The following is a 57671-nucleotide window of genomic DNA, read 5'->3' on the forward strand; positions in this document are numbered from 1 at the left end:
ACCGAGAAAGACACTGAAGTTCAAAACACCGAAAGAGATAATTGAAAGGGGTGTTGCATTGACAGATTGAATCTACAGCGGCTTTTTTGATTGTTATCAGTCATTAGGATGCTCCTTATTCGTTCACAACGCCTGCGCGAGGCAGTGAGTCAGGGACAGAGGTCGACTGGCGAACCACGGTGATCAGCAGGCTTAACATCACCGCACTGATCGCCGCGGGCACAGCGATAATGAAAAACAGGGTGTCGAAAGAGAAATTCATCGCCATCATCAGGCCGCCAGAAAGCGAGCCGACAATCGCGCCGCAGCGGCCGATAGCATTTGACCAGCTCACGCCCGTGGCGCGACTTTGTGTTGGATAAAGTGTTGCGGTCAGCGCATTCAGCCCCACCTGAGATCCGCTAATGCCAATGCCGGTGCCGAAAATCGCCAGCGCCATCAGCCATAATCCATCCTGGCTTAAGCCAATCATCACGATGCATATAGCGCCTATGGCATAGCTCAGCGCCAGCACGCGGAAAGGATTGAACTTATCCATCAGCACGCCCAGCGCCAGCGCGCCCAACGTACCGCCAATCTGGAACGCGGCGGTGACCCAGGACGCGTGTTGCAGGTCTATGCCGCGATGGTTCAGTAGCGTCGGCATCCAGCTTGAGAGCAGGTAAATAATCAGCAGGCTCATAAAGAACACTACCCACAACATCAACGTAATGGGTAACTGACGTCCCATAAACAGTTGACGAATGCTGCCTTTTGTAACGGAGGCTGATTCAATGAGATAAAAGTGGGTATCGACATAACGCTCGCGGGTGATGGCGCTGACGGTTTTCGCAATCACCGCCTGCGGTAGCTGGCGGCGCACCTGCCAGCGTGGCGATTCCGGCAGAACTACCAGCAGTGCGACAAACAGCATCAGCGGTAACACGCCCCCCAACACCAGAATGCCGTGCCAGCCAATCACCGGCACCAGCTGCGCACTGACAATCCCGCCAAACGCCGAACCCAGCGTAAAGCCGCAAAACATCAGCGTCACCAGCGCGCCGCGGCGGCGGGCAGGCAGATACTCCGAGGTCATGGTGATGGTGTTCGGCATCGCGCCGCCCAGACCCAGGCCGGTGAGAAAGCGCAGGAAGACCAGCGTTTGCAGATCCGGTGAGAAAGCCGAGGCGAGGCTTAACGCGCCAAACAAAAAGACGCACAGCTCAATCACCCGCTTGCGACCAAAGCGATCGGACAACGGGCCACAAAGCAGTGCGCCTGCGGTTAATCCCAGCAGACCCGCACCAAAAAGCGGGGCGAGATCGCCTGCGGTGAGCTGCCAGTGAGTGCGAATATCAGGGGCGATAAAGCCGATAGCCGCGGTGTCAAAACCATCGAGCATTACCACCAGAAAACAGCAGATGATAACGCGCCACTGCATCTTGCCGACCGGAGCGGCATCGATAAGTGCTTGTAAATCACGTCGTTGAGTCATAGTAAATGCCTCAGTGCAGGTAAGGTAGATGTTTCTTTTGTTTTGTATATGTTGCGATAATGTGATTAAAGAGATGAGATGTACAATGGCATTTCGGGCAGAGAGATAACCTGGAGGTTATGGCAAATGGCGAACTGGGCGCAAAAACTAAAACTACATCACCTGCAAATGCTGGTGGCGCTGGGTGAACAGGGTAATCTGACCCATGTCGCGCGGATGATGAATATCACCCAACCCGCGCTTTCGAAATGGTTGTCACAACTGGAAGATGAGATCGGACTCACACTTTTTGAGCGGCACAGCAAAGGGCTTCGTCCGACCGAAGGCGGCAAATTGTTATTGCAACATGCCCAACGGTTAATCAATGACATGGAAAGATCGCAATATGAACTGGCTCGCTTTAAACAAGGTGGACTGGTCGGCAGTCTGAAAATTGGCTGTTCTCCCGTCGCCACTGACTGCGTATCCCAGGCGATTTTGCATTTGCTCAAGGAGATGCCAACTCTACACCTGAATATCGAAGAGAAGGTGATGACCCCATTGCTGCAAGATCTGTTGGCAGGTTCTGTCGATGTGGTGGTTGGGCGAATTGGCGGTCGCGCGTTGCAGCTGCCGCTGAATTATCGCGTGCTCTACACCGAGCCGGTATGCTTTGTCGCCCGTCCTGAGCATCCACTGGCGAAATACGCCACCCTCAGCTGGAATGATCTTGCTAACTGGCGGTGGATAGTCTGGCCGACAGGTACCCCCATCCGCATCAGCATTGATAATGCGCTGGTAGACCACGGCGTGATGCTGCCAGAAAACACGATTGAGTCGGCATCGATGAACGTCAGTACCAACCTGTTACAAAGCAGCAATATGATCTCTATTTTGTCATTACGCCTGGCGCAACGTTATGCCAGCCAGGGGCAACTGGCAATCCTCAACCTGCCAAAGATTGAACAGAAAGGCAGCGTCGGTGTGTTTTGGCGTAATAACGAAACGCCTTCTTATGCTTTAAGTCAGTTTCTGCACTTTTTACAGCAGAATTAGTGTGCTGAACTGGGCACTCGCCCGATGTTACTTCCCTGTAATTCAACTATGCTGAGAATTCTTAATGTGATCGGTAGCACGTTTTACGAATTAATTGTATGATGAATCCATCTCATCTGGGGTGTTGATTATGAGTAAGACACTGAACATTATCTGGCAATATTTACGCGCTTTTATCCTGATTTATGCCTGCCTGTATGCAGGCATTTTCATTGCTTCCCTGCTACCGGTAACCATTCCGGGCAGCATCATCGGGATGCTGATCTTGTTTGTCCTGCTGGCCTTGCAAATTCTTCCGGCAAAGTGGGTCAATCCGGGGTGCTACGTACTGATTCGCTATATGGCGCTATTGTTTGTGCCGATTGGCGTAGGCGTCATGCAATATTTTGATTTGCTCCGTGCACAGTTTGGCCCGGTAGTGGTTTCCTGTGCAGTCAGTACGCTGGTGGTTTTTCTGGTGGTGAGCTGGAGTTCGCAACTGGTGCATGGTGAACGTAAAGTCGTAGGTCAGAAAGGATCAGAAGAATGATGGCAAATATCTGGTGGTCATTGCCGCTAACGTTAATTGTCTTTTTTGCCGCCCGCAAACTGGCGGCGCGGTATAAGTTTCCCTTGCTTAACCCATTGCTGGTTGCAATGGTGGTGATCATTCCTTTTTTAATGCTGACCGGCATCTCTTACGACAGCTACTTTAAAGGTAGCGAAGTGCTAAACGATCTGCTGCAACCGGCGGTTGTCGCACTGGCCTATCCTTTATATGAGCAGCTGCACCAGATCCGCGCGCGCTGGAAATCGATCATCACCATCTGTTTTATCGGCAGCGTGGTTGCGATGGTGACGGGGACTTCCGTGGCATTGTTGATGGGCGCTTCACCGGAAATCGCCGCGTCAATCCTGCCGAAATCAGTCACCACGCCTATTGCAATGGCGGTTGGCGGCAGTATTGGCGGTATTCCGGCAATCAGCGCAGTTTGCGTGATTTTCGTCGGTATTCTGGGCGCAGTGTTTGGTCATACGTTACTTAATGCGATGCGTATTCGCACCAAAGCAGCGCGCGGTCTGGCGATGGGGACAGCCTCGCACGCCCTCGGTACGGCACGCTGTGCTGAGCTGGATTATCAGGAAGGTGCATTTAGTTCGCTGGCGCTGGTGTTATGCGGGATTATTACTTCGCTGATCGCACCGTTCCTTTTCCCGATTATTCTGGCAGTAATGGGCTAAAATTTGCGATGCGTCGCGCATTTTTGATGTAAGTTTCATTCGTTGCACAATTAATGAGATTCAGATCACATATAAAGCCATAACGGGTTCGTAAACTGTTATCCCATTACATGATTATGAGGCAACGCCATGCATCCACGTTTTCAAACCGCTTTTGCCCAACTTGCGGATAACTTGCAATCTGCACTGGAACCTATTCTGGCAGACAAGTACTTCCCCGCTTTGTTGACCGGGGAGCAAGTCTCATTGCTGAAGAGCGCAACGGGGCTGGACGAAGACGCGCTGGCATTCGCACTACTCCCGCTGGCGGCGGCCTGTGCGCGTACGCCATTGTCGAATTTTAATGTTGGCGCAATTGCGCGCGGTGTGAGCGGAACCTGGTATTTCGGTGCCAATATGGAATTTATTGGTGCGACAATGCAGCAAACCGTTCATGCCGAACAAAGCGCGATCAGCCACGCCTGGTTGAGTGGTGAAAAAGCGCTCGCAGCCATCACCGTTAACTACACGCCTTGTGGTCACTGCCGTCAGTTTATGAATGAACTGAACAGCGGTCTGGATCTGCGTATTCATCTGCCGGGCCGCGAGGCACACGCGCTGCGTGACTATCTGCCGGATGCCTTTGGGCCGAAAGATCTGGAGATTAAAACGCTGCTGATGGACGAGCAGGATCACGGCTATGCGCTGACTGGTGATGCGCTTTCTCAGGCAGCGATTGCGGCGGCAAACCGTTCGCACATGCCTTACAGTAAGTCGCCAAGCGGTGTCGCGCTGGAATGTAAAGACGGTCGTATTTTCAGCGGCAGCTACGCTGAAAACGCCGCATTTAACCCGACTCTACCACCGTTGCAGGGGGCGTTAATTTTGTTGAATCTCAAGGGTTATGATTACCCGGATATCCAGCGCGCGGTTCTGGCAGAAAAAGCCGATGCGCCGTTGATTCAGTGGGATGCAACCTCCGCAACGCTGAAAGCTCTCGGTTGTCACAATATCGACCGCGTGCTTCTCGCTTAAGACTGGTGCCGGATGTGGCGTGAACGCCTTATCCGGCCGCCTTCAGGTCTGACACACTGATAAACGTCGCATCATACTTGCCTGCTCTCTCCCGGTGTCGAAAATCCCGGCAAACAGTTTGCCGTTTCTTGCGCAAAACCAGCGGGTAAAGTAGCCTGATGGAAATTTTCCTTAGATCGAGTCTCCTGCATGTTAAAGCGCGTGTTCTACAGCCTGTTAGTCCTGATCGGCTTGCTGCTGTTGACTGTGCTCGGCCTCGATCGCTGGATGAGCTGGAAAACCGCGCCTTATATCTACGACGAATTGCAGGATCTCCCCTACCGCCAGGTCGGCGTGGTGCTCGGCACAGCAAAATATTATCGTACTGGCGTAATTAATCAGTATTATCGCTACCGTATTCAAGGAGCGATTAATGCCTATAACAGCGGCAAGGTAAATTATCTATTACTGAGCGGCGATAATGCTTTGCAAAGTTATAATGAGCCAAAGACCATGCGCAAAGATTTAATCGCCGCAGGTGTCGACCCATCAGATATTGTCCTCGATTACGCAGGTTTTCGTACGCTGGATTCCATCGTCCGTACACGCAAAGTTTTTGATACTAATGATTTCATTATTATCACCCAACGTTTCCACTGTGAGCGGGCATTATTTATAGCGCTACATATGGGGATTCAGGCCCAGTGTTATGCCGTACCGTCACCGAAAGATATGCTGTCAGTACGTATTCGCGAATTTGCCGCCCGTTTCGGTGCGCTGGCTGACCTTTATATTTTTAAACGTGAACCGCGCTTTTTAGGGCCGCTTGTGCCTATTCCGGCTATGCACCAGGTGCCGGAAGATGCACAGGGGTATCCCGCCGTCACGCCCGAACAGTTACTTGAATTACAAAAGAAACAAGGAAAGTAGTTATGGATGTACAGCAGTTTTTTGTCGTTGCCGTTTTTTTCCTTATCCCGATATTTTGTTTCCGCGAAGCATGGAAAGGCTGGCGCGTAGGCGCGATTGATAAACGGGTTAAAAATGCACCGGAACCGGTGTATGTCTGGCGAGCAAAAAATCCCGGACTCTTCTTCGCTTATTTAGTAGCATATAGTGGCTTCGGAATTTTATCTATCGGCATGATTGCTTATCTTATTTTCTATCGCTAATATTTTCCCTTTTCTGTTAATTATTGAGAATAATTATTACTTCACTTAATAAGCTGCGGATATAACATTCTGAACCGCAGCTATTTGTGAATCCTTTCACAGTTTAAATTTCCCCACACGCTTAGCCTTAATATCAGCACGCAATATTTATACTCTAAATAATTCGAGTTGCAGGAAGGCGACAAGTGACTGGGGTGAGCTAACGCAGACGCAGCACATGCAACTTGAAGTATGACGAGTATATTTAGCGTTCGCCTTAATTACTCATAGCATTAAGGAAGATCACATGCCGCAACAAAATTATCTGGATGAACTCACTCCGGCTTTTACGCCTTTACTGGCGATTAAAGAAGCCTCTCGCTGTTTATTATGTCACGACGCTCCCTGTAGTCAGGCTTGCCCGGCACAAACCGATCCGGGGAAATTTATACGCTCAATCTACTTTCGTAATTTTAAAGGCGCTGCCGAGACAATTCGCGAAAATAATGCCTTAGGTGCTGTATGCGCCAGAGTTTGCCCAACGGAGAAATTATGTCAAAGCGGTTGTACCCGTGCCGGTGTTGATGATCCCATTGATATCGGTCGCTTACAGCGTTTTATCACTGATTTTGAACAACAAACCGGGATGGAAATTTATCAGCCTGGTACTAAAACGCTCGGCAAAGTCGCCATTATTGGCGCAGGTCCTGCTGGATTGCAGGCCAGCGTGACGCTGACAAATATGGGGTACGACGTCACTATTTATGAAAAAGAAGCGCAACCCGGTGGCTGGCTGTGTAACGGTATTCCGCAATTTCGTTTGCCGCAATCCGTGCTGGATGCAGAGATCGCCCGTATCGAAAAAATGGGGGTGACCATTAAGTGCAATAACGAAATCGGTAAAGTACTCACCCTGGAGCAACTGAAAGCGGAAAACCGCGCAGTACTTGTCACCGTAGGGTTGTCGGGCGGTTCCGGGCTACCGCTGTTTGAGCATAGCGACGTTGAGATTGCCGTCGACTTCTTGCAACGTGCACGGCAGGCGCAGGGCGATATCAGCATTCCACAAAGCGCATTAATTATCGGCGGCGGTGATGTCGCGATGGACGTTGCCAGCACGCTGAAAGTTCTCGGCTGTCAGGCGGTAACCTGCGTAGCACGTGAAGAGTTAGATGAGTTTCCGGCAAGCGAAAAAGAGTTTGCCAGCGCCCGGGAGTTGGGCGTTTCGATCATCGATGGATTCACACCAGTGGCCGTGGAAGGCAATAAAGTCACGTTTAAGCATGTACGCTTACCGGGCGAACTGACGATGGCGGCAGATAAAATTATTCTCGCCGTCGGTCAGCATGCCAGACTGGATGCCTTTGCGGAGTTAGAGCCGCAGCGTAACACCATCAAAACACAAAATTACCAGACCCGCGATCCGCAAGTCTTTGCTGCTGGCGATATTGTTGAGGGTGACAAAACCGTGGTCTATGCCGTGAAAACCGGGAAAGAAGCCGCTGAGGCAATTCATCACTATTTAGAGGGAGCTTGCTCATGTTAACGAAAGATCTTTCGATTACCTTTTGCGGCGTGAAGTTTCCCAACCCGTTCTGCCTCTCTTCTTCGCCGGTAGGCAATTGCTATGAGATGTGCGCCAAAGCCTACGACACGGGCTGGGGTGGCGTGGTATTTAAAACGATCGGCTTTTTTATCGCCAACGAAGTCTCACCACGTTTTGATCATCTGGTGAAAGAAGATACCGGTTTTATCGGCTTCAAAAATATGGAGCAGATTGCCGAACATCCTCTGGAGGAGAATCTGGCCGCCCTGCGTCGGCTGAAAGAAGATTATCCGGACAAAGTGTTGATCGCTTCGATCATGGGCGAAAATGAACAGCAGTGGGAGGATCTGGCGCGGCTAGTGCAAGAAGCTGGTGCGGATATGATCGAGTGTAACTTCTCCTGTCCGCAAATGACTTCTCATGCGATGGGTAGTGATGTCGGGCAAAGCCCGGAGCTGGTAGAAAAATATTGTCGGGCAGTGAAACGTGGTTCTACGCTGCCGATGCTGGCGAAGATGACGCCGAATATCGGTGATATGTGCGAAGTGGCGCTGGCTGCGAAGCGCGGCGGCGCAGATGGCATTGCGGCGATTAATACCGTTAAATCCATCACCAATATCGATCTTAATCAGAAAATTGGTATGCCGATCGTTAACGGTAAATCGAGTATTTCCGGATATTCCGGTAAAGCGGTAAAACCGATCGCCCTACGCTTTATTCAGCAAATGCGCACCCATCCAGAGCTGCGCGATTTCCCGATCAGCGGTATCGGCGGTATTGAAACCTGGGAAGATGCGGCAGAGTTTTTATTGCTCGGTGCAGCGACATTGCAGGTGACCACCGGCATTATGCAGTACGGCTATCGGATAGTGGAAGATATGGCGAGCGGGTTGTCACACTATCTTGCCGATCAGGGGTTTGATTCGTTGCAGGAGATGGTAGGTCTGGCGAATCACAATATTGTTCCGGCGGAAGATTTAGACCGCAGTTATATTGTCTATCCCAACATCAATCTCGATAAATGTGTTGGCTGTGGACGCTGTTATATTTCCTGTTATGACGGCGGTCACCAGGCGATGGAATGGAGCGAGAAAACCCGCACACCGCATTGTAATACCGAGAAATGTGTGGGTTGCCTGCTTTGCGGTCACGTCTGCCCGGTGGGTTGTATTGATCTTGGGGAAGTGAAGTTTAAGAAGGGAGAGAAAGAACACCCGGTAACGTTGTAAAATCAGAGACGCATCCGGCATTTGGCACCGATTGCCGGATGCGGCGCATCCGGCAATACCCACATTCACATCACTTCTTACGCGCGTATTTCAGTGAATCCAGCGCCACGGCGAAGATAATAATCGCCCCTTTGATGATGTACTGCCAGTACGGGTTTACGCCGATGTACGTCAGGCCATAGTTGATAACGGTAAAGATAATTACCCCGGTCACTACACCAATTACCGTCCCCACACCGCCGCTAAATGATACGCCGCCCACCACGCACGCTGCGATAGCATCCAGCTCATACATAAAGCCGAGGTTGTTGGTGGCAGAGCCGATACGTCCGGCTTCTAACATCCCGCCAAAGGCATAGAACACACCAGACAACGCGTAGATCATCAGCAGGTTCAGGCCAACGTTGACACCAGAAACTTTCGCCGCTTCCGGGTTACCGCCAATGGCAAAAATGTTCTTGCCGAAGCGGGTTTTGTTCCACAACACCCAGACGAATGCCACCGCAATTAACGCGTAGAAAGTGATGTAAGAGAGACGGAAGCTCCCCAGCGCGACAAAGCCCTGAGCAAAGGTAGAGAAGCCACTGTCAAAACCAGAAATTGGCGACGCCCCGACAAAGTCGTAATAGAGCGAGTTGATGCCGTAGACGATAATCATCGTGCCGAGCGTGGTAATGAATGGCGTCACGTTGAGATAAGCGATAATCAGGCCGTTGATCAAACCGATCACCGCGCCAATGGCACAGACAATCAGAATTACCAGCGCAATCGGCATCGTCGCCATTTCCGGGAATACTTTGTTAGCGTTATCCATGGACTGCAATAACGTCGCTGCCACCACGGCTGCCAGCCCTACCTGACGTCCCGCAGAAAGGTCGGTCCCCTGGGTGACAATTAATCCTGCCACACCAAGCGCGATAATAATACGCACCGATGACTGGGTGAGAATATTACTTAAGTTCAACAGACTTAAAAAAGTTGGGTCCTGGAAAATAATAATCGCCAGCAAAACTAAAAGAACGACGTAAATACCGCCCTCTTTCAGGTAAGTAAGAAAACTTTTCTTATTTAACGCACTCATGGGAGGCCCCTAATCTTAAAGGTGCAAAGACGCAAGACGCAGAATTTCGTTTTGCGTTGTTGTTTTTGTATCGACAATTCCGGAAACGAGACCATTGCTCATGACCAGAATACGGTCTGTTATCCCTAACAACTCTGGCATTTCGGAGGAAATAATAATAATCCCCTTGCCTTTCTTCGCCAGTTCGGCAATTAACTGATAAATTTCAAACTTCGCTCCGACATCAATACCGCGCGTTGGTTCATCGAGCATTAATATTTCTGGTTGCGTAAGCAGCCAGCGCCCAATAATTACCTTTTGCTGATTACCGCCGGAGAGTGAACCAATTTGCGTACGATGTCCCGGCGTTTTTACCCGCATCGAATCAATTACCCACTGGGTATCGCTTTTCATCCGCGAGTTATCCAGCAAGCCAACTTTATTTTTGTAGTTGCGGATATTGGAAATTAACGAGTTAAAGCCAATATCCAGATAGGCATAAATTCCCGTTGAGCGGCGCTCTTCAGTTACCAGTGCAAATCCGTGGTTTATGGCTTCGTTAGCGTTATGGTTATTGATCTTTTTGCCGTGCAACGTAATGGTGCCAGCCGATTTCTCGCGAATACCAAATAACGTCTCAACAATATCGGTACGTTTCGCCCCCACCAGACCGGCAATACCGAGGATCTCCCCTTTATGCAGATCAAACGAGACATCGCGAATCGACGGCTGGCGCAGCGACGTCAGATTACGCACTTCCAGAATCACTTCGCCCGGCTTGTTTTCTTTGTCAGGGAAACGCTGGTTAAGAGAGCGTCCAACCATCATGGCGATGATCTTGTCCATCGTTAGCCCTGCCAGCGGTTCGGTAGCGATCCACTGACCGTCGCGCAATACGGTGACTTCATCACATAACTGGAAGATTTCTTCCATTTTATGCGAGATATAAACAATACCGCAGCCGCGCTCTTTTAATTTACGAATAATAGTGAAAAGATGATTGACCTCTTTTTCAGTTAACGAAGATGTCGGTTCATCCATAATCACAATTTTCGCGTTATAGGAAAACGCTTTGGCGATTTCGATCATCTGCATTTGCGAAACGGATAATGTGCCGACGCGCGCACGCGGATCGATATCAATATCCAGCTCATCAAAAATTGCTTTGGTTTCGCGGTACATTTTGTCCTGATCGACAAACATGCCTTTGGTGGGATATCGCCCCAGCCACATGTTGTCCATCACCGAACGTTGCAATACCAGGTTTAATTCCTGGTGTACCATCGAAATACCATTTTCCAGTGCTTCTTTGGCAGAATGGAAATCGATCTCTTTACCCTGGAACAAAATGGTGCCGGAGTCTTTTTGATAAATACCAAACAGGCATTTTAATAATGTTGATTTTCCTGCGCCGTTTTCCCCCATTAATGCATGGATAGAATGTGGCCGGACTTTTAAATTAACGTTATCAAGTGCCTTAACCCCCGGAAAAGACTTGTTGATACCGCTCATTTCCAACAAGTATTCCCCGGAAGACGGAGTCGTTGAGCTGACCATATAATTTTACCTTGTTGGCCATACAATAAGGGCGCAGTAAACGACTGCGCCCAATCAGTCTTATTTCTTGCTGAATTCAGCCAGGTTGTCTTTATCTACGCCAACGTAAGGTACGCGGACCACTTTGTTGTCGATTTTCCAGTTGGTACCATCAGCCGCACCTTTGCCATCGGCCAGGTTTTTCGCCAGATCAAAAGTCGCTTTCGCCTGGTTGTTAGCGTCGTTCAATACGGTGCCCGCCAGTGCACCGGATTTCACCAGTGCCAGAGCTTCTGGCAGCGCATCGACACCAAACACTGGAATGCTGGACTTGTTGTGTGCTTTCAGTGCTTCTACTGCGCCCATTGCCATCGCATCGTTGTTGGCGATAACCACTTCGATTTTGTTGGCGTTCGGGCCAGACAGCCAGGCGTCCATCTTATCTTTCGCCTGAGCGGTATCCCACATAGCGGTATCTAACTGTAACTGTTCAGTTTTGATGCCTTTGTCGTTCAGCTCTTTAATCACGTAAGTGGTGCGTGCTTCTGCATCCGGATGGCCCGGTTCACCTTTCAGCAGTACGAATTGAATCTGACCGTCTTTGTTGAGATCCCAATCCTGGTTTGCCGCCCAATGCTTAGCAATCAAATCGCCCTGAATAATGCCGGACTCTTTGGAGTCAGTGCCGACATAGTAGGCTTTATCGTAGCTATCCAGCGCCTTACGAGACGGTTCTTTGTTGAAGAAAACCACCGGCACGTTTTGCCCGCGCGCTTTCTCAATCACCGTACCCGCAGCTGCCGGGTCAACCAGGTTGATCGCCAGTGCCTTCACCCCTTTCGCCAGCAATACATCGATCTGATCGTTCTGCTTGGACTGGTCATTCTGAGAATCATTCATCAGCAGCTGAACATCTGGCGCGGCTTTCGCATCTTGTTCGATAGCCTTGCGCACAACAGACATAAAGTTATCGTCGTACTTATAGATTGTTACACCAATACGGGTATCAGCAGCGTGTGCAGTGGCACCGAATAACATACTGGCCATTACAGCAGACAGGGTTAACACCTTCTTATTCATGGTATCTCCGGTTTTTCTTATGCAGGGTAGTGCTTGAGATAAATGCTCGGCGGGGCAGTAGAGTTAATGAAGTGTTACTGAACGCCGAAGCTCACTTTTTAAAATTCGTTCTTCCATGCCCGGTAACGCTCCAGAAAACGGCTTTAATTGTTGTTATGACGCTATTACCTCGGTGAAAGTGATGATTCACTGTTACATACAGGTTACAGCGTTAAAACGGTGCAATCATAGCTATCGCATTGTTAATATACTGTGAAATCACTCACAGATTGAAAGCGGTTACATCGACTGATTTGTTGAGTTAGTGATCGCTGCCGCATTCTGGCGCGTTGCGACAGAATGGCGACGCACTAACGTCGGCATAAAACAGTGGCTGGCGTGAGGATCAATGTTGCCTGCTGCCCCTTGTAAGGCCAGTTCGGTAGCTAATTTTGCCATCGAAGCAATGGGATAACGCACGGTCGTTAATTGTGGGTCGGTGTAACGAGCGATGGGAATATCATCGAAACCGATGATTGAGAGATGTAACGGAATCGCAATACCATTATCTTTTAATGCCGTCAGTGCGCCAGCGGCCATATTGTCGTTGTATGCAAATACAGCGGTAAGTTGTAGATTGCGCCCCAGCAGTTCAACCATCGCCGCCTCACCGCCTGGCATGTCCGGGGTGCCAGTGCCAATCCAGCTTTCCGACGGAATAATATCCTGCTCTTTCAACGCACTCATCCAGCCTGCTTTGCGCATGGCATCATCTTCAATACCGTGGCTGGAAGAAAGATAACCAATACGTTGATGACCATTATTGAGCAACATGCGCGTGGCCATTCGGGCACCACTGAGATTATCCAGGCAAACGCAACGATGGGCGTAACCTGGCACAACGCGGTTGATTAACACCATACCGGGAATGTTATCCATAAACTGCGCTAATTCATCATCGCTTAACGCTTTTGAATGAACAATCAACGCGTTACAACGCTGACGAATTAACACCTCAATGGCATGACGCTCTTTTTCCGCTTCATGATAGCTATTACCTATTAGCACATATTTCTGGTGCTGCTGGGCGACGAGATCCACCGCTTTTACCAGCGCGCCGAAAAACGCATCAGAAACGTCCATTACCACCACGCCAATGGTATCGCTAACCTGAGTTGCCAGCGCCTGGGCATTGGCGTTTGGCCGATAATCCAGCTCGCTCACTGCTTTCATTACTGCTTCACGCGTGTCGGCACTGACCAGCGTGCTGTTATTGAGCACCCGGGAAACCGTTGCCACAGAGACGCCAGCCTGACGCGCTACATCACGAATGGTGATCATATTCACTACCTGTTATGAGATTGCAGTAAATGCCTGCTTGCTGGCGGCTATTTTGTCAGCACTGAATTCAGGACTTCGTGAATCGAGTCACAGCAATGGAAACGGTTACAACCATTTTGTTAATGAATGTGATCCAGATCGTTATCTTGATGTTTTAGATAATGCAGGTCCGGCAGCACGTAAAGTTAACTGACGCCAGAGCCATTCCACCGGCCCCTGACGGAAGTAACGCAGCCAGATAACAGAGAAGAGAATATTCGCCAGCCATACCGGAATAACAAACGCCAGCAATTCCAGACGGTCAAACTGCATAAACAAACTGAGGTGATAAAAAAGCGTGGTACAAATCAGCGTTTGCAATAGATAGTTGGTCAGCGCCATCCGTCCGACGCAGGCGATCGCGAGCACCAGCTTAAAGCGGCTCAATTGCGGCCAGAAACCATAAAACAGCGACGCATAGCCAACCGCCTGAAACGGCGCACTCAGTTCCCGCGGCATCTGAAGTAAGAAGGCGCACCAGCGATATGCCCAGTCCAGCCGCCATTGCAGGGCGATCGCTGGAAGGTTAATGATCACCCCAATCGCCACCAGCACAAAACCGGTACGCCGATAATGGCGCAAGCTAAACTGTCCTTTCAGCCAGCCACTGCGCATCAGCGCCGCGCCAATTAGCATCATCCCTGCCAGTTGCCAGCCATACTGTGCGCCCAGTGCCAGTAAACTGTTGCCAACACCATCGGCACGATTACTGATCGCTTCAACGCCGCCGTGAAGCTTCCAGTATTTTTCATACAAAATAGCCGATGCATCCGGCGTCCAGGCGCGGCTGGTCTGACTGTCTGAAATCAACCCCAACAATAGCAAAACGCCAAGCCCCACCAGATAAAGCATGACGCCGGTATTAAACAGGCTTTTTACCGATGGCGCATCGCGCACCAGCCGCCAACAGATTAAGCCCACCAGCCCGTAAGCCAACAGAATATCGCCGTCCCAGAACAATAAACCGTGAATAAAGCCCAACAAGACTAACAGTGTTAACCGCGACTGGATCCAGCGTTTGCCACGGGGTAGCAACATTTGCAGGCCAGCACCAAACAGCAACGCAAAAAGCGTGAGGAATTTCACCTGACCGATGAGATCGAGTAATGCCCAGGTCCATGCATCCTGCGGCGTAATAGCGCCGTACCAGGCGGGATTGAGATAAGCCGCCTTTGGTAACCCAAAGGCGCTGATGTTTAATAGCAGGATCCCCAGAATGGCGACGCCGCGAACAAAATCGAGCGTGACGTTGCGCTCCATGGTTCCTGCCTTTTAATCAGTTGTGATGACGCACAGCGCGCAGAAACTCGTGGCGCGTATTCTGACTGGATTTGAACAATCCACCAAGAGAGGTCGTTGTCGTGGCACTGGTTGCATCGCGGATGCCACGCGCCTTCACGCAGTAATGTACCGCATCGATAGAGACAGCCACGTTATTGGTGCCCAGCAGCGTTTGTAGCGCAATGAGAATTTGCTGCGTCAGACGTTCCTGCACCTGCGGACGCTGGGCAAAGAACTGCACGATACGGTTAATTTTTGACAGACCGATCACCGAATCTTTCGGGATATAAGCCACCGTCGCTTTGCCATCGATGGTAACAAAATGGTGTTCACAGGTACTGGTCAGGGTGATATCGCGCACGGTAACCATTTCATCGACCTTCATTTTGTTTTCAATGAGGGTGATTTTCGGGAAATTGGCGTAATCCAGACCGGAGAAAATTTCATCGACATACATTTTAGCGATGCGATGCGGCGTTTCCATCAAACTGTCATCAGCCAGGTCGAGATTCAGCAGCTGCATGATTTCGGTCATATGACCAGCAATAAGGCTTTTGCGCGTTTCGTTATCCATTTCATGCACGGGCGGGCGCAGCGGTGTTTCCAGTCCTCGCGCAACTAACGCTTCATGAACCAGGGCCGCTTCTTTACTGAGTGATGGCATTTATGATTTCTCCTGCAGGTGTGACGCCTCCGCCCTGCGTGGGGGCAAAGTTATTAAGCTGATTTACAGCCTGATTATTGTGCGTGAGGCGGCGCACATAATCCAGTATTCACAGCGATAATTATTGTAATTGCCGCTGCCTTTCATCAGCAGATGTTAAAACATCGTTATGTATATACGGAAGTGAAAGTTACTCACAGCACATTGAATAAACGGTATGATGAAGAAATTGCAAACAACACAACAAGGAGCCACGCATGGAAATGCTCGAAGAGCACCGCTGTTTTGAAGGCTGGCAACAACGCTGGCGGCACGACTCCAGTACCTTAAATTGCCCGATGACGTTCAGCATCTTTCTTCCACCGCCTCGCGATCACACCCCGCCGCCGGTGCTGTACTGGCTCTCCGGATTAACCTGCAATGACGAGAACTTCACCACCAAAGCGGGGGCCCAACGCGTAGCGGCGGAACTGGGGATTGTACTGGTGATGCCAGACACCAGTCCGCGCGGCGAACAAGTAGCCAACGACGACGGCTACGATTTAGGTCAGGGCGCGGGGTTTTATCTCAACGCCACACAAAAACCGTGGGCGACGCATTACAGGATGTACGATTATCTGCGCGATGAATTACCGACTCTCATTCAATCGCAATTTAACGTCAGCGATCGCTGCGCTATTAGCGGTCATTCCATGGGTGGTCACGGCGCATTGATTATGGCGCTGAAAAATCCTGGCAAATACACCAGTGTTTCCGCCTTTGCGCCGATTGTGAATCCGTGCAGCGTCCCGTGGGGAATAAAAGCGTTTAGCACTTATCTGGGTGAGGATAAAAATGACTGGATGGAATGGGACAGTTGCGCGCTGATGTATGCGAGTAATGCGCAGGATGCGATCCCGACATTGATTGATCAGGGCGATAATGATCAGTTTCTTGCCGACCAGCTACAACCCGCAGTGCTGGCAGAAGCCGCGCGTCAAAAAGCGTGGCCGATGACGCTACGTATTCAGCCGGGATATGATCACAGTTACTACTTTATTGCCTCTTTTATAGAGGATCATCTGCGCTTCCATGCGCAGTATTTACAGGAATAATCACCAGCAGAGGGTATTTTCCAGCGCCGTACTAAAATTATGGTCATCTGCGTGCGGGGCTGGAGACTTCTGGTTTAAATCTGTCAGTTGCTGGCGTACCTGTAGTCGCCCTGCCCCTTCGCCGCTGGAACTATTTTCGTTGAAATTACGCATTTCTGCTTCGAACAATATGGCATCGAGATTTTGCAATTTATTCAGCGCGCGCAGAAGAGAAATGAGAGTATCAAGATTTAAACTTCCCCCCTTTTCAATCCGCTTGACCGTTGCTATGCCCACCAATGCACGCTCGGCTAACTGCTGTTGGGTCAATGATAATGAGATACGCGTTTCTTTAATGCGAGCGCACAGTGATAAAATAATTTCGTTGTTATTCATCGTATTATATTTCATCTTACGCATCCTTTTTTCTTGGCTGCAATTTGCTCAGACAGCCATGATAAGTTTCACGGTATTTAGCGCTCATATCCTTTCCGGTTTCATACATCGCGGAAATTATCTCATCCAGCGTAATGCACGGCTCGCTTATGCGACTCAACGCCATCGTCGTTGCGTTGATAGCTTTCACAGCTGAAATAGCATTTCGTTCAATACAAGGAATTTGTACCTGCCCGCCAACTGGATCACAGGTCAAACCTAAATGATGCTCCATCGCAATTTCTGCCGCGCTAAGTACCTGAGCCACTGACCCGCCCATAAGTTCTGCTAATCCTGCTGCCGCCATTGAACTGGCAACACCTATTTCCCCCTGACATCCAACTTCAGAACCCAGAATAGAGGCATTTTTTTTGAACAGAATGGCGATGGCACCAGCGGTCAGTAAAAAGCGGGTAACGGAGTATGTATCAAGCTCGTGAATGAATTTATCATACCAGCACAGTACAGCCGGGATAATACCGCTCGCGCCGTTGGTGGGTGCTGTCACGACACGTCCACCCGCAGCATTTTCTTCGCTCACCGCAATGGCAAAAGTATTGACCCAATTGAGCGCAGTCAGGAAGTCATTGGAAAAACCCTTTGACTGCAACGATTTATATAAAGCACAGGCACGACGGTTAACCTGAAACGGACCTGGAAGTAATCCTTCTGTATGCATCCCGCGATAAACCGCATCCTTCATTACTTCCCATTTTTTATGAAGATCGTCATGCAAAAAAGCTGCTGTCTGGCAGTGCAGTTCGTTTTTCATCATTAATGCCGCGACAGATAATCCGTTTTGCTGACAAAGTTTTAATAATTCGTTTGCGTTCTGGAATTCAAAAGGATGTGGAGTGACTGATGGAGGAATAATCGCCTCTCCTGCTTTTAGCACTTGACCGTCGCCGATAGAAAACCAGGTTTCTTCATAAAGTGTAAACCAGTCATCTCTGGCACGAAATGTCATCGCATAAGGGTGCCCCGGATGCGCTTGTAGATTAGAAAGAATGGATACACTGACGTTGACACCAGGCATAACTTCCAGCGTCGCCTCAGTTTCTGCACGCCTGATGGCGGACATTTCCATGCGAATGTCAACGCTGTCAGGTAAGTGTCCTTGCAAACCGAGATAAATCGCCACATCAACATTATGGCACTTGCGGCTTAATGACAGCGCACCATAAAGTTCGACATCAATTTTCCGCAACAAAGGTAACATTTCTTGCTGTTTCAATTGTGACACAAAATTATAAGCCGCACGCATTGGCCCGACTGTGCGGGAACTGGATGGACCAATAACTATCTTGAATATATCTATGCAGCTTTCCATATTTTTAAATGATTCCTTCAACGTTGAAAAATAGTTATTCTTTATATCCTGGTAAAGATATCAAAAATGGTACTTTTAGTATCTTATTATTTCAAAGTATCAAAAAAAGTACTTTTTTATCTTTTATTTAACATTCACAACTGTGATTGTCAGATACATCAGCCTCTATGAAATCTTATTATAATCATTGCAGATAAAAAGGAGCGGTAAATGACGATTATTTATTTCTTGTCGCCAACAGGCATCGACATCACCCAAAAATGTCTGGAAGATTATCTGCAACATTTAAAGATTTCCCCCTCGGTGTTTTCGCTAACAACGAATTACAGTGGGCAAATAAATAAAGAGTATCTAAAGCTAGTATTACCAGATGATGTTACCAACCCTGCTTTTTATGCTGGTTTACGTCACCGTGCTGATAATCATCAGTTTGATTTTTTCCGTAAACCCAGGGTCTTACCGGATCAGGGAATTATTGCCTTTGATATGGATTCCACCTTTGTTGAAGAAGAAGGTGTCGATGAAATAGCCCGTAGACTCGGCATCTCTGAAAAAATCACCGCACTGACCCGTGAAGCGATGGAAGGGAAAATCGATTTTGATACCAGTTTTACCCGGCGAATTGCCATGCTTAAAGGAACGCATAAAGATATATTGCATCAAGTTTGTGAACAGATGACTCTTTCACCAGGTCTTGAAACTATTCTTCCCATACTAAAAGAAAAAGGATTCAAGACGGCAATTATATCTGGAGGTTTGGATATTTTTACTGAGCGATTGAAGGAAAAATATCAACTTGATTTTGCATTTTCTAACTCTGTGCGCATTAAGGAAGATCTGTTAACTGATACAATTACCTTACCTATTATGAATGCAGAAAAGAAAAAGCAAACCCTGATAAATTTAGCGACAGAGTTAGCTATCTGCCGTGAAAACATCATTGCCTGTGGAGATGGTGCCAATGATATTCCTATGCTTTTGCATGCCGGAAATGGCGTGGCATGGAAAGCAAAACCTAAAACCCGGGAAAAAATTGCTGACCAGATTAATTTTAATGGTTTCGAGTCGCTTCTCTTTTTTATAGAAGAAAAATTATAGCGCCATAAGGTTCACAGAAAAGGAAACTCACAATGAGTTTGAAAAAATTTATTTTCAGCCAGGCCGACCAACCGGTGGTCAAACCAAAAGAAGAAGTTGATCATACTTATAAAAAATTTCGCATTGAAATCATCACCTCTGTATTTATCTCTTATGCCGTATTTTACTTAACCCGCAAGAATTTCTCTGCGGCCATGCCAGCGATGTTAACGGATACGTCATTAACCGCACAAGATTTCGCTATCATGTCGTCGGTCTTTTACATTCTTTATGGCTCCATGAAGTTTGTAGGTGGCATGTTAGTCGATAAAATTAACCCACGAGCGATGACTGGCCCCGTACTTATTGGCGTCGGTATTGTTAACATTCTTTTCGGTTTTTCAGACAGCGTTGCTGCGTTCTATATCCTGTATAGCCTTAATGCTATTCTCCAGGGTACCAGTTTTCCGCCAATGGCAAAAATTATGGCCTCGTGGTTCTCGAAAAATGAACGCGGACGCTGGTGGGCAGTTGTTGAAGCTGCGCATAATATTGGCGGTAGTCTTGCGCCTCTCCTGACAAGCTTTGCTATTGCTTTTAGTGGCAGCTGGAAGATGGGCTTTTATGTTCCGGGTGTAATCTCACTGATTATGGGGATTGTTGCCTTGTTTACGATAAAAGATCGTCCCGGCACGCTCGGTTTGCCTAACGTCGGTAAGTGGCGCAACGACCCGACAGAACTTGCACAAGTTAAAGCAAGTCCGGTTGATCTCAGTTTTTGGCAAATATTCGTTAAATATATTCTTACCAACCCATTAGTTTGGCTCATTATCCTCGGGGATATGTCGGTCTATATTGCACGCACCATCCTCAATGACTGGCCACAAATTTATTATTCTCAGGTTCATAACTGGAGCCTGATTAAAGCGAACTCCATTATATCCTGGTTTGAAGCAGGTGGACTTGCTGGGGGATTACTGGCGGGGTACTTGTCCGATTTCATGTTTAAAAGTAACCGCTGGATGACCGGATTAATCTTTGCCATCGCTTTATGTATTTGCATCGTTCTCGTACCGCTGGTGCAGGACGTCTCCTACACATTAACGGCTATTCTGTTTACAATCATGGGGTTTGCATTGTATGGACCGCATATGTTATTCGCTGTCGGGTGTCTTGATGTTACGCATAAAGATGCGGCAGGTTCCATTACTGGATTCAGGGGCTTGTTTAGTTATTTAGGCGCGGCAATGGCAGGGCTTCCAGTTATTATGGTGAAAAACAGTTGGGAATGGTCAGGAGTGTATATTTACGCAGTCATTACCATTTTGCTGACAACATTTTCACTGGCCTTACTGGCAAAATTTCATCGGTTATAAAGCCAGAAGCGAATTTCTGGAATTATGCCCGGCGGGATCGACGCCGGGCATCTTCGCATCAGAAGCGATAATCCACTGCCATAAAGTAACGACGTCCGTCTTCGTTATAGCTGTAGTCGTCACGACTGAGATCCTTGTCGCCAAGGTTCAGCACACCCGCACGCAGTTTGACGTCTTTGGTCACCTGCCAGGCCGCGCCGGTATTCCAGATGGTATAACCGCCCGGAGTTTTAGCCGTCGCGCTGTCGGCGCGTTTCTGCCCGGTATAGTGACCAGAAACATAGAATGACCAGTCTTCCAGCGCCAGCGGTTTCCAGTCCAGCGTACCGTTAGCGGTATGGAACGGCAGATCGGACAACGGTTTGTTTTCGCCGTTGCTGACATCACGACCATCGTTGTAGGTGTAGTTGATCGACAGTTTCCATTCATCGTTGAACGGAATTTTCAGTTCGGTTTCCACGCCCTGAATACGTGCTTTGTTAACGTTGTAGTAGCTGAATACTGGCACACCGTCCGCTGTAAAACCGACAAAGTTTTGGTAGCCCGGTGCAGCATTGACGTCAGACGTACGGCTGATGCTGATGCGATCTTTCACATCGTTACGGAAAACGGTCACGCTGGACTCCACCCCTTCCAGCCAGCCGTCTTCACCCATGTAGTAAAGCCCCAGCTCCCAACTTTCGCTGGTTTCAGGTTTCAGATCCGGGCTACCCACAATCTTGCATGCGCCACGGCAGGAATTGCTCGTCCAGTCAGGGCTAAGTTGCAACAGAGAAGGCGCTTTAAATGCCGTCGCCCAGCCCCCTTTCACCGTTACGGTGTCGGTGGCGTTATAAACCAGGTAGGCACGAGGACTCCAGTGTTCACCGTAGGTTTCATGATCGTCCATACGTACGCCGGTCGTCAGCGCCAGCGGCTCGAAGATCCGCCATTCATCTTCCACAAACAGCGCGTACTGGCTGGCAGACGTTTTGGAGCTGCTTCCCCCGGTCAGGTTCACCGCATCGCTAAGTTTGTCGTGACGCCATTCACCGCCAACCGTGAGAAACTGATTAATCGCCGTCAACGGCAACGTGTATTTGCCGTCGACCGTATTGCTTTCGGAAGTTATCGGGCTGCTGTTGCCAGGGTTTTTGTTTTCGACTTTCTCACCGTAGTATTTCAGTTCGCTGGTGCCGTAATCCCAACGCCCATTATGGCTGACGGAGTAGTTCTGACGTTCCAGGCGGTTTTTGTCCAGCGAGTCGGAATCACGATCCTGACGGTCAAAACCGTATCCGGCAGTAAAATCGTGATTTTGATTCGGTGTCCAGGCAAATTCCACATTGCCGTCGCGGCTGGAGAATCCTTCAATACGCGGCGTTTCTCCGGTATCGGTGGTCGTTGAGTTTTGTGGGTCATCCTTTTCACGTTTTGCCAGGCTGCCGTAAGCTTTCATTCCCAGCACGCCGTCAATTAATGGTCCGCTGGTAAAGAACTGACCGTTATAGGTATCACCGCGATCGCGATGTTCCTGAATGGTGGTGTCAACAGTTACTGTGCCTGCCCATTTCTGACCGATCTTCTTGGTGATGATGTTGACGACACCGCCGAGCGCATCGGAACCGTACAGCGACGACATCGGGCCACGGACCACTTCAATACGTTCGATGGAATCGACCGGGATCCAGTTCAGATCGAAATCATTGTGGCGGAAGACGGCATTGCGGGAGTTAACGCGTTTACCGTCGACGAGAATCAGGGTGTAGCTGCTGTCCAGACCACGAATACTAACGCCCTTACGGTTATCCCCTTCGTTCGTCAGTTGTACGCCAGGCACTTCTTTGAGGACATCCTTCAGATTCTGTACCGGTTTTCGCTGCAGGTCTTCCTGGGTAATGACGCTGATACTGGCGGGTGCATCTTTAAGGTTTTGCTCAACGGAAGATGCGGTGACAACCATCGTTTCGCCATCATCATCGACCGCTAACACAGGCCATGCACAAGAAATAGCGGACAAACACAGCCCGACCCGTACGAAGGGGTTCAACCTAAACATTCCATATCTCCATGAGGTAACTACGAAAATAAAATGGGTTATCGCTCACATCTTCTTCACGTCCCCTTGCGTACGGCAGCATCGCGGTGGACTTATTTGTATGCAGGTGATCATCCCAGAAAGCCGGAACAGCCCCTGATTTGTCAGCCTTTTTTGATTTCGGCGTAACGATAATGCAAACGATAACAATTATCAATCCAAATGTTAAAATTTATATCCGCATGATTTGTCAGGGAAATAGAATTGAAAAAGCCCTCTCGGTTGAGAGGGCTTAGCAAGGAAGGGAGGAAACTTATTTCTTATCGTTCTGCGGGAACTTCATTTCGCTGTAGCGTACGAAGTGAGTTCCTTTAATCAGCTTGTATCCGAACCAGATAATCAGGAACAGCGGGATACCAATATATGTTGCCGCTACGCCGCCCCAGTCAATGGTGTCTTTCAGGAACGCTTCGTAGTTCTGGCCCAAAGTAATAATCAGACACAGAATGAATGCGAAGATCGGCCCCAGTGGGAAGAAGCCTGAACGGTACGGCAGATCGTTAATGTCGTGTCCCTGCAATACGTAACCGCGACGGAAGCGGTAGTGGCTAATCGCAATCCCCAGCCAGGCAATAAAGCCTGTCATACCAGAGGTGTTCAGCAACCACAGGTATACCGTCTGGTTACCAAACATCGAGGTCAGGAAGCACAGACCGGCAATCACCGTCGTCGCATACAGCGCGTTACGCGGCACGCCACCACGCGACAATTTAGCGAAAATGCGCGGCGCTTTACCGTCACACGCCAGGGTGTACAACATACGAGTAGACGCATACATACCGGAGTTACCCGCTGACAGCACCGCCGTCAGAATAACAGCGTTCATCACCGCCGCCGCAGAGAGCAGACCCGCGTGTTGGAATACCAGGGTGAACGGGCTAACGCTAATGTCTTTCACATCATTACGCAGCAGGCTCGGATCGGTGTACGGAATAATCAGGCTGATGATCAGGATCGCGAACACATAGAACAACAGGATTCGCCAGAACACCTGACGTACCGCGCGTGGAATGTTTTTCGCCGGATCTTCGGACTCGCCTGCAGCAATACCGATCAGCTCGGTACCCTGGAAAGAGAAGCCGACAATCATTGCCACGCCGATCATTGCCGCAAAACCACCAGCAAACGGTGCTTCGCCGATTGTCCAGTTGCTCCAGCCCGCAGGCTGTGCGCCTTTGAAGATACCGATAATCATCAGCACGCCGACAACAATAAAGACAATAACCGTCGTAACCTTGATCAGTGAGAACCAGTATTCTGCTTCACCAAAGCCACGGACCGAAATGTAGTTCAGCAGGAAGATAACGCCGAGGAACAGCGCACTCCAGATCCAACCGGGTGTATCCGGGAACCACCAGCTCATAACCAGCTGCGCAGCAACCAGGTCAACGGCAATAGTCACAGCCCAGTTGTACCAGTAGTTCCAGCCCAGCGCAAAGCCAAAGCCTTCTTCAACATAGTTCTGACCGTAAGTGGCAAACGAACCGGAAACCGGCATGTATGCAGCCAGTTCGCCGAGACTGGTCATCAGGAAGTAAACCATCAGGCCAATCAGCATATACGAGAGCAATGCCCCGCCCGGACCTGCCTGAGAAATCGTTGCGCCAGAGGCAACAAAAAGACCTGTACCGATGGAACCGCCAATGGCAATCATCGTCAGGTGACGCGCCTTTAATTCACGGCGTAAGCCCGGCGCTTCTGTGGTTTTAGTTTCGGAAACCATACAAAAATGCTATCCATCTTAAAAATGAGGCGCGATTGTAGCAGACGATTGGCAATCCTTCCGGCAGAAATACACGGTTATAAGACACCTTCATGATCGCCCCGGGATTATAAGTAAAGCAGCCAATCTCTTTTCTGGCGAATGCATGCTGCGGGCGCTGCGTCACGAAATCGACACAGCACCAGCATGTTCTTGTACAGCAACTTAACGCGGTACATTCGCGGGATCGCAATAGTCCAGAAAGCGCCGTAGCGCGTTGGAAAGGTGTTTTTGCCGATGATGTATACGCCACAACGTACGCATCAGGCGCGGCAGAGGGACCGCAACTTCACTTAATGTGCCTGCCTGCAATTGATCTTCAATGACCCGTCGCGACAGGCAACTAATTCCCAATCCATGACGCACCGCATGTTTGATTGCCTCGGAGTTACCTAACTCCATCGCCATCTCAAACTTCGGTAAATGTGACAGCAACAGATAATCGACAATCTCCCGCGTGCCGGAACCGCGTTCACGCAGGATCCACGGCGCAGCGGCCAGCTGCTCTAAGGTGACCGGACCACGAGCCAACGGCGAAGTCGGCGCGGCGAAAACCACCAGCTCGTCTTCCAGCCACGGTTCAGAGATGATTTCAGTGCTGTGGCACGGTCCTTCAATAAAGCCAATATCAACGCGGAAATCCAGCACCGCTTGCATCACGTCCTGGCTGTTCCCAACGCTAAGTTCAATCGGCAACTGCGGATAATCATGGCGATAACGGGCAATGACTGCAGGCAGAATGTAGTTACCGATAGTACTACTGGCATAGATACGAATCGCGCCGTTGTCTTCGCGAAACAGTTGTTCGATTTCAATCGCCTGTTCAAGCAGTGCCAACGCACGCGGATAGAGCAGCCGCCCGTGTTCATTAACAACCAGTCTTTTCCCCACGCGATCAAACAGTTGCACGCCAAGCTGCCCTTCCAGGTCAGTCAAGGCTGCGCTCACTGCTGATTGCGACAACGCCAGCATCACCGACGCCTGGGTGGTTGATCCACTTTTCAATACTTCTGCAAAAACTTCCAACTGCCGGAGGGTGATGTGCATAGTCGCTTACCACTTATAAAGATTGATTATAAATATATAATCAATTTTATTTTTAAACCAGTTAGTCGTAACCTTATGCCCGGTTAAAGGAGAGGGTTATGACGAATATCACCTTACAGAAACAACATCGTACACTGTGGCATTTTATTCCGGGGTTAGCCCTGAGTGCAGTTATCACCGGGGTCGCCCTGTGGGGTGGTTCCATTCCCGCGGTTGCGGGTGCCGGGTTTAGTGCCCTCACCCTCGCAATCTTGTTGGGGATGGTTTTAGGCAACACCATCTATCCGCACATCTGGAAAAGCTGTGACGGTGGCGTGCTGTTTGCCAAGCAATATTTATTACGTCTGGGTATCATTCTTTATGGCTTCCGTCTGACGTTCTCGCAAATTGCCGATGTCGGTATCAGTGGGATCATCATTGACGTGTTGACGCTGTCCAGTACCTTCCTGCTGGCTTGCTTCCTGGGGCAGAAAGTGTTTGGTCTGGATAAGCACACCAGCTGGTTGATCGGTGCCGGTAGCAGTATCTGTGGTGCTGCCGCGGTACTGGCGACTGAGCCGGTAGTGAAAGCGGAAGCCAGTAAAGTAACCGTGGCTGTTGCAACCGTTGTTATCTTCGGGACCGTCGCGATTTTCCTCTACCCGGCGATATATCCGCTGATGTCTCAATGGTTTAGTCCGGAAACTTTCGGTATCTACATTGGTTCTACTGTGCACGAAGTGGCGCAGGTGGTGGCGGCAGGTCATGCCATCAGCCCGGATGCAGAAAACGCAGCAGTTATTTCCAAAATGCTGCGCGTGATGATGCTGGCTCCGTTCCTCATCCTGCTGGCGGCGCGTGTTAAACAGCTGTCTGGGGCGAACAGCGGCGAGAAAAGCAAAATCACTATTCCGTGGTTTGCCATCTTGTTCATCGTAGTTGCCATCTTTAACTCGTTCCACCTGTTACCGCAGAGCGTAGTGAATATGCTGGTAACGCTGGATACCTTCCTGCTGGCAATGGCGATGGCGGCGCTGGGTCTGACCACTCACGTCAGCGCGCTGAAAAAAGCCGGGGCGAAACCTCTGCTGATGGCTCTGGTACTGTTTGCCTGGCTGATTGTTGGTGGTGGTGCGATTAACTATGTGATTCAAAGCGTCATCGCATAAACCACTACATCTTGCTCCTGTTAACCCGCTATCATTACCGTTTTCCTCCAGCGGGTTTAACAGGAGTCCTCGCATGAAATACATTGGAGCGCACGTTAGTGCTGCTGGCGGTCTGGCAAATGCCGCAATTCGCGCCGCCGAAATCGACGCAACCGCGTTTGCCTTGTTCACCAAAAACCAACGTCAGTGGCGTGCCGCACCGCTCACGACGCAAACCATCGATGAATTCAAAGCCGCCTGTGAAAAATATCACTACACATCGGCGCAAATTCTTCCCCACGACAGTTATCTGATTAACCTCGGACATCCGGTCGCTGAAGCTCTGGAAAAATCGCGCGATGCGTTTATAGATGAAATGCAGCGTTGCGAACAGCTGGGGCTTTCTTTGCTCAACTTCCACCCTGGCAGCCATCTGATGCAGATTTCAGAAGAGGATTGCCTTGCGCGTATTGCCGAATCCATCAACATTGCGCTGGATAAAACTCAAGGTGTGACAGCGGTGATTGAAAACACCGCCGGTCAGGGCAGCAATTTAGGGTTTAAATTCGAACATCTCGCGGCGATTATCGACGGCGTGGAAGATAAATCCCGCGTCGGCGTCTGCATTGATACCTGCCATGCTTTTGCTGCCGGGTATGATTTGCGTACTCCTGCCGAATGCGAGAAAACGTTCGCGGATTTTGCCCGTATTGTCGGCTTTAAGTATCTGCGCGGGATGCACCTTAACGATGCGAAAAGCACCTTTGGCAGCCGCGTTGACCGCCATCATAGCCTCGGTGAAGGCAATATCGGTCATGATGCGTTCCGCTGGATCATGCAGGACGACCGTTTCGACGGCATTCCGCTGATCCTTGAAACCATCAACCCGGATATCTGGGCAGAAGAGATCGCCTGGCTGAAAGCGCAACAAACTGAAAAAGCGGTAGCCTGAAGATGAATAACCGGGAGAAGGAGATCCTTGCAATATTAAGGCGTAACCCGCTGATTCAGCAGAACGAAATTGCGGATATGCTGCAAATCAGCCGTTCGCGTGTTGCAGCGCATATTATGGATTTAATGCGCAAAGGTCGGATTAAAGGCAAAGGTTACATTCTCACCGAGCAGGAATACTGCGTAGTGGTGGGGACAATCAATATGGATATTCGCGGGATGGCGGATATCCGTTACCCGCAAGCGGCTTCTCATCCCGGTACAATTCATTGCTCGGCAGGCGGCGTTGGACGCAATATCGCCCACAATCTGGCGCTGTTAGGCCGCGACGTCCATTTGCTTTCAGTGATTGGCGATGACTTTTATGGCGAAATGCTCCTGGAAGAAACGCGCCGCGCCGGCGTGAATGTCTCCGGCTGCGTTCGTTTACATGGTCAAAGCACATCGACGTATCTGGCAATTGCCAATCGAGACGATCAAACCGTGCTGGCGATTAACGATACCCATCTGCTGGATCAGTTGACACCGCAACTACTGAACGGGTCGCGCGATTTACTTCGTCATGCGGGCGTGGTACTGGCTGATTGCAACCTGACAGCCGAGGCGCTGGAGTGGGTCTTTACCCTCGCTGATGAAATCCCGGTGTTTGTCGATACCGTTTCAGAATTCAAAGCGGGCAAAATCAAACACTGGCTGGCGCATATTCACACTCTGAAACCCACTTTGCCGGAGCTGGAAATTTTATGGGGCCAGCCGATAACCCGCGATGCTGATCGTAATGCCGCAGTGAATGCGTTGCATCAGCAAGGCGTTCAGCAACTGTTTGTTTATTTGCCCGATGAGTCTGTTTATTGCAGCCAAAAGGATGGCGAACAATTTTTGCTGACTGCGCCAGCGCATACGACGGTAGACAGTTTTGGTGCTGACGATGGTTTTATGGCGGGCCTGGTGTATAGCTTTCTGGAAGGAAGCAGTTTCCGTGATAGTGCCCGTTTTGCGATGGCCTGCGCGGCAATTTCACGCGCCAGCGGCAGCTTAAACAACCCTACCCTGTCTGCCGATAACGCGCTTTCATTAGTGCCGATGGTGTAACAATCTTGCCGGATTCGACGCTTGACCGCGTCTTATCCGGCTCATAACTCGCGCACTACGCTAAGCCAATAAAGAATCCTGCAATGGTGGCACTCATCAGGTTAGAAAGTGTCGCCGCCGCCAGCGCGCGTAAACCAAGCTGGGCGATTTCCGGCGCACGGTGTGGCGCAACCGCAGAAAATGCGCCAACCACCACCCCGATAGAACCAAAGTTAGCGAATCCGCACAACGCGAAGGAAATAATCGCCACGGTTTTAGCATCCAGAGTGCCAGCTGTTTGCAGATAAGGTGAGAAATTGAGGTAAGCGACAAATTCATTAATCGCCAGTTTCTGTCCAATCAAACTCCCGGCAAGATTCGCATCACTCCAGTCAACCCCCATCACCCACGCCAGCGGGGCCAGCAGGTAACCTAAAATGGACTCCAGCGAGGCATGTTCAAAACCAAACCAGCCACCAACGCCGCCGATAACACCGTTGATCAACGCAATGATGGCGACAAATGCCATCACCACTGTCGCCACACCTGCAGCGATTTTCAGCCCGGTCATTGCCCCTGTAGCAGCGGCTTCAATAATGCTTTTTGGCGGTGTTTCGGTGAAAGAGAGGTTATTAAAGGAAACCTGCGAAGATTCCGTAGCCGGACTTAACATGCGGGCAAACAAGATCCCGCCAGGGATAGCCATTAACGATGCCGCCAGCAGATATTCCACAGGCACGCCCAGTGCGGCGTAACCAATCATTGTCGAACCAGCAATCGAGGCCATCCCGCTACAAATCGCTGTAAATAATTCATTGCGATTCAGACGATCGATAAAGGGTTTGACGATTGCCGGAATTTCGTTTTGCCCGAGGAAAATGGTAGTGACCGCGACGAATGACTCGATCTTGCTGATATTTAACGCTTTCTGGAATATACCGCCGAGAATGCGAATTAAGATCCCCATCACACCGATGTAGTAGAGAATACTCACCAGTGCTGTAACGAAGATAATTGCCGGTAATACCCTGAAACCAAAGATAAATCCTGCGCCATCAAATAAGGTGTCCATTTTCGGTCCAACCAGAGAACCGAAGATAAATGCGCTACCTGCGTCGCTGTACGCCATCACTTTATGCACGCCAAAAGCGACTTTTTCTGCGACCCAACGCCCTGGCGGTAACCAAAGCATAATGCCGCCAATCACGACCTGTAACACTAACGCCGCGCCAACGGTACGCAGGCTGATCTTCTTCTTGTTTACTGACAGCAAAAACGCAATTGCCAGCAGTACCACCATTCCCAGAACACTTCTCATGACATCCATAGTTATTATCTCTTCATGTCATTTTGGGCGACGGCTTTCTGCCCATCAGAAATAGCCAGGCTTGCATCTTGCGATACTGTCCCGGCTTGTTATCAACACTTAATGGGTTTTGATGTAGCCGCGCACGCACTCTTCGACTAATCCCCAGAACCAGTCGGTATCAATAGTGATGCCGACTTTGGTATTGGCGGGCTTGCCAAGAACGCCCAGCTCGTCGCAGACGGTACGCCCGTAACAAGGGCCACTGTTGACGTCCACTTCGACGTACATCTCCTGGGTTTTAATGCCATCGGGGTTAATCAGATAACCGATACAGGTGGCGTCATGCACCGGGCCGCCAGCTAGGCCGTAGTTTTCGAACTGAGTTTTGAGAGTGAAGTTCATGATGTCGCTGAACAGCTCTCCGGCAGGGCCGCCTGCCCTTTCCATTCGTGCAATCACGTCCGGGGTGCAAACGGTCTGGTTGGTGAGATCGAGGCCCATCATTACTAATGGAACGCCGGAGGTGAACACCACACGTGCCGCTTCCGGGTCAGCAAAGATGTTGAACTCGGCAGATGGGGTGAAGTTGCCAGTACCGTAAGCGCCGCCCATCAGTACAATTTCACGGATTTTCGGCAGGATTGCGGGCTGCATACGCATTGCCACCGCGATATTTGAAAGCGGACCAACCGGCACCAGAGTGATATCGCCATCGCTTGCCATCAGGGTATCGATGATATATTTCACCGCATGGGTACTTTCTGCCTGGCGGGTCAGCGGCTCGAATACCGGGCCATCAAGTCCGGTTTCACCGTGAATATTATCGGCAACGATTTGTTGACGCATAATGGGTTGCGGCATCCCCGCATAAACCGGAACATTAATCTCCAGTTTCTGGCAAACATTCAGGCCATTAATTAATGTTTTATCGAGGGTTTGATTCCCCGCCACAATAGTGATACCTAATAAATCAATCACCGGATGTTTCGCGGCCATCATTATGGCAATAGCATCATCATGACCCGGATCACAATCCAGAATAATTTTTCTCTTTTCCATTGTTTATTTCCTCTGTTTCCAGTTGCGTTATTTTTTCTACAGCAAAGAAAATTCGACCGGGCCGATGATTGAATCTTAACAACAGCGTACGTATGCTAAATATGAGAAATCTCATAGCGGATAAACATCGTGAAAGAAATCCACAATAATGATCTTAAGCAGCAATTGATGAGTGAGTCCGCGTATAAGGATTGCTTTTCAACGGATGTTTCAGCCGATACACGGCTGTTTCATTTTTTAGCGCGTGACTACATTGTGCAGGAAGGGCAACAGCCGTCATGGCTGTTTTACCTGACGCGAGGCCGCGCCAGGCTTTACGCCACGCTTGCTAATGGTCGCGTGTCGCTGATTGATTTCTTTGCTGCACCCTGTTTTATTGGCGAGATTGAGTTAATCGATAAAGATCATGAACCACGAGCGGTACAGGCGATTGAAGAGTGTTGGTGCCTTGCGCTCCCTATGAAACATTACCGCCCGCTGTTATTAAACGATACGCTATTTTTACGAAAACTCTGCGTCACCTTAAGTCATAAAAATTATCGTAATATTGTTTCTTTAACTCAGAATCAATCATTTCCGTTAATGAATCGCCTGGCAGCTTTTATATTACTCTCGCAGGAAGGTGATCTTTATCAAGAAAAGCATACGCAAGCGGCAGAGTATTTGGGCGTTTCTTATCGACATCTTTTATATGTTCTCGCGCAATTCATTCATGACGGTTTATTAATTAAAAGCAAGAAAGGGTATCTGATTAAAAACAGAAAGCAGTTGTTAGGGCTGGCGCTGGAGATGGACCCGGAGAATAAATTCTCCGGGATGATGCAGTAAAAAATAATCTGGAATAGCGCGATTGCCGGATGCAACGCTTAATAAGCGCGTACATCCGGCAATGAAACTCAAGCTAAACCAATAAAGAACCCGGCAATGGTCGCACTCATCAGGTTTGAAAGCGTTGCTGCTGCCAACGCCCGTAACCCAAGCTGAGCGATTTCCGGCGCGCGTTTTGGCGAAATAGCCGAAAACGCCCCAACGACAACACCGATAGAACCAAAGTTAGCAAAACCACAAAGCGCAAAGGAGATAATCGCAATGGTTTTCACTTCCAGCGTGCCGCCCGTTTGCAGGTATGGGGAGAAACTCAGGTAAGCGACGAATTCGTTAATCGCCAGTTTCTGCCCAATCAGGCTACCCGCAAGGTTGGCATCACTCCAGTCCACGCCCATGATCCACGCCAGCGGTGCCAGCACATAGCCAAAAATACTTTCCAGAGAGGCATTGGAAAAACCAAACCAGCCACCAATTCCGCCGATAATGCCGTTGATCAGCGCAATAATTGCCACAAACGCCATTACCACCGTCGCCACACCAGCGGCGATTTTCAACCCGGTCATCGCACCGCTCGCCGCCGCTTCGATAAAGCTTTTTGGCGGCGTTTCGCTGAACGACAGATTTTCAAATGTCACCTGCGAAGGCTCGGTGGCTGGGCTAAGAATACGTGCAAACAAAATACCACCAGGGATCGCCATCAGCGATGCCGCTAACAGGTAGTCAATTGGTACGCCCATTCCGGCATAACCAATCATCATCGAACCGGCAATGGACGCCATCCCGCTACAAATTGCCGTAAATAGCTCGTTGCGATTCATGCGATCGATAAACGGTTTAACGATCGCCGGGATCTCATTTTGCCCGAGGAAAATAGTGGTAACCGCAACAAAAGATTCGATTTTGCTGATGTTGAGGGCTTTCTGAAAAATACTGCCAAGAATGCGGATTAGCAGCCCCATCACGCCAATGTAGTACAGCAGGCTGATGAGCGCTGTGACGAAAATAATTGCCGGAAGTACGCGAAAGGCGAAGATAAAGCCCGCGCCATCAAACAGGACATCCATTTTCGGCCCAACCAGCGAACCAAAAATGAAGGCGCTACCGGCATCACTGTAAGACATCACTTTATGCACGCCTAATGCCGCCTGCTCTACTGCCCATTTTCCCGGTGGGAAGTAGAGCATAATGCCACCAATAGCGATTTGCAGCAGCAATGCAGCCCCGACCGTGCGTATGCTGATACCTTTTTTATTCACTGACAATAAGAATGCAATTGCCAGCAATACCACCATACCCACCAAACTTCTCATTATATCCATAATGATTTTCCTTTCATGCCAGTAAACCCGGCGTTAGCGCCAGGTTTTGGTATGTATGATCAGTACGGGCGACGGCTTTCTGCCCGTCAGAAATTAACCCGCGAGACGCTGGTATTCTTTGGCAATTTCGCTCGCCAGAATGGCGTTGTTGAACACCAGTTGGATGTTGGATTTCAGGCTGTCACCACCGGTCAGTTCAGCAACACGAGCCAGCAGGAACGGTGTACTTTCTTTACCAATAACGCCCTGCTCTTCGGCTTCGGCGACAGCTTGATCTATGGCTGCATTGATAGATTCCTCCGGCATCGCAAACTGCTCCGGGATCGGATTCGCCACTACCAGGCCGCCGTTCAAACCGGTTTGCCATTTCACTGCCATTGCACGAGCGATTTCCGTGGCACTATCAAGGCGAATACTGACTTCAAATGGGCTGGTACGGCAGAAAAACGCAGGCAGCGCTTTTGTCTGATAGCCAATTAACGGTACACCGAAGGTTTCTAAATATTCTGTTGTTAATCCTAAATCGAGAATAGATTTTGCACCGGCACAAACAACGGTGACATTAGTATTTGCCAGTTCCTGTAAATCGGCAGAAATATCGAATGTATGTTCCGCACCGCGATGCACACCACCAATCCCCCCCGTTGCAAATACTTTAATTCCTGCCAGTGCCGCGATAATCATCGTTGAAGCAACGGTGGTCGCGCCATTTTTTCCTGCGGCAACGACAAAAGGTAAATCACGGCGACTGACTTTCGTCACGTTATGTCCTTCACGGCCTAACAATTCAATTTCTTCTTTGCTCAAACCTACTTTCATGACACCACCAATAATGGCGATTGTTGCAGGTACAGCACCGTGCTTACGAATTGTGTCTTCTACTTCAATTGCCGTCTCAGCATTTTGCGGGAATGGCATCCCGTGAGAAATAATTGTCGATTCCAGTGCCACAACCGGTTTTTTGTTTTTTAAAGCGTCCTGCACTTCCGGGGAAATTTGTAATAATTCAGGGGAAATTTTTAATTCAGACATTCTGCGTTCTCCACTAACGATATAACGTTGGCAATCGATAAATCGGGGTTATTGGTGTATTCACAGGAGAGCGCCATTGACGAACATCCCTGTGCGAAACGAACAGATTCGGCAAACGGCATTCCGTCTACCCAACACGAAGCAAGTCCCGCCATCATGGCATCGCCCGCTCCGGTAACATTAATGACATTGGTTTTAATCGGCGCAGACCAACCACTTTCACCGCCGATATCACTGTAATAAACACCATCACCGCCCATGCTCAGCACCAGGCGGTTCAGGCCATGTTGATGGAACCAGGCGGCAACCTTTGCCACATCTTCACGCCCTGACAGCGCAATCCCACTCAGGGTTTCCGCTTCAAGGCGGTTTGGCTTGAGAGTGTGGATCAGATTTAGACGGTCGCGCACTTTGACACATTTCCACGCAGAAACAGGATCGACAAATATGGGTACGTTGGCGGCATTATCCAGAATCCATGCCAGTGCCTCTTCACTGATATTACAGTCCGCGACAATGACCTTTGCCCTCTGAATAAATTCACGGTGCTGTGCGAGATATTCAGCTGTAATAGCGTTGCTAATATTCATGTCATTTATAGCAACCAGCATTTCACCGGTATTATCGAGTAATGATAAATAGCTCGACGTATTTTCTCCCGGCACAATCAGGCATTTATCGACATAAACGCCAGATTGATTGGTTTGCGTTAGCAGCGATTGACCATAAAAATCACTGCCTACGGCGCTCAGTAGCCAGGCTTTATTACCCAGCAACGCCAGGTTTTGTGCAATATTGCGCCCTACCCCACCAGGCGTAAATTTTATTTTACCTGGATTTGAATCCGCATAATTTAATGATTCATGTGAATATCCGGCGACATCAATATTCGCCGAGCCTATAATTACGACATAATCCTTTTCGCGCATAGCACGTCCTCTGGTAAAAAATTACCAACCCTGTCAATCCACAAGAATATAGATACTGCAAAGACGGTTTAAACATGTGTTCATATTTAAACATGTGCTCATAGTATGCATGTTTTACGTAAAGTAAATTGCCGCCAGAGAGGCAAAATGGGCAGATTTGAGCAGGCTCACAAAATGCGATTAAATGCCTGAATTACAAAAGTGAGGAATTTGTGACGGGATGCACAGAACAGGAACACTAAAAAGGGCAGAAAATAATCTGCCCTTGAGGAAATAACCTTAGTGTTTGATGAACATTTCAGGTTTCTACTGAAAGATAAAACCATTTAAATTCATAAAATTACATTCACAAACTGGTCATTCCCTTTGCGCTCATCAAATGTTACAGGGCAGGAAATTTCTGCCCTGTAACACACCTTTTATTACGCTGCTTTCGCTACTGCGTCCACTTCCGGACGTTTCAGGAAGGCATAGGCCAAACCCGCCACCAGCGTACCGGCAATAATTGCTACCAGGTAACCCAGTACCGGCGTAATAGCGCCAGGGATCAGCAGAACAAACAGACCACCGTGCGGTGCCATCAGTTTCGCACCAATCGCCATTGAGATTGCGCCAGTCAGCGCCCCACCAACGATACAACACGGCAGCACACGCATCGGATCACGAGCAGCAAACGGAATTGCACCTTCCGAAATAAAGCACAGACCAAGAACCAGAGCGGCTTTGCCACCTTCCTGCTGCGCTTTGTCGAATTTGCGACGCGCCACCATTGTTGCCAGACCCATTGCCAGCGGTGGCACCATACCTGCCGCCATAATCGCCGCCATCGGGCCATAGGTTTGAGTACTCAGCAGACCCACACCGAATGCGTACGCTGCTTTATTTACCGGACCGCCCATGTCAGTACACATCATGCCACCGAGGATCGCCCCCAGCAGAACCGCATTCGCAGTCCCCATGGTCTGCAGCCAGTGAGTCAACCCTTCGAGAATGCCAGCAACCGGTTTACCGATCAGGTAGATCATCGCCAGACCGACCACCAGACTGGAAATTAGCGGAATGATCAGGATCGGTTTCAGCGCCTCCATACTCTGTGGCAGTTTCAGTTGCGTACTGATTAACTTCGCAATGTAACCAGCCAGGAAGCCCGCAATAATACCCCCAATGAAGCCAGAACCGGTGCTGACCGCCAGCATACCGCCAATCAGACCCGGCGTGAGACCCGGACGATCGGCAATGGAGAAGGCTATGTAACCTGCCAGTACCGGCACCATCAGCGCAAAGGCTGAACCACCACCAATCTGCATCAGCGCCGCTGCCAACGTACCCGGCTCTTTAAACGCTTCGATACCAAAAGCAAAAGAAAGCGCGATACACAGACCACCTGCAACGACCATCGGCAGCATGTAAGAGACGCCCGTCAGCAAGTGACGGTAAGCGCCTGCACCCTCTTTCTTACCTTCAGTGGTCGCTGTTTGAGCTTTGCCCGCCGGTTCATACGGCGTTGCTTCAGCAACCGCTTTATCCAGTTCCTGCGCGGTTTTCTTCAGCGCCAGACCGGTAGAGGTGCGATACATCGGTTTACCAGCAAATTTCGCCAGATCCACTTCGATATCTGCCGCCACAATCACCAGATCCGCTGCGGCTACTTCTTCAGGGGTGATCGCATTACCCGCGCCAACAGAACCACGGGTTTCAACTTTCACCCACCAGCCACGTTTTTTCGCTTCGGTTTCAATGGCTTCAGCCGCCATAAATGTGTGTGCTACGCCAGTCGGGCAAGCTGTCACCGCAACTACGCGTTTCGGACCGCTGGTGGCAACTGGTGCTGTCGCAGCGACCGGTGCAGTGTAAGGTTTCGCATGGCCTTTGGCTTCACTCAGGAACAGCTCAGGGTGCGCAACTGCCCGGGAAATATCGCCCAGCCAGACATTTTTACCGTTCAGCGCGCTGTCGTTCGGGATGGAATCACCGAGAACAATCGCCATTTCAGCGTCGTTCGGATTGTCGATGATTTCCAGTTTTGCTTTTCGCGCCGCCGCGCCCAGCAGGGTCTTCGCCATATAGGCGCGTGCCTGACCGAGATTAGCGTCAATAATCAGCAGCGTTTTCATTATGCCTCTCCTGCTGTCAGTTAAAAGGTTGTAAGTCGACGCGCGCCATCATTGCGGCCAACTGCGGACGATCGGTAATACCCACATTGCTTTGACTTACCGCCAGGGCTGCAACAGCTGTCGCCAGACGCAGTGTGTGTTCACTGGATTCACGCATCAGCAAGCCATAAATCAGGCCACCAACCATAGAATCCCCTGCGCCAACGGTGCTTACGACATCGACTGACGGTGGTTTGGCGATCCATTCGCCGGAGGCATTAACCCAAAGCGCGCCTTCGGCACCCAGTGAAATAACGACATGCGCGATACCTTGTTCACGCAGCGCATGCGCAGCTTCAATCACATCTTTCATTTCAGGCAGTTTACGGCCCGCCCAGATTTCCAGCTCGCGGCGGTTAGGTTTCACCAGCCACGGTGCCGCTTTCAAACCTGCCACTAACGCTTCACGGCTACTATCAAAGATAATGCAAGGACACTGACTACGCAGGCGAGTCATCCAGTCGGTGAACGCTTCCGGGCTGACGCCTGACGGTAAGCTTCCGCTGACACAGACCATATCGAACTGACCGAGCCAGCTCAGAGAATCAGTCACAAAGCGTTCCCAGTCGGCGGGGGTAACTTCAAAACCCGAGAAGTTGAAGTCGGTCACTTCGCCGTCTTTTTCCGTCAGCTTAACGTTAATTCGGGTGCGCCCCTGTACAACCTGGAAACGGTTGGCAATGCCCAGCTCGCTGAACAGTTGCTGAAAACCATCCTGATTGTCTTTACCGAGGAAGCCGCCAACGGTGACATCAATCCCCAGGTCTTTTAATACTTTGGCCACGTTGATGCCTTTACCCGCCGCATGCAGACCGGTGGTTTTCACCAGGTTCACTTCGCCGCGTTCAATTTCCGGGCAGAAACCAACAAGGTCATAAGCCGGATTAAGGGTGATAGTAGCAACACGTCTGCTCATTATGCGCCCTCCCCAAGACCAGCAGCGATAGCGTCGCCAATGGCTTTCAGCGCCTGCTCAGCATCTGCACCCTGGGCGGTAAAGCGTAGGCGATGACCTTTCTTAACGCCAAGTGCCACAACTTTCATCAGACTACGTCCGTTTGCCGGTTTGCCGGTGCCATCAAGGTTTGTCACGGTAATATCACTGTTAAATTGTTTAATAGTATTGACCAGCATGGTACCTGGACGAGCATGCAGGCCGTGTTCATTGCGCACCACAAACTCCGCGCTTAACACGTCGTCGGTCGGCGCATCATCGCTGGTCAGCAGCGCCAGCAACGTTGCCGCATCCGCTTTCAGCAAACGGTCAGCTTTATTGTCGAGCAACAAATCAGCGAGACGCTTAAGAACCGCGACGGGCTGATCGTCATTCATCGCCACACTCACCAGCATGGCTGCCGTTTCGCCGTCCACATCAAAAGCATTTGCCGCACGGCTTACCGCAATCGCGCTACGCAAATTGCCTTCAGCGCTATCGCTCAGCCAGATGCCCTGTCCGAGGTTCAGCGGTTGTTCATTGATGGCTTTAGTGACGAAGGTGGCGTCAACTGCCCCTGCTTCTTTCAGACGCGCAGCGTTAAGCGCCTGAAGCGTCAGCAGATCGCTGGCGACAATATCCAGCGTCAGCATTTCGTTATCGAGCTTCAGCTGCTCACTCTGCTTTTCGCCCATCAGCAATGCGCGAAGTTCTTCTGCTGTCGTTGCTGACTTCAGCTGTTCAGCAACGGAATCATCGCTCAGTACGTGGGTCAGCTGGCGTAACAGACCCAGATGTTCATCCGAGCTGGCAGCAATACCGATCGCCACGTACGCTACCTGGCCGTCACCCCAGGTGACACCTTCCGGGAACTGAAATACCTGAACGCCGGTTTTCAGCACCTGATCGCGGGTGTCGGTAGTGCCGTGTGGAATAGCAATACCATTGCCGAGGAACGTAGAGGTTTGCTGTTCGCGCGCCAGCATGCCATTGACGTAGCCTTCAGCTACATTACCGGCCTGCACCAGCGCCGCAGCGACCTGGCGAATCGCCTCTTCTTTGTCTCCGGCCTTTTCGCCCGGATGGATGTCCTGTACGGATAACTGGAACATAGTTCTCCTCTCTTGCTGAATTGAAACGATTCAGCTTCTATGAGAAAAAAAGCGCCAACCTGGCTTAGGGTTAAAGACAAGATCGCGCTGAAACGTTTCAAGAAAGCATAATACTTCTGTTTCAGCACGCAAGGAAAGCCGTAAAGTTATGAACAAAAGTTTGATGTGCTGCACAATTTTTTGTCATTTTTCCGAATTGCTGATGGGAAAATCCGTGGTCAGTAATTTCAATTCAGCAGCGTCAGCAGACAATCAGCAAGAGTGAAATGGCATTTTGATTATTCGTGGCGCTTTTGATTTTGCTGTCTGTTTATTTACTGACAAGCAGCGTAAACTCCGCGTCTTCATCTTCCAGTGATCGACCAGCATGCATAACTCCCCCGCAGTCTCCAGCGCGAAATCGTTTGACCTGACCTCGACGGCGTTTTTAATCGTTGCCTTTCTCACCGGTATTGCGGGCGCTCTGCAAACCCCGACACTCAGTATTTTCCTTACCGATGAAGTACATGCCCGTCCGGCGATGGTGGGATTCTTCTTTACCGGCAGCGCTGTCATTGGGATTCTGGTCAGTCAGTTTCTCGCCGGGCGCTCTGATAAGCGCGGCGATCGCAAATCGCTGATTGTCTTTTGCTGCCTGTTAGGCGTGCTGGCCTGCACCCTTTTTGCCTGGAATCGCAACTACTTTGTTTTGCTATTCGTTGGCGTCTTTCTTAGCAGCTTTGGCTCGACCGCTAACCCGCAAATGTTTGCCCTTGCACGTGAACATGCCGACAAAACCGGACGTGAGGCGGTGATGTTCAGCTCTTTTTTACGCGCTCAGGTTTCACTGGCATGGGTCATTGGCCCGCCACTGGCTTATGCCTTAGCGATGGGTTTCAGCTTTACGGTAATGTATCTGAGCGCAGCGGTAGCGTTTATTGTTTGCGGCGTGATGGTGTGGCTGTTTTTACCGTCGATGCAAAAAGAGCTTCCGCTGGCGACCGGCACGGTTGAAGCGCTGCGCCGTAACCGTCGCGATACGCTGCTGCTGTTTGTCATTTGTACATTGATGTGGGGCTCGAACAGCCTGTACATCATCAACATGCCGCTATTTATTATCAACGAACTGCATCTTCCCGAGAAACTGGCAGGCGTGATGATGGGGACCGCCGCCGGGCTGGAAATCCCGACCATGTTGATTGCCGGATATTTCGCCAAACGTCTGGGTAAGCGTTTCTTAATGCGCGTTGCTGCCGTGGGTGGCGTCTGTTTTTACGCAGGAATGCTGATGGCGCATTCACCTGTCATTCTGTTGGGCTTGCAGCTGCTAAATGCTATTTTTATTGGCATTCTGGGCGGCATCGGGATGCTCTATTTTCAGGATTTGATGCCCGGTCAGGCAGGTTCAGCCACCACGCTCTATACCAACACGTCGCGCGTGGGCTGGATCATCGCAGGATCTGTGGCGGGCATCGTCGCCGAGATCTGGAATTATCACGCTGTGTTCTGGTTTGCGATGGTGATGATTATCGCCACTCTGTTTTGCTTACTGCGGATTAAAGATGTTTAAGGCGCGGTCAGCATTTCCAGCTCGATAAGCCAGGTCATTGCCTGCTGACGCGAGTTACCGCACATTTCAGCGCTGGCTTGTAAGCCTGCACAGACTTTCGGCCGCAGTGGCGAGGTGAAAATTTTACAGCGCTGATACTCATCAAGCTGAATGCAGGGCGTATTGGCGGGCTTGCCATCTGGCATACCGGGAATAGGGCTGGAAATTGAAGGGGCAGTGCAACACGCCCCGCAACCCGGACGGCATTCCATACGTTGTTCTCTTAAGGTTTACCACCGGATTGATGAGCGCGCACAGTACCACCTTTTTTGCACCAGCAAAAGTGCGAATACCACTTGCCCGAAAGGCCCGTCGCGAGTACTTTGTCGCGATATTTTTGACATTTTCGACTACAGGAATTTTTCGATGCCAAGAGCGAACGAAATTAAAAAAGGTATGGTACTGAATTACAACGGCAAACTGCTGCTGGTTAAGGACATTGATATTCAGTCGCCCACTGCCCGCGGTGCCGCTACGCTGTACAAAATGCGTTTTTCTGATGTCCGTACCGGGCTGAAAGTAGAAGAGCGTTTCAAAGGTGATGATATCGTTGACACCGTGACGCTGACCCGCCGTTACGTTGACTTCTCCTATGTCGATGGTAACGAATATGTCTTTATGGATAAAGAAGACTATACCCCGTATACCTTCACCAAAGATCAGATTGAAGAAGAGTTGCTGTTTATGCCTGAGGGCGGCATGCCGGACATGCAGGTGCTGACCTGGGACGGTCAACTGCTGGCGCTTGAGCTGCCGCAGACCGTTGATCTGGAAATCGTTGAAACCGCACCAGGCATCAAAGGGGCATCTGCCAGCGCCCGTAACAAACCGGCGACATTGAGCACTGGTCTGGTGATTCAGGTACCAGAATACTTAAGCCCGGGCGAAAAAATTCGTATCCATATCGAAGAACGCCGTTATATGGGGCGTGCTGACTAACTTCAGCCGCATGCAGAAAAGGGATAGCTCAGACTGTCCCTTTTTTAATTTATTATACCAATCTTCTATTTTGCGCTTCCTGAACACCTTACGCCCGCAATATTCACTCGTTGATTGATCGCCCTCACACTTCATCGCATTAACAATCCAGACCAATTTCAATTGCTGTCATATAACTTTACACTGTCATTGTTAATTAATCGTTACTAAGACGTGACTCCTATGAATACAATCGCCTCCGCTACGCTCCCGCCTCAGGTACACGCTCCACGCTACGATCGCCAGCAGTTGCAATCACGTATCGTTCATTTTGGCTTCGGAGCCTTTCACCGCGCACATCAGGCGTTACTGACCGATCGTGTGCTGAATGCCCAGGGCGGCGACTGGGGGATCTGTGAGATCAGCTTGTTCAGCGGCGATCAACTGATGAGCCAGCTCCGCGCACAGAACCATTTATATACCGTGCTGGAGAAAGGTGCGGACGGCAATCAGGCGATAATTGTCGGTGCCGTTCACGAATGCCTGAATGCAAAACTGGATTCCTTAGCGGCAATTATTGAGAAATTTTGCGAGCCACAGGTGGCAATTGTTTCCCTGACGATTACCGAAAAAGGCTATTGTATTGACCCGGCCACCGGTGCACTCGACACCAGCAATCCGCGGATTATTCACGATCTTCAAAATCCTGAAGAACCTCACTCCGCTCCGGGTATTCTCGTCGAAGCACTGAAACGACGCCGTGAACGCGGCCTTGCACCGTTTACCGTACTCTCCTGCGACAATATTCCCGACAATGGCCATGTGGTGAAAAACGCGGTGCAGGGGATGGCGGAAAAACGTTCACCAGAACTCGCCGGGTGGATAAAAGAACACGTCAGTTTTCCGGGAACCATGGTCGACCGCATTGTTCCGGCAGCAACCGACGAGTCGCTGGCAGAAATTAGCCAGCATCTGGGCGTGAATGATCCCTGTGCAATTAGCTGCGAGCCGTTTATCCAGTGGGTAGTGGAAGATAACTTCGTTGCAGGGCGTCCAGCCTGGGAAGTCGCCGGTGTACAAATGGTGAATGATGTTCTGCCATGGGAAGAGATGAAACTGCGTATGCTTAATGGAAGCCACTCTTTTCTCGCTTATCTGGGTTACCTCTCAGGATTCGCCCACATCAGCGATTGCATGCAGGATCGCGCATTTCGCCATGCCGCCAGAGCATTAATGCTGGATGAGCAAGCGCCGACACTGCGAATTAAAGATGTCGATTTAACACAATATGCAGATAAGTTAATTGCACGTTTTGCTAACCCGGCGCTGAAACATAAGACCTGGCAAATCGCAATGGATGGTAGCCAGAAATTACCGCAACGTATGCTGGCAGGTATTCGCATACATCTGGCGCGCGAAACGGACTGGTCGTTGCTGGCATTAGGCGTTGCAGGCTGGATGCGTTACGTCAGCGGCGTTGATGATGCCGGAAATGCCATTGATGTTCGCGATCCGCTTAGCGATAAAATTTGCGAACTTGTTGCGGGCAGTAGCAGTGAACAACGCGTAACCGCCCTGCTTTCTCTGCGTGAAGTTTTCGGTGATGATCTGCCAGATAACCCGCATTTTGTGCAGGCTATCGAACAAGCCTGGCAACAAATCGTACAATTCGGCGCGCATCAGGCGCTATTAAACACCCTCAAAATTTAACGATTTCTGCGGTTAAAGCGGATGAAGCTCGCCTTCGTCCGCTCTCCCCTTCTCTTTTCTGCCTTTTTTAGCCAGGATTAACGCTCAGTTAACTTTTAAGAGTATTGCGGAGCCGTTGTGACCAGGACCAACCTCATCACCGGTTTTCTCGGCAGCGGGAAAACTACGTCGATTCTTCATCTGTTAGCCCATAAAGATCCCAACGAAAAATGGGCGGTACTGGTTAATGAATTTGGGGAAGTCGGAATTGATGGTGCTTTGCTCGCCGATAGCGGCGCATTGTTGAAAGAGATCCCCGGCGGCTGTATGTGCTGCGTTAATGGTTTACCCATGCAGGTAGGGTTGAATACCTTACTGCGTCAGGGAAAACCAGACCGCTTGTTGATAGAGCCGACCGGGCTGGGCCATCCGAAACAGATCCTCGATCTCTTAACCGCGCCCGTGTATGAACCGTGGATAGATCTGCGCGCCACGTTGTGCATTCTCGATCCACGCCTGCTGCTGGACGAAAAAAGCGCCAGCAATGAAAACTTCCGTGACCAGCTGGCTGCCGCAGACATTATTGTCGCCAATAAATCCGACCGTGCGACGCCCGAAAGTGAGCAAGCGCTACAGCGCTGGTGGCAGCAAAATGGTGGCGATCGGCAATTAATTCACAGCGAGCATGGGAAAATTGACGGTCATCTTCTGGATTTGCCACGACGCAATTTAGCCGAGTTGCCCGCCAGCGCGGCGCATTCTCATCAGCATAGCGTGAAAAAAGGGTTAGCAGCGTTAAGCCTGCCAGAGCATCAACGCTGGCGTCGCAGTCTGAACAGTGGACAAGGGCATCAGGCCTGTGGCTGGATATTCGACGCTGATACGGTATTCGACACCATTGGCATTCTGGAATGGGCGCGACTTGCACCGGTGGAACGCGTCAAAGGCGTGATGCGTATTCCCGAAGGGCTGGTGCGAATCAACCGTCAGGGCGATGACCTGCACATTGAAACGCAAAACGTTGCTCCACCGGACAGTCGTATTGAGCTGATTTCCAGCAGCGAAGCTGACTGGAATGCTTTGCAGAGCGCGCTGTTGAAGCTTCGTTTAGCGACTACCGCGTAAGGTTGCCTGCGTTTTTCAGTAAGATAATTAGAGAAAATATGATTAAAAATTTGCCGCAAATAGTGTTGTTGAATATTGTCGGCCTCGCGCTGTTTCTTTCCTGGTATATTCCCGTTAATCATGGATTCTGGTTGCCGATTGATGCGGATATTTTTTATTTTTTTAATCAGAAACTGGTCGAAAGTAAGGCCTTTTTGTGGCTGGTTGCATTGACCAATAATCGTGCCTTCGACGGTTGTTCACTGCTGGCAATGGGAATGTTGATGCTGAGTTTCTGGCTGAAAGAAAACGCCCCAGGCCGACGACGTATCGTGATTATTGGCCTCGTCATGCTATTAACTGCAGTGGTCTTAAACCAACTGGGACAGGCATTAATTCCTGTAAAACGGGCCAGCCCAACATTAACTTTTGCCAATATTAACCGCGTCAGCGAACTGCTCCCTATCCCCACGAAAGATGCCTCACGAGACAGCTTTCCCGGCGATCACGGCATGATGCTGCTTATTTTTTCGGCATTCATGTGGCGTTATTTCGGCAAAGTCGCAGGCCTTATCGCCCTTATTATTTTTGTGGTTTTTGCATTTCCCAGAGTAATGATTGGTGCACACTGGTTTACTGACATCATTGTTGGTTCGATGACCGTGATATTGATTGGTTTGCCCTGGATGTTGCTGACGCCATTAAGTGATCGATTAATCACCTTTTTTGACAAATCACTACCGGGAAAAAACAAACATTTCCAAAACAAATAACTCACGGTAATTAACATCATCAGGTTTATTTTTATAGTAAGGATATTCCTGATGATGTGCGCCTTTGCTTTCTTTCATCGAACACAAAAATCATTCCCTAAGTAAATGAATGGATTGTATGCGTTTCACTCAATCGTACTTTAATTGACCAATCCCGCTTATTAACTTTCTGTATCACTTTTTCTTATAAAAAATCATGTAAAACCACTCGCCAAGACCGCACCAATCGGGTAATCTCGAACTCGTTTTGCCTCGGCGGTAGATTATCCTCACAGCATATAATTTTGTGCGTTAGTCCACAGATTTGGCCTTAAGGAATTGTTTCAACATGCCCAGGTAATTAGTCTCGTGTCGCTTGGCATTTTTTTATAACGATATTTGTCGTTAAGGACTTCAAGGGAAAACAAACAACATGGTCAAATCTCAACCGATTTTGAGATATATCTTGCGCGGGATCCCCGCGATTGCAGTAGCGGTTCTGCTTTCTGCATGTAGTGCAAATAACACCGCAAAGAATATGCATCCTGAGACACGTGCAGTGGGTAGTGAAACATCATCACTGCAAGCTTCTCAGGATGAATTTGAAAACCTGGTTCGTAATGTCGACGTAAAATCGCGAATTATGGATCAGTATGCTGACTGGAAAGGCGTACGCTATCGTCTGGGCGGCAGCACTAAAAAAGGTATCGATTGTTCTGGTTTCGTACAGCGTACATTCCGTGAGCAATTTGGCTTAGAACTTCCGCGTTCGACTTACGAACAGCAGGAAATGGGTAAATCTGTTTCCCGCAGTAATTTGCGTACGGGTGATTTAGTTCTGTTCCGCGCCGGTTCAACGGGACGCCATGTCGGTATTTATATCGGCAACAATCAGTTTGTCCATGCTTCCACCAGCAGTGGTGTTATTATTTCCAGCATGAATGAACCGTACTGGAAGAAGCGTTACAACGAAGCACGCCGGGTTCTCAGCCGCAGCTAATAAACCGTTTGGATGCAATCCCTTGGCTATCCTGACGAGTTAACTGAAAGCACTGCTTAGGCAGTGCTTTTTTGTTTTCATTCATCAGAGAAAATGATGTTTCCGCGTCTTGATCCAGGCTATAGTCCGGTCATTGTTATCTTTTAAATGTTGTCGTAATTTCAGGAAATTAACGGAATCATGTTCATACGCGCTCCCAATTCTGGACGTAAGCTCCTGCTTACCTGCATTGTTGCAGGCGTGATGATTGCGATACTGGTGAGCTGCCTTCAGTTTTTAGTGGCCTGGCATAAGCACGAAGTCAAATACGACACACTGATTACCGACGTACAAAAGTATCTCGATACCTATTTTGCCGACCTGAAATCCACTACTGACCGGCTCCAGCCGCTGACCTTAGATACTTGTCAGCAAGCTAACCCCGAACTGACCGCCCGTGCGGCGTTTAGTATGAATGTCCGTACGTTTGTGCTGGTGAAAGATAAAAAGACATTCTGTTCATCTGCGACTGGTGAGATGGACATTCCACTCAATGAATTGATTCCGGCGCTCGACATTAATAAAAACGTCGATATGGCGATCTTACCCGGCACGCCGATGGTGCCGAACAAACCCGCAATCGTCATCTGGTATCGCAACCCTTTGCTGAAAAATAGCGGCGTGTTTGCCGCTCTGAATCTCAACCTGACGCCTTCTCTCTTTTATAGTTCACGGCAGGAAGATTACGATGGCGTCGCCCTCATTATTGGCAATACTGCGCTATCTACCTTTTCGTCACGTTTGATGAATGTTAATGAATTAACCGACATGCCGGTCCGTGAAACTAAAATTGCGGGCATTCCTCTGACCGTTCGGCTTTATGCGGATGACTGGACATGGAACGATGTGTGGTATGCATTTTTACTGGGCGGCATGAGTGGAACAATGGTTGGACTTCTCTGCTATTACCTGATGAGCGTGCGTATGCGACCGGGCAGAGAAATCATGACCGCCATCAAGCGCGAACAATTTTACGTGGTATATCAACCGGTGGTTGATACACAAGCTTTGCGGGTAACAGGCCTGGAAGTACTACTACGCTGGCGGCATCCTGTAGCGGGAGAAATTCCCCCGGATGCCTTCATCAACTTTGCCGAATCGCAAAAGATGATTGTGCCGCTGACTCAGCACCTGTTTGAGTTAATTGCCCGCGATGCCGCAGAATTAGAAAAAGTACTGCCGGTAGGCGTCAAATTTGGCATTAACATTGCGCCGGACCATCTGCATAGCGAAAGCTTTAAAGCTGATATCCAGAAACTGCTCACTTGCCTGCCCGCACATCATTTCCAGATTGTGCTGGAAATTACCGAGCGCGATATGTTGAAAGAGCAAGAAGCCACGCAACTCTTCGCCTGGCTGCATTCAGTCGGCGTTGAAATTGCTATTGATGACTTTGGCACCGGGCACAGCGCGCTTATCTATCTTGAGCGTTTTACGCTCGATTATCTGAAAATTGATCGTGGATTTATCAACGCCATCGGTACGGAAACGATCACTTCACCCGTACTTGACGCGGTGCTGACGCTGGCGAAACGTCTCAATATGCTGACGGTTGCTGAAGGGGTTGAAACGCCGGAACAGGCGCGATGGCTAAGCGAACGCGGCGTTAATTTCATGCAAGGCTACTGGATCAGTCGCCCATTACCGCTGGACGATTTTGTCCGCTGGCTGAAGAAACCGTATACGCCGCAGTGGTAAGGCGTGCTTACGTCCCTTATTATTCATAGTGAAAGCATGCCGGTTTGCGGCTAATGATGAGTAAAAGGAAATCTGTTGCAGATGATTGTGCGCATACTGCTGCTGTTTATCGCTCTGTTCACCTTTGGTGCGCAGGCGCAGGCTATCAAGGAAAGCTATGCCTTTGCGGTACTGGGCGAACCCCGGTACGCGTTTAATTTCAACCATTTTGATTATGTGAACCCCGCCGCGCCAAAAGGTGGGCAGATAACGTTGTCAGCCCTCGGCACCTTCGATAATTTCAACCGCTATGCACTGCGCGGCAACCCAGGCGCACGCACCGAGCAGCTGTACGACACGCTATTTACTACTTCCGATGACGAGCCAGGTAGTTATTATCCGCTGATTGCCGAAAGTGCGCGCTATGCTGACGATTATTCCTGGGTGGAGGTCGCAATTAATCCGCGCGCCCGTTTTCATGATGGTTCCCCCATTACTGCCCGCGATGTAGAGTTTACTTTTCAAAAATTTATGACCGAAGGCGTGCCGCAATTTCGTCTGGTCTACAAAGGCACCACCGTCAAAGCCATTGCACCATTAACCGTGCGTATTGAGTTAGCGAAACCCGGCAAAGAAGATATGCTGAGCCTGTTTTCGCTGCCGGTATTTCCAGAAAAGTACTGGAAGAATCACAAACTTAGCGATCCGATCGCCACGCCTCCGCTTGCCAGTGGTCCGTACCGAATTACGTCCTGGAAAATGGGGCAAAATATTGTCTATTCCCGCGTGAAAGATTACTGGGCAGCAAACTTACCGGTAAACCGTGGACGCTGGAATTTCGACACCATTCGCTACGATTACTACCTCGATGATAATGTCGCCTTTGAAGCGTTTAAAGCCGGTGCATTTGATTTGCGTATGGAAAACGACGCCAAAAACTGGGCCACGCGCTATACCGGTAAAAATTTCGATAAGAAATACATCATCAAAGATGAGCAAAAGAACGAATCAGCCCAGGATACGCGCTGGCTGGCGTTTAATATCCAACGTCCGGTATTCAGCGATCGCCGGGTCCGGGAAGCGATCACTCTCGCCTTTGACTTTGAATGGATGAACAAGGCGTTGTTTTACAATGCCTGGAGTCGCACGAACAGTTATTTTCAGAATACCGAATACGCAGCCAGAAATTACCCCGACGCCGCGGAGCTGGTGCTTCTGGCACCAATGAAAAAAGATCTTCCGCCAGAAGTCTTCACACAAATCTACCAGCCGCCGGTATCGAAAGGCGATGGCTACGATCGTGACAACCTGTTAAAAGCCGACAAACTTCTCAATGAAGCGGGCTGGGTGCTAAAGGGTCAGCAACGCGTTAATGCCACAACGGGTCAGCCTCTCAGCTTTGAATTATTGCTTCCCGCAAGCAGCAATAGTCAGTGGGTATTACCGTTCCAGCACAGCCTGCAACGGCTGGGTATCAACATGGACATTCGCAAGGTGGATAACTCGCAAATCACCAACCGCATGCGCAGTCGCGACTATGACATGATGCCGCGCGTATGGCGGGCGATGCCGTGGCCCAGTTCCGATTTACAGATTTCCTGGTCATCGGAATATATCAACTCCACTTATAATGCCCCCGGCGTGCAAAGTCCGGTTATCGACTCGCTGATCAACCAAATTATTGCCGCGCAGGGAAATAAAGAAAAATTACTGCCGTTGGGGCGAGCACTGGATCGCGTATTAACGTGGAATTATTACATGCTGCCAATGTGGTATATGGCGGAAGACCGTCTCGCCTGGTGGGATAAATTCTCTCAACCCGCAGTGCGCCCTGTTTACAGCCTGGGTATCGATACCTGGTGGTATGACGTTAATAAAGCGACGAAACTGCCGTCAGCCAGACAACAGGGAGAGTAGATGGGCGCTTATCTGATTCGCCGTCTGTTGCTGGTGATCCCAACGTTATGGGCGATTATCACTATCAACTTTTTCATCGTGCAAATTGCGCCTGGCGGTCCGGTCGACCAGGCCATCGCCGCCATTGAGTTTGGTAATGCCGGAGTATTACCCGGCGCTGGCGGTGAAGGTGTTCGTGCCAGCCATGCACAAACGGGCGTCGGCAATATCAGCGACAGTAATTACCGTGGCGGACGCGGATTAGATCCAGAAGTGATCGCCGAGATCACTCATCGCTACGGTTTTGATAAGCCGATCCACGAACGTTACTTCAAAATGCTCTGGGACTACATCCGCTTTGATTTTGGCGATAGCCTGTTTCGCAGCGCCTCGGTGCTGACGCTGATTAAAGACAGTCTGCCGGTTTCCATCACCCTCGGATTGTGGAGCACGCTGATTATCTATCTGGTGTCGATTCCGCTGGGTATTCGCAAAGCTGTTTATAATGGTAGCCGCTTTGACGTCTGGAGTAGCGCATTTATCATCATCGGCTACGCCATTCCGGCCTTTTTGTTTGCCATCCTGCTGATTGTCTTCTTCGCGGGCGGCAGCTATTTCGACCTGTTCCCTCTGCGCGGCCTGGTTTCCGCTAACTTTGATTCGCTGCCGTGGTATCAGAAAATCACCGATTATCTGTGGCATATCACGCTGCCGGTGCTGGCGACGGTGATTGGCGGCTTTGCGGCGCTGACCATGCTGACAAAAAACTCATTCCTTGATGAAGTGCGCAAGCAATACGTGGTGACCGCCCGTGCGAAAGGGGTAAGTGAAAAAAATATTCTCTGGAAACATGTGTTCCGCAACGCCATGCTGCTGGTGATTGCCGGTTTTCCGGCGACGTTTATCAGCATGTTTTTTACCGGCTCGCTGCTGATTGAGGTGATGTTTTCACTCAATGGTCTTGGCTTACTGGGCTACGAAGCGACCGTCTCGCGCGATTATCCTGTAATGTTTGGTACCTTGTATATTTTCACCCTGATTGGCCTGCTGCTGAATATTGTCAGTGATATCAGCTATACGCTGGTCGATCCGCGTATAGATTTTGAGGGACGTTAATGTCGCGACTCAGCCCCGTCAATCAGGCCCGTTGGGCGCGTTTTCGTCATAACCGTCGCGGCTACTGGTCGTTATGGATTTTCCTCGTCTTATTTGGTTTGAGTTTGTGTTCTGAACTTATCGCCAACGATAAACCGTTGCTGGTACGTTATGACGGCAGTTGGTATTTCCCGTTGTTGAAAAACTACAGCGAAAGCGATTTTGGCGGCCCGCTGGCAAGCCAGGCTGATTATCAGGACCCGTGGCTGAAACAGCGGTTGGAAGATAAAGGCTGGGTACTGTGGGCACCGATTCGCTTTGGTGCTACCAGTATCAACTTTGCTACCGATAAGCCCTTCCCTTCTCCACCCTCCCGGCAAAACTGGCTGGGAACGGATGCCAATGGCGGCGATGTGCTGGCGCGCATTCTCTATGGCACGCGGATCTCAGTTCTGTTTGGCCTGATGCTGACCCTCTGCTCCAGCGTGATGGGCGTGTTGGCGGGGGCGCTACAAGGCTATTATGGCGGTAAAATCGATCTCTGGGGGCAACGTTTTATTGAAGTATGGTCGGGGATGCCGACGCTGTTTTTGATTATTTTACTTTCCAGCGTCGTACAGCCTAACTTCTGGTGGCTGTTGGCAATTACCGTCTTGTTTGGCTGGATGAGTCTGGTCGGCGTGGTGCGGGCGGAGTTTTTACGTACCCGTAATTTCGACTACATCCGTGCGGCGCAGGCGCTTGGCGTCAGCGATCGCAGTATCATCCTGCGTCATATGTTGCCAAATGCCATGGTCGCTACCCTCACCTTTTTACCGTTTATTTTATGTAGTTCGATCACCACCCTGACCTCACTCGATTTCCTCGGCTTCGGTCTGCCGCTCGGTTCACCGTCACTCGGCGAACTGCTGTTACAAGGGAAAAATAACCTTCAGGCCCCGTGGCTTGGGATCACCGCCTTCTTGTCGGTGGCGATATTGTTGTCTTTGCTGATCTTTATTGGTGAAGCCGTCCGCGACGCATTTGATCCTAATAAGGCGGTGTAGCATGACGCAAACTCTGTTAGCGATTGAAAATTTGTCGGTGGGTTTTCGCCATCAGCAAACCGTACGCACAGTAGTCAATGATGTTTCACTACAGATTGAGGCTGGCGAAACGCTGGCGCTGGTGGGTGAGTCTGGTTCAGGTAAGAGCGTTACCGCGCTGTCAATTTTACGCCTGCTCCCTTCCCCGCCGGTTGAATATCTCTCCGGCGATATTCGTTTTCATGGCGAATCGCTGCTTCATGCCAGCGATCAAACGTTACGCGGTGTACGCGGTAATAAGGTTGCCATGATTTTTCAGGAACCGATGGTGTCGTTAAATCCATTGCATACCCTGGAAAAACAGCTTTATGAAGTGCTTTCACTCCACCGCGGAATGCGTCGGGAAGCGGCTCGTGGCGAAATTCTTAACTGCCTTGATCGCGTCGGTATCCGCCAGGCGGCAAAACGGCTGACAGATTATCCGCATCAGCTCTCCGGCGGCGAACGCCAGCGGGTGATGATTGCGATGGCGCTGTTAACGCGACCGGAATTATTAATTGCCGATGAACCGACCACCGCGCTGGACGTCTCTGTTCAGGCGCAGATTTTACAGCTGTTGCGCGAACTGCAAGGCGAGCTGAATATGGGCATGCTGTTTATTACTCATAACCTCAGTATTGTCAGAAAACTGGCTCACCGCGTGGCGGTAATGCAAAACGGTCGCTGTGTCGAGCAAAATAACGCTGCTACGCTATTTGCCTCACCCACTCATCCTTACACACAAAAGCTACTCAACAGTGAACCATCAGGCGACCCGGTCCCATTGCCAGAACCTGCCTCAACGTTGCTAGATGTTGAACAGCTTCAGGTTGCCTTCCCCATTCGCAAAGGGATTTTGAAGCGCATTGTGGATCATAATGTGGTGGTGAAAAACATCAGTTTTACGCTACGGGCGGGTGAAACACTGGGTTTAGTGGGCGAGTCCGGTTCCGGGAAAAGCACGACGGGACTGGCGCTGCTGCGACTGATTAACTCTCAGGGCAGCATCATTTTTGACGGTCAGCCATTGCAAAATTTAAACCGCCGTCAGCTATTACCTATTCGCCATCGCATTCAGGTGGTATTTCAGGATCCTAACTCCTCGCTCAACCCACGACTCAACGTTTTGCAAATTATCGAGGAAGGTTTACGGGTTCACCAGCCGATGCTTTCTGCCGTGCAACGCGAACAACAAGTGATAGCCGTGATGCATGAAGTGGGATTAGATCCTGAAACACGCCACCGTTATCCGGCGGAGTTCTCTGGTGGTCAGCGGCAACGTATTGCGATTGCCAGGGCGTTAATTCTTAAGCCCTCGCTGATCATTCTTGATGAGCCGACATCATCGCTCGACAAAACGGTACAGGCGCAAATATTGACGCTATTGAAATCATTACAACGAAAGCATCAATTGGCCTATTTGTTTATCAGTCACGATTTGCACGTTGTCCGCGCGTTATGTCATCAGGTTATCGTACTACGACAAGGGGAAGTAGTGGAACAAGGACCGTGCGCGCGCGTGTTTGCCGCACCGCAGCAGGAGTATACGCGTCAGCTACTGGCGTTGAGCTGACGCTTAAAAAGGATTGTAGTTTGAGAAGGGTTCGGCAATTGCCACACCAAAATTTTTCAATCGGCATGTTGCAGCAAACTCGTCCTGGCGATTTACAAACAGGCACGGCTCACCTTCACACTCCAGTACCGAGCATGGAACTTCGATGTCGCTTAACGCCTGGCTTAGTTTGTACATCACCGACCATGCATTATCACCATCCGGGCTAAGCAATTTAAGCGCCACCAGGCTGTTGTCACCGCACGGTCCATTTTGCGGAATCGGTTCAACCTTCGAACCTGCGAAACCAGCAGACCAGCGATAGTTCTGCGGCAGTCGATGGACGATTGAGAGTTGTAATGAAGTCACTTATTTTCCCCGGAAGCACATTTACTTCACAATTTGTTTACATCAATTTTAACACATCATCAACAATCCGTCTTTATACAGATCGTAAAGATTGATGCCTCGCCAGCGTGGCCTCTATGGCTCTGATTTAAATAATATCTGCGGGCGTGGTCACGTTTGCGGGGCTATATGTACCCGTTTCTGCGATCTAACTCAACCTTTTTAACTACAATGATGTGACTTTTTACATAAATTGATTTTACATAAAATAAACATATATCGGGAGAATGATGGATTTGTGGTTGACATGCATCAACAAAGGAAGCCTTTTAGCTTCCTCGTTGTGCAATAGATCACCGTTTTTTCGGCCGACTGGCGTACAGACAGAAGAGAATGGAGCTGGTTGCGCAGAATGCAATTGACCAAATCATCGGCCATGCAGAGTTAAAGGTCGCAAGAGAAAGCAATGCGCCAACAATTGCCCCTATACCAAAACGGAAGGTGCCTGCCAGCGAAGATGCCGTTCCCGCCATATGGGGAAACTCATCAAGAATGACCGCCATCGCATTAGATGACACCATCGACACGCAGCCCACAAACGCCGCAACGCCAACTACCAGCGACCAGAATCCCAGCCCCAGCAGCGCACTGATGACCATCCACGCCGCCATAATAAACTGTATCCACAACCCCGAGCGGAACATATTTAACGCGCCAATACGGCGGACGAAGCGACTGTTAAAGATGGTCATCACGAACAGGAAAACAATGTTTAGCGCAAAGTAATAACCAAAGTTTTCCGGCGCGACGTGGTTAATTTCAATGTAGACAAACGGTCCGGCGCTCAGGAACGAGAACATTCCGGCAAAGCTGAAACCGCTGGCCAGCATATAACTCAGGACACGCTTATGACGAAACAGCGCCGCAAAGTTACCAATAGTGGTACGAATGTGAAAAGGCTGGCGACGCTCCGGTGGTAAGGTTTCTTTGATCAGAAAGAAGATCATTGCCGAAGCCAGAATCGCCGCTACGGCGAGGATCCAGAAGATGTAATGCCAGCTCAGCCACACCAGCACCCAGCCGCCAACTATCGGTGCCATCAGCGGTGCAATGGTCGTCACCAGCATGACAAACGACATCATCCGTGAGAACTCTTCCTTCGGGTAGATATCACGCATTAAAGCGTTGATAACCACGCTGGCCGCAGCCGCAGCCAGACCGTGGAAGAAACGCATCACAATCAGCTGATCGATGGTTTGTGCCAACGCACACGCCACCGCGGCGGCGGCAAACACCAGCGTACCGCCAAGAACCACCGGCTTACGCCCGAAACTATCTGCCATCGGCCCGTAGATTAACTGCCCCAACGCAAAGCCCAGAATATAAGTACTGAGGGTCATCTGCGTACTGCCCGCAGGTACGCCAAATTGCGCTGAAATTACCGGTAGCGCGGGCAGATACATATCAATCGACAGCGGCATCAACATGGCCAGCAGGCCAAGGATAAAAACAATAGCAAACGACGAATGCTGTCGGGTGGTCACAACGGGCTCCTGAAAGTCATTAAAAAGTTAGACGACGCTGGCAATTTCTTCTTCAGTTAACGGACGATATTCACCGGGGGCTAAATCAGCATCCAGCGTAATGCCGCCAATACGTTCACGATGCAGCTCAACCACGTGGTTACCCACGGCGGCGAACATGCGTTTCACCTGATGATAACGCCCTTCGCTGATGGTCAGACGAACCTGCGTTGGGGTAATCACTTCCAGCATCGCCGGCTTAGTGAGATCTTTTTCGTTATGCAGCTGCACGCCTTTAGCAAATTGCTCTGCCGTATCGTCAGCTACGGGTGATTCCAGCGTCACCAGATAGGTCTTCTCGCAATGATGGCGCGGTGAAGTAATGCGATGCGACCACTGTCCATCATCAGTCATCAGCACCAGACCGGTGGTATCGATATCCAGACGCCCTGCGGCGTGCAGTTTCCACGCTACCGGTTCATCCAGAAAATAGAGCACCGTTGGGTGATCCGGGTCGTCCGTGGAGCAAACATAGCCCTGAGGCTTATTGAGCATGAAGTAACGTGGACCGTGTTGCTGCGCCAGCGGGTTGCCATCGTAAGCGACATCATGTTCAGGGAGCAGTTTGAACGCTGCATTACGGACGATTTCGCCATCGACGGTGACACGATTGCCGCGGATTTCACGCCCGGCAATAGCACGGCTAACGCCGAGTTGCTGTGCGATAAATTTATCAAGTCGCATGTGTGTGATTTTGCCTGTAAAAAACGGAGGTCGGGTAATGACCCGAAAATCTGAACTGTTGTCTGCCCAGTATAGCGGTCTAATAACTTCCCTCAAGGGAAAAAGATCCGTGGCATACTATTAGCAGAATAATCTACCTACGCGAGACCATGATTTTTACACTCCGTCCATATCAGCAAGAGGCCGTGGATGCCACGCTCAACCATTTTCGTCGTCATAAAACCCCTGCCGTTATCGTGCTGCCCACCGGTGCCGGTAAAAGCCTGGTGATAGCGGAACTGGCGCGGCTGGCGCGTGGTCGCGTGCTGGTGCTGGCACACGTTAAAGAGCTGGTGGCGCAAAACCATGCAAAATATCAGGCGCTGGGACTGGAAGCCGATATCTTTGCCGCTGGGCTAAAGCGTAAAGAGAGCCACGGTAAAGTAGTATTTGGCAGCGTGCAATCGGTCGCCCGTAACCTTGATGCCTTTCAGGGTGAATTTTCACTGTTGATTGTCGATGAATGCCATCGTATTGGTGACGATGAAGAGAGCCAGTATCAGCAAATCCTCACTCACCTGACAAAAGTGAATCCCCGCTTACGCCTGTTAGGGCTGACTGCCACGCCTTTTCGGTTGGGCAAAGGCTGGATTTATCAGTTTCATTATCACGGCATGGTACGCGGCGATGAGAAAGCCCTTTTCCGCGACTGTATTTATGAGCTGCCGCTGCGTTATATGATTAAACACGGCTATCTGACGCCGCCAGAACGACTGGATATGCCAGTAGTGCAATACGATTTCAGCCGATTGCAGGCACAGAGTAACGGGCTGTTCAGCGAAGCCGATCTCAACCGTGAGCTGAAAAAACAGCAACGTATTACCCCGCACATCATCAGCCAGATTATGGAGTTCGCCGCAACGCGCAAAGGGGTGATGATTTTCGCTGCGACAGTCGAACACGCAAAAGAGATTGTCGGCTTGCTGCCCGCTGAGGATGCAGCACTTATTACCGGCGACACGCCCGGCGCTGAACGCGATGTATTAATTGAAGATTTTAAAGCCCAGCGTTTT

The 57671-nt window shown here is 50.0% G+C and carries 52 protein-coding genes (1 of these 52 running past the window's edge); 28 read left to right on the forward strand and 24 right to left on the reverse strand.

Annotated features, from left to right (window positions below; genetic code table 11):
• Positions 1-70 (forward strand): hypothetical protein (locus BEB42_RS26700; protein WP_223720289.1); only part of this gene is annotated, 70 nt, incomplete at its 5' end.
• Between the two features lie 45 nt (positions 71-115).
• Here BEB42_RS26700 and mhbT read toward each other — a convergent pair.
• The gene (mhbT, locus tag BEB42_RS14325) at positions 116-1474 is read right to left on the reverse strand and encodes a 3-hydroxybenzoate transporter MhbT (RefSeq protein ID WP_000194229.1); all 1359 of its coding nucleotides are present in this window, start codon (positions 1472-1474) and stop codon (positions 116-118) included.
• Between the two features lie 126 nt (positions 1475-1600).
• Here mhbT and BEB42_RS14330 point away from each other — a divergent pair, with 126 nt between their 5' ends.
• The 8 genes from BEB42_RS14330 (at position 1601) to preA (ending at position 8649) form a co-directional block, all read left to right on the forward strand.
• Entirely contained in the window at positions 1601-2509 is a 909-nt protein-coding gene (locus BEB42_RS14330) for a LysR family transcriptional regulator (protein ID WP_000024646.1), read from the forward strand.
• A 130-nt stretch (positions 2510-2639) separates the two neighbouring features.
• Complete coding sequence (locus BEB42_RS14335; protein WP_001353095.1) at positions 2640-3038, forward strand: CidA/LrgA family protein; 399 nt, start codon at positions 2640-2642, stop codon at positions 3036-3038.
• A complete protein-coding gene (locus BEB42_RS14340) occupies positions 3035-3730 on the forward strand; it encodes a CidB/LrgB family autolysis modulator (protein WP_000968208.1) in 696 nt (231 codons plus the stop codon). Before BEB42_RS14335 ends, BEB42_RS14340 begins: the two co-directional genes overlap by 4 nt.
• 129 nt (positions 3731-3859) lie before the next feature.
• Positions 3860-4744: a cytidine deaminase gene (cdd, locus tag BEB42_RS14345; protein ID WP_000553542.1), complete on the forward strand. Its 885-nt coding sequence runs from the start codon at positions 3860-3862 to the stop codon at positions 4742-4744.
• Positions 4745-4933: 189 nt separating this feature from the next.
• Positions 4934-5653: an outer membrane permeability protein SanA gene (gene sanA / locus BEB42_RS14350; RefSeq protein WP_000920073.1), complete on the forward strand. Its 720-nt coding sequence runs from the start codon at positions 4934-4936 to the stop codon at positions 5651-5653.
• A 2-nt stretch (positions 5654-5655) separates the two neighbouring features.
• Positions 5656-5895 carry a DUF2542 family protein gene (locus BEB42_RS14355; RefSeq protein WP_000383102.1) on the forward strand — a complete coding sequence of 80 codons (240 nt, stop codon included), beginning with the start codon at positions 5656-5658 and terminating at the stop codon, positions 5893-5895.
• A 286-nt stretch (positions 5896-6181) separates the two neighbouring features.
• Positions 6182-7420 (forward strand): NAD-dependent dihydropyrimidine dehydrogenase subunit PreT, encoded by a 1239-nt coding sequence (gene preT / locus BEB42_RS14360; protein ID WP_001136350.1) that lies wholly within the window; start codon positions 6182-6184, stop codon positions 7418-7420.
• Complete coding sequence (gene preA / locus BEB42_RS14365) at positions 7414-8649, forward strand: NAD-dependent dihydropyrimidine dehydrogenase subunit PreA (RefSeq protein ID WP_000956049.1); 1236 nt, start codon at positions 7414-7416, stop codon at positions 8647-8649. The genes preT and preA overlap by 7 nt, the downstream gene beginning before the upstream one ends.
• A 70-nt stretch (positions 8650-8719) precedes the next feature.
• Here preA and mglC read toward each other — a convergent pair whose 3' ends face one another.
• The 6 genes from mglC to folE form a co-directional block, all read right to left on the reverse strand.
• Positions 8720-9730 carry a galactose/methyl galactoside ABC transporter permease MglC gene (mglC, locus tag BEB42_RS14370; RefSeq protein ID WP_001275118.1) on the reverse strand — a complete coding sequence of 337 codons (1011 nt, stop codon included), beginning with the start codon at positions 9728-9730 and terminating at the stop codon, positions 8720-8722.
• A gap of 15 nt (positions 9731-9745) precedes the next feature.
• Entirely contained in the window at positions 9746-11266 is a 1521-nt protein-coding gene (gene mglA / locus BEB42_RS14375) for a galactose/methyl galactoside ABC transporter ATP-binding protein MglA (RefSeq protein ID WP_000255032.1), read from the reverse strand.
• Between the two features lie 60 nt (positions 11267-11326).
• Positions 11327-12325: a galactose/glucose ABC transporter substrate-binding protein MglB gene (gene mglB, locus BEB42_RS14380; protein WP_001036980.1), complete on the reverse strand. Its 999-nt coding sequence runs from the start codon at positions 12323-12325 to the stop codon at positions 11327-11329.
• 279 nt (positions 12326-12604) lie between these two features.
• Positions 12605-13645: an HTH-type transcriptional regulator GalS gene (gene galS, locus BEB42_RS14385; RefSeq protein ID WP_000628667.1), complete on the reverse strand. Its 1041-nt coding sequence runs from the start codon at positions 13643-13645 to the stop codon at positions 12605-12607.
• A 141-nt stretch (positions 13646-13786) separates the two neighbouring features.
• The gene (yeiB, locus tag BEB42_RS14395; protein ID WP_000440925.1) at positions 13787-14944 is read right to left on the reverse strand and encodes a DUF418 domain-containing protein YeiB; all 1158 of its coding nucleotides are present in this window, start codon (positions 14942-14944) and stop codon (positions 13787-13789) included.
• Between the two features lie 16 nt (positions 14945-14960).
• Positions 14961-15629 (reverse strand): GTP cyclohydrolase I FolE, encoded by a 669-nt coding sequence (gene folE, locus BEB42_RS14400; RefSeq protein WP_001139613.1) that lies wholly within the window; start codon positions 15627-15629, stop codon positions 14961-14963.
• A gap of 257 nt (positions 15630-15886) precedes the next feature.
• Here folE and yeiG point away from each other — a divergent pair, with 257 nt between their 5' ends.
• The gene (gene yeiG, locus BEB42_RS14415) at positions 15887-16723 is read left to right on the forward strand and encodes an S-formylglutathione hydrolase (RefSeq protein WP_000425446.1); all 837 of its coding nucleotides are present in this window, start codon (positions 15887-15889) and stop codon (positions 16721-16723) included.
• Here yeiG and BEB42_RS14420 read toward each other — a convergent pair whose 3' ends face one another.
• Together BEB42_RS14420 and BEB42_RS14425 are read right to left on the reverse strand one after the other, a co-directional pair.
• Positions 16724-17113 (reverse strand): helix-turn-helix domain-containing protein, encoded by a 390-nt coding sequence (locus BEB42_RS14420; RefSeq protein ID WP_001353094.1) that lies wholly within the window; start codon positions 17111-17113, stop codon positions 16724-16726.
• Position 17114: 1 nt separating this feature from the next.
• Positions 17115-18467, reverse strand: coding sequence for an L-serine ammonia-lyase (locus tag BEB42_RS14425; protein WP_001353093.1), 1353 nt, complete (start codon positions 18465-18467; stop codon positions 17115-17117).
• Positions 18468-18677: 210 nt separating this feature from the next.
• Between BEB42_RS14425 and serB the strand changes: the two genes are divergently transcribed.
• Complete coding sequence (serB, locus tag BEB42_RS14430) at positions 18678-19565, forward strand: phosphoserine phosphatase SerB (protein WP_000152722.1); 888 nt, start codon at positions 18678-18680, stop codon at positions 19563-19565.
• A gap of 32 nt (positions 19566-19597) precedes the next feature.
• On the forward strand, positions 19598-20920 hold the full coding sequence (locus BEB42_RS14435; protein ID WP_000053687.1) for an MFS transporter: 1323 nt from the start codon (positions 19598-19600) through the stop codon (positions 20918-20920).
• Positions 20921-20978: 58 nt separating this feature from the next.
• Here the strand turns inward: BEB42_RS14435 and cirA are convergent, their stop codons facing one another.
• The 3 genes from cirA to yieE form a co-directional block, all read right to left on the reverse strand.
• Positions 20979-22958, reverse strand: a complete 1980-nt coding sequence (gene cirA, locus BEB42_RS14440) for a catecholate siderophore receptor CirA (RefSeq protein WP_000489213.1) — start codon at positions 22956-22958, stop codon at positions 20979-20981.
• A 292-nt stretch (positions 22959-23250) separates the two neighbouring features.
• Complete coding sequence (lysP, locus tag BEB42_RS14450; protein WP_000253276.1) at positions 23251-24720, reverse strand: lysine-specific permease; 1470 nt, start codon at positions 24718-24720, stop codon at positions 23251-23253.
• 204 nt (positions 24721-24924) lie between these two features.
• On the reverse strand, positions 24925-25806 hold the full coding sequence (yieE, locus tag BEB42_RS14460; RefSeq protein ID WP_000548286.1) for a DNA-binding transcriptional regulator YeiE: 882 nt from the start codon (positions 25804-25806) through the stop codon (positions 24925-24927).
• A gap of 98 nt (positions 25807-25904) precedes the next feature.
• Between yieE and BEB42_RS14465 the strand changes: the two genes are divergently transcribed.
• From BEB42_RS14465 to BEB42_RS14475, 3 genes are all read left to right on the forward strand, one after another.
• The gene (locus BEB42_RS14465) at positions 25905-26954 is read left to right on the forward strand and encodes a YeiH family protein (protein WP_000182053.1); all 1050 of its coding nucleotides are present in this window, start codon (positions 25905-25907) and stop codon (positions 26952-26954) included.
• A 73-nt stretch (positions 26955-27027) separates the two neighbouring features.
• Positions 27028-27885 (forward strand): deoxyribonuclease IV, encoded by an 858-nt coding sequence (gene nfo, locus BEB42_RS14470; RefSeq protein ID WP_000873880.1) that lies wholly within the window; start codon positions 27028-27030, stop codon positions 27883-27885.
• Positions 27886-27887: 2 nt separating this feature from the next.
• Positions 27888-28976 carry a sugar kinase gene (locus BEB42_RS14475; protein ID WP_001064991.1) on the forward strand — a complete coding sequence of 363 codons (1089 nt, stop codon included), beginning with the start codon at positions 27888-27890 and terminating at the stop codon, positions 28974-28976.
• A 55-nt stretch (positions 28977-29031) separates the two neighbouring features.
• Here BEB42_RS14475 and BEB42_RS14480 read toward each other — a convergent pair whose 3' ends face one another.
• Positions 29032-30282: a NupC/NupG family nucleoside CNT transporter gene (locus BEB42_RS14480; protein ID WP_000382948.1), complete on the reverse strand. Its 1251-nt coding sequence runs from the start codon at positions 30280-30282 to the stop codon at positions 29032-29034.
• Between the two features lie 99 nt (positions 30283-30381).
• A complete protein-coding gene (gene rihB / locus BEB42_RS14485; protein WP_000415439.1) occupies positions 30382-31323 on the reverse strand; it encodes a ribosylpyrimidine nucleosidase in 942 nt (313 codons plus the stop codon).
• Positions 31324-31452: 129 nt separating this feature from the next.
• On the opposite strand from rihB, the gene BEB42_RS14490 reads away from it, so the two are divergent.
• The gene (locus tag BEB42_RS14490; protein ID WP_000658613.1) at positions 31453-32151 is read left to right on the forward strand and encodes a transcriptional regulator YeiL; all 699 of its coding nucleotides are present in this window, start codon (positions 31453-31455) and stop codon (positions 32149-32151) included.
• A 68-nt stretch (positions 32152-32219) separates the two neighbouring features.
• Here BEB42_RS14490 and BEB42_RS14495 read toward each other — a convergent pair whose 3' ends face one another.
• The 6 genes from BEB42_RS14495 to fruB all read right to left on the reverse strand — a co-directional run bounded on the left by BEB42_RS14495 (position 32220) and on the right by fruB (position 39630).
• Complete coding sequence (locus tag BEB42_RS14495) at positions 32220-33470, reverse strand: NupC/NupG family nucleoside CNT transporter (RefSeq protein ID WP_000353869.1); 1251 nt, start codon at positions 33468-33470, stop codon at positions 32220-32222.
• 93 nt (positions 33471-33563) lie between these two features.
• On the reverse strand, positions 33564-34502 hold the full coding sequence (psuG, locus tag BEB42_RS14500) for a pseudouridine-5'-phosphate glycosidase (RefSeq protein WP_001292440.1): 939 nt from the start codon (positions 34500-34502) through the stop codon (positions 33564-33566).
• Entirely contained in the window at positions 34490-35431 is a 942-nt protein-coding gene (locus BEB42_RS14505) for a pseudouridine kinase (RefSeq protein ID WP_001208127.1), read from the reverse strand. The genes psuG and BEB42_RS14505 overlap by 13 nt, the downstream gene beginning before the upstream one ends.
• Before the next feature lie 422 nt (positions 35432-35853).
• Complete coding sequence (gene fruA, locus BEB42_RS14510; protein ID WP_000854458.1) at positions 35854-37545, reverse strand: PTS fructose transporter subunit IIBC; 1692 nt, start codon at positions 37543-37545, stop codon at positions 35854-35856.
• Between the two features lie 16 nt (positions 37546-37561).
• Complete coding sequence (gene fruK, locus BEB42_RS14515) at positions 37562-38500, reverse strand: 1-phosphofructokinase (protein WP_000091263.1); 939 nt, start codon at positions 38498-38500, stop codon at positions 37562-37564.
• Complete coding sequence (gene fruB / locus BEB42_RS14520; RefSeq protein ID WP_000487253.1) at positions 38500-39630, reverse strand: fused PTS fructose transporter subunit IIA/HPr protein; 1131 nt, start codon at positions 39628-39630, stop codon at positions 38500-38502. Before fruB ends, fruK begins: the two co-directional genes overlap by 1 nt.
• A gap of 367 nt (positions 39631-39997) precedes the next feature.
• On the opposite strand from fruB, the gene setB reads away from it, so the two are divergent.
• Complete coding sequence (setB, locus tag BEB42_RS14525; RefSeq protein ID WP_000551971.1) at positions 39998-41179, forward strand: sugar efflux transporter SetB; 1182 nt, start codon at positions 39998-40000, stop codon at positions 41177-41179.
• Here setB and BEB42_RS14530 read toward each other — a convergent pair.
• Entirely contained in the window at positions 41176-41430 is a 255-nt protein-coding gene (locus tag BEB42_RS14530; protein ID WP_001353092.1) for a YkgJ family cysteine cluster protein, read from the reverse strand. The genes setB and BEB42_RS14530 overlap by 4 nt on opposite strands.
• Before the next feature lie 154 nt (positions 41431-41584).
• On the opposite strand from BEB42_RS14530, the gene yeiP reads away from it, so the two are divergent.
• The 10 genes from yeiP (at position 41585) to yejF (ending at position 54025) form a co-directional block, all read left to right on the forward strand.
• Positions 41585-42157 carry an elongation factor P-like protein YeiP gene (gene yeiP / locus BEB42_RS14535; protein ID WP_001136827.1) on the forward strand — a complete coding sequence of 191 codons (573 nt, stop codon included), beginning with the start codon at positions 41585-41587 and terminating at the stop codon, positions 42155-42157.
• Between the two features lie 222 nt (positions 42158-42379).
• Positions 42380-43846, forward strand: coding sequence for a mannitol dehydrogenase family protein (locus BEB42_RS14540; protein WP_001353091.1), 1467 nt, complete (start codon positions 42380-42382; stop codon positions 43844-43846).
• Between the two features lie 117 nt (positions 43847-43963).
• Positions 43964-44950, forward strand: coding sequence for a zinc-binding GTPase YeiR (gene yeiR, locus BEB42_RS14545; RefSeq protein ID WP_000198812.1), 987 nt, complete (start codon positions 43964-43966; stop codon positions 44948-44950).
• Positions 44951-44988: 38 nt separating this feature from the next.
• Positions 44989-45702, forward strand: coding sequence for a Kdo(2)-lipid A phosphotransferase (gene lpxT, locus BEB42_RS14550; RefSeq protein WP_001354773.1), 714 nt, complete (start codon positions 44989-44991; stop codon positions 45700-45702).
• Positions 45703-46114: 412 nt separating this feature from the next.
• Positions 46115-46681 (forward strand): bifunctional murein DD-endopeptidase/murein LD-carboxypeptidase, encoded by a 567-nt coding sequence (gene mepS, locus BEB42_RS14555; RefSeq protein ID WP_000241011.1) that lies wholly within the window; start codon positions 46115-46117, stop codon positions 46679-46681.
• A 180-nt stretch (positions 46682-46861) separates the two neighbouring features.
• The gene (locus BEB42_RS14560; protein ID WP_000470590.1) at positions 46862-48418 is read left to right on the forward strand and encodes a cyclic di-GMP phosphodiesterase; all 1557 of its coding nucleotides are present in this window, start codon (positions 46862-46864) and stop codon (positions 48416-48418) included.
• 81 nt (positions 48419-48499) lie between these two features.
• Complete coding sequence (locus tag BEB42_RS14565; protein WP_001353089.1) at positions 48500-50314, forward strand: extracellular solute-binding protein; 1815 nt, start codon at positions 48500-48502, stop codon at positions 50312-50314.
• Positions 50315-51409, forward strand: coding sequence for a microcin C ABC transporter permease YejB (locus BEB42_RS14570; protein WP_000501604.1), 1095 nt, complete (start codon positions 50315-50317; stop codon positions 51407-51409).
• Complete coding sequence (locus tag BEB42_RS14575; protein WP_000088898.1) at positions 51409-52434, forward strand: ABC transporter permease; 1026 nt, start codon at positions 51409-51411, stop codon at positions 52432-52434. Before BEB42_RS14570 ends, BEB42_RS14575 begins: the two co-directional genes overlap by 1 nt.
• A gap of 1 nt (position 52435) precedes the next feature.
• Positions 52436-54025: a microcin C ABC transporter ATP-binding protein YejF gene (gene yejF, locus BEB42_RS14580; RefSeq protein ID WP_000194933.1), complete on the forward strand. Its 1590-nt coding sequence runs from the start codon at positions 52436-52438 to the stop codon at positions 54023-54025.
• A gap of 3 nt (positions 54026-54028) precedes the next feature.
• On the opposite strand, the gene BEB42_RS14585 is transcribed toward yejF, so the two are convergent.
• The 3 genes from BEB42_RS14585 to rsuA all read right to left on the reverse strand — a co-directional run bounded on the left by BEB42_RS14585 (position 54029) and on the right by rsuA (position 56619).
• The gene (locus tag BEB42_RS14585; protein WP_000202798.1) at positions 54029-54373 is read right to left on the reverse strand and encodes a YejG family protein; all 345 of its coding nucleotides are present in this window, start codon (positions 54371-54373) and stop codon (positions 54029-54031) included.
• A 332-nt stretch (positions 54374-54705) separates the two neighbouring features.
• Complete coding sequence (gene bcr, locus BEB42_RS14595; protein ID WP_000213385.1) at positions 54706-55896, reverse strand: multidrug efflux MFS transporter Bcr; 1191 nt, start codon at positions 55894-55896, stop codon at positions 54706-54708.
• Positions 55897-55923: 27 nt separating this feature from the next.
• Positions 55924-56619, reverse strand: a complete 696-nt coding sequence (gene rsuA / locus BEB42_RS14600) for a 16S rRNA pseudouridine(516) synthase RsuA (protein ID WP_001353088.1) — start codon at positions 56617-56619, stop codon at positions 55924-55926.
• Between the two features lie 149 nt (positions 56620-56768).
• On the opposite strand from rsuA, the gene BEB42_RS14610 reads away from it, so the two are divergent.
• Positions 56769-57671: the 5' portion of a DEAD/DEAH box helicase gene (locus BEB42_RS14610; RefSeq protein WP_105267430.1), read on the forward strand. The gene runs 858 nt beyond the window's last position; 903 of the gene's 1761 nt are visible here — the first part of the coding sequence; it begins with the start codon at positions 56769-56771; the stop codon falls past the right edge of the window.

Source organism: Escherichia sp. MOD1-EC5990, assembly GCF_002965285.1.
Lineage (GTDB): Bacteria > Pseudomonadota > Gammaproteobacteria > Enterobacterales > Enterobacteriaceae > Escherichia > Escherichia coli_F.

What these genes read in the sequence shown, in the direction of transcription:
- rsuA (WP_001353088.1), bottom strand. Translation starts at nt 56,619, where the DNA reads ATGCGACTTGATAAATTTATCGCACAGCAACTCGGCGTTAGCCGTGCT.
- BEB42_RS14565 (WP_001353089.1), top strand. Translation starts at nt 48,500, where the DNA reads ATGATTGTGCGCATACTGCTGCTGTTTATCGCTCTGTTCACCTTTGGT.
- BEB42_RS14335 (WP_001353095.1), top strand. Translation starts at nt 2,640, where the DNA reads ATGAGTAAGACACTGAACATTATCTGGCAATATTTACGCGCTTTTATC.
- rihB (WP_000415439.1), bottom strand. Translation starts at nt 31,323, where the DNA reads ATGGAAAAGAGAAAAATTATTCTGGATTGTGATCCGGGTCATGATGAT.
- yeiP (WP_001136827.1), top strand. Translation starts at nt 41,585, where the DNA reads ATGCCAAGAGCGAACGAAATTAAAAAAGGTATGGTACTGAATTACAAC.
- yejF (WP_000194933.1), top strand. Translation starts at nt 52,436, where the DNA reads ATGACGCAAACTCTGTTAGCGATTGAAAATTTGTCGGTGGGTTTTCGC.
- serB (WP_000152722.1), top strand. Translation starts at nt 18,678, where the DNA reads ATGACGATTATTTATTTCTTGTCGCCAACAGGCATCGACATCACCCAA.
- BEB42_RS14495 (WP_000353869.1), bottom strand. Translation starts at nt 33,470, where the DNA reads ATGGATATAATGAGAAGTTTGGTGGGTATGGTGGTATTGCTGGCAATT.
- preT (WP_001136350.1), top strand. Translation starts at nt 6,182, where the DNA reads ATGCCGCAACAAAATTATCTGGATGAACTCACTCCGGCTTTTACGCCT.
- yeiG (WP_000425446.1), top strand. Translation starts at nt 15,887, where the DNA reads ATGGAAATGCTCGAAGAGCACCGCTGTTTTGAAGGCTGGCAACAACGC.
- mglC (WP_001275118.1), bottom strand. Translation starts at nt 9,730, where the DNA reads ATGAGTGCGTTAAATAAGAAAAGTTTTCTTACTTACCTGAAAGAGGGC.
- BEB42_RS14475 (WP_001064991.1), top strand. Translation starts at nt 27,888, where the DNA reads ATGAATAACCGGGAGAAGGAGATCCTTGCAATATTAAGGCGTAACCCG.
- BEB42_RS14480 (WP_000382948.1), bottom strand. Translation starts at nt 30,282, where the DNA reads ATGGATGTCATGAGAAGTGTTCTGGGAATGGTGGTACTGCTGGCAATT.
- BEB42_RS14340 (WP_000968208.1), top strand. Translation starts at nt 3,035, where the DNA reads ATGATGGCAAATATCTGGTGGTCATTGCCGCTAACGTTAATTGTCTTT.
- BEB42_RS14530 (WP_001353092.1), bottom strand. Translation starts at nt 41,430, where the DNA reads ATGGAATGCCGTCCGGGTTGCGGGGCGTGTTGCACTGCCCCTTCAATT.
- fruA (WP_000854458.1), bottom strand. Translation starts at nt 37,545, where the DNA reads ATGAAAACGCTGCTGATTATTGACGCTAATCTCGGTCAGGCACGCGCC.
- mepS (WP_000241011.1), top strand. Translation starts at nt 46,115, where the DNA reads ATGGTCAAATCTCAACCGATTTTGAGATATATCTTGCGCGGGATCCCC.
- BEB42_RS14570 (WP_000501604.1), top strand. Translation starts at nt 50,315, where the DNA reads ATGGGCGCTTATCTGATTCGCCGTCTGTTGCTGGTGATCCCAACGTTA.
- cirA (WP_000489213.1), bottom strand. Translation starts at nt 22,958, where the DNA reads ATGTTTAGGTTGAACCCCTTCGTACGGGTCGGGCTGTGTTTGTCCGCT.
- BEB42_RS14575 (WP_000088898.1), top strand. Translation starts at nt 51,409, where the DNA reads ATGTCGCGACTCAGCCCCGTCAATCAGGCCCGTTGGGCGCGTTTTCGT.
- mglA (WP_000255032.1), bottom strand. Translation starts at nt 11,266, where the DNA reads ATGGTCAGCTCAACGACTCCGTCTTCCGGGGAATACTTGTTGGAAATG.
- folE (WP_001139613.1), bottom strand. Translation starts at nt 15,629, where the DNA reads ATGCCATCACTCAGTAAAGAAGCGGCCCTGGTTCATGAAGCGTTAGTT.
- preA (WP_000956049.1), top strand. Translation starts at nt 7,414, where the DNA reads ATGTTAACGAAAGATCTTTCGATTACCTTTTGCGGCGTGAAGTTTCCC.
- yeiB (WP_000440925.1), bottom strand. Translation starts at nt 14,944, where the DNA reads ATGGAGCGCAACGTCACGCTCGATTTTGTTCGCGGCGTCGCCATTCTG.
- BEB42_RS14435 (WP_000053687.1), top strand. Translation starts at nt 19,598, where the DNA reads ATGAGTTTGAAAAAATTTATTTTCAGCCAGGCCGACCAACCGGTGGTC.
- BEB42_RS14425 (WP_001353093.1), bottom strand. Translation starts at nt 18,467, where the DNA reads ATGGAAAGCTGCATAGATATATTCAAGATAGTTATTGGTCCATCCAGT.
- psuG (WP_001292440.1), bottom strand. Translation starts at nt 34,502, where the DNA reads ATGTCTGAATTAAAAATTTCCCCTGAATTATTACAAATTTCCCCGGAA.
- BEB42_RS14505 (WP_001208127.1), bottom strand. Translation starts at nt 35,431, where the DNA reads ATGCGCGAAAAGGATTATGTCGTAATTATAGGCTCGGCGAATATTGAT.
- lysP (WP_000253276.1), bottom strand. Translation starts at nt 24,720, where the DNA reads ATGGTTTCCGAAACTAAAACCACAGAAGCGCCGGGCTTACGCCGTGAA.
- fruK (WP_000091263.1), bottom strand. Translation starts at nt 38,500, where the DNA reads ATGAGCAGACGTGTTGCTACTATCACCCTTAATCCGGCTTATGACCTT.
- lpxT (WP_001354773.1), top strand. Translation starts at nt 44,989, where the DNA reads ATGATTAAAAATTTGCCGCAAATAGTGTTGTTGAATATTGTCGGCCTC.
- BEB42_RS14355 (WP_000383102.1), top strand. Translation starts at nt 5,656, where the DNA reads ATGGATGTACAGCAGTTTTTTGTCGTTGCCGTTTTTTTCCTTATCCCG.
- galS (WP_000628667.1), bottom strand. Translation starts at nt 13,645, where the DNA reads ATGATCACCATTCGTGATGTAGCGCGTCAGGCTGGCGTCTCTGTGGCA.
- BEB42_RS14465 (WP_000182053.1), top strand. Translation starts at nt 25,905, where the DNA reads ATGACGAATATCACCTTACAGAAACAACATCGTACACTGTGGCATTTT.
- BEB42_RS14560 (WP_000470590.1), top strand. Translation starts at nt 46,862, where the DNA reads ATGTTCATACGCGCTCCCAATTCTGGACGTAAGCTCCTGCTTACCTGC.
- BEB42_RS14330 (WP_000024646.1), top strand. Translation starts at nt 1,601, where the DNA reads ATGGCGAACTGGGCGCAAAAACTAAAACTACATCACCTGCAAATGCTG.
- mhbT (WP_000194229.1), bottom strand. Translation starts at nt 1,474, where the DNA reads ATGACTCAACGACGTGATTTACAAGCACTTATCGATGCCGCTCCGGTC.
- BEB42_RS14540 (WP_001353091.1), top strand. Translation starts at nt 42,380, where the DNA reads ATGAATACAATCGCCTCCGCTACGCTCCCGCCTCAGGTACACGCTCCA.
- cdd (WP_000553542.1), top strand. Translation starts at nt 3,860, where the DNA reads ATGCATCCACGTTTTCAAACCGCTTTTGCCCAACTTGCGGATAACTTG.
- fruB (WP_000487253.1), bottom strand. Translation starts at nt 39,630, where the DNA reads ATGTTCCAGTTATCCGTACAGGACATCCATCCGGGCGAAAAGGCCGGA.
- nfo (WP_000873880.1), top strand. Translation starts at nt 27,028, where the DNA reads ATGAAATACATTGGAGCGCACGTTAGTGCTGCTGGCGGTCTGGCAAAT.
- sanA (WP_000920073.1), top strand. Translation starts at nt 4,934, where the DNA reads ATGTTAAAGCGCGTGTTCTACAGCCTGTTAGTCCTGATCGGCTTGCTG.
- BEB42_RS14420 (WP_001353094.1), bottom strand. Translation starts at nt 17,113, where the DNA reads ATGAAATATAATACGATGAATAACAACGAAATTATTTTATCACTGTGC.
- setB (WP_000551971.1), top strand. Translation starts at nt 39,998, where the DNA reads ATGCATAACTCCCCCGCAGTCTCCAGCGCGAAATCGTTTGACCTGACC.
- mglB (WP_001036980.1), bottom strand. Translation starts at nt 12,325, where the DNA reads ATGAATAAGAAGGTGTTAACCCTGTCTGCTGTAATGGCCAGTATGTTA.
- yieE (WP_000548286.1), bottom strand. Translation starts at nt 25,806, where the DNA reads ATGCACATCACCCTCCGGCAGTTGGAAGTTTTTGCAGAAGTATTGAAA.